Genomic DNA, 48,706 nt, shown 5'->3' on the forward strand with positions numbered 1-48,706 from the left:
GCCGAGTACGCGGTCGGCTACAAGACCGGTCATGGTCAGACGGTTGCCAACGACGGCAGCCTTGGCAACGACAACAGCGCCTTCTCGCTGGGTCTCGTGCACAAGTTCTAATCGATCCCGCGATCGATCATCCTGACAAGGCGCCTTCGGGCGCCTTTTTTCATTGCCGACTCCGGCTCACGGAGATGGCAACGGAAAACCGCGTGCTGTCAGACGACTCGGGCGGTTCTCAAAAAGAAGGGGCTTCTCAGGGAGATGCCGGTGGCGCTGACCGACTGGGCTTGTCGGCTACCGGCCGGTCCGGCCGCTTTTGGCCGGTGTGCGTGTTCAGTCGGACGGCGGGCAATCCGCCAGGGCCGCGGCGAGCCTCGGGTAGCGAGGCTGCCAGTCCAGTGCCCGCTGGATTGCTGAGGCATCAACACGGCGTGAATCGCTCAGGAACTCCCGTGCCATGGGGCTGGCCTGGGCCAGAACGGTCTCGAGTGACTGCTCCGGAGGCTGGGGCAGGCCGAAATGGGCGGCGACCTGTCGGTAGATCACGTTGACCGGGGTGGGGTGGTTGTCGGAGACGTTGAAGGTGCCGGTCACCGGATTGCCATGCTCGATGCGGTCGACCAGCCGGGCGAGGATGTCGGCCAGGTCCTCGGCATGAACCCGGTTCGACCAAGGCGCTTCCGGGCCCGCGGGCACCGGCGCGCCGCGGCGAATCTTCTCGACCGGTAGCCGATCGCAGGCATAGATTCCCGTCACCCGAAGGACGGTCAGCGGGATGCGGTTTGCCCGGGCATAGGCCTCGAAGCGCCGCTCGGCATCCAGTCGCCGCCGTCCGCGATCGTGGGAAGGCTGGGGTGGCACGGATTCGTCCACCCATCCGCCCTGCCGGTTGCCATACACCCCGGTGGTGCTGACATACACCACGGCGGCCGGGGTGGTGGGTGCCTCGGCAATCCAGCGGGCCACACGTTTGTCCTCGCGCCCTTCGCGTGCCGGTGGGGCGAGATACACCCAGATTGCGCCGATGGGTATCCCGAAGTCGCGTGGCGAATCGGTGTCGAGATCCAGTGCCACCGCGTGCCATGAGCCGTGATGCCCTGACGGACAGGCGGGGGTGTGCCGGGCGATGGCGGTCATGTCGTGTCGATCGAGTCGCGCGGCGAGCCGGCGGGCAATGTCGCCGTAGCCCACGATCACGATGGGCAGGGTGCTGCGGGGATTGGGGACGGTGGTCATTCCGGGCTCTCTGCTGACGGGGTTGCGCCTGGCGTTCGCGGTGGCCGGGCCAAGCGTAGGGAATCCAGCGCGGTTTTGCACGGCACGCCATGATGGTTCGCACGAAAAAGGCCCGCCGATGGCGGGCCTTGTCTTTCGTGGCGTCGGGCCGCGGGATCAGAGCCGGAAGCCGGCGATCCGGGACTGCAGCTCCTCGGCCAGGCGCGCCAGCTCCGCCGAGGCGGTCTTGGTCTGCGTGGCGCCCTGGGCCGACTCCTCGCTGATCTGCGAGATGGTCTGCACGTTGCGGTTGATCTCCTCGGCCACCGCGCTCTGCTGCTCGGCAGCGCTGGCGATCTGGAAGTTGAGATCGTTGATGCCGCTCACGCCGTGGGCGATCTCGCCCAGCGCCGCCTCGGTCTCCGACATCGCCTGGGTGCTGTGATCGACCTGGTCGTGGGCGCGCTGCATGGCGGCGACAGCCGCGGTGGAGCGCGACTGCAGGCGGTCGATCATGCCGTGGATCTCCTCGGTGGAGCCCTGGGTGCGCGAGGCCAGTGCGCGGACTTCCTCGGCCACCACCGCGAAGCCGCGGCCATGTTCGCCGGCGCGGGCGGCCTCGATGGCCGCATTGAGTGCCAGCAGGTTGGTCTGGTCGGCAATGGCACCGATCACGTCGAGAACCTTGCCGATCTCCTCGGATTCGGCCTTGAGCGAGTCGATGGTATCGGAGGACTGGCGGATCTCGTCGGAGAGAATGCCGACCGCGTTCACGGCGTTGCCGAGAATGGTCTGGCCGTGCTTGGCGGAATCGTTCGACGACTGCGCGCTCTGCGAGGCATCCGAGGCGTTGCGGGCGACCTCTTCGACCGTTGAGGTCATTTCGTTCATGGCCGCGGCGACCTGCTCGATCTCCTGCATCTGGCGGGCCACGCCGCGATCGGTCTGCTCGGACACCGCCGAGGTTTCCTCGGCGGCCGAGGCGAGCTGCTGCGAGGCGTCGCCGATGTGGCGCAGCGTGTTGCGCAGCGAGTCGCGCGCGGTGTTCATGTGGTCGATGATCTCGGCGATTTCGTCGCGGCTGTCCACCGTGACGGTGTCGCTCAGATTGCCCTCGGCCAGGTTGGTGGCGAAGCGGTCGGCGGCGCGCAGGCCACTGGTCACGCTGCGGATGATCCAGCCGGCGATGATCACGATGATCAGCACGTTGATGACGGTCACGATGGACGAGATCCAGACGTCCTTCTCGACCCGCTCGGCCGTTGCGGCGAGCTCGTTCTCCATGTTGGTGCGCAGGATGCCCTCGTAGTGTTCGGCGGCCTGCTGGAAATTGGGCAGCACCTCCGAGAGGGTCAGGATCAGCAGGGCCTGCGCGCCGACGTAGTTGCCCTGCTCGAGCTTTTCGAGCAGCGGATTGAACGCCACCTTGGTCAGCTCCTCCTGGGTGGCGAACAGGGCGGCCTGCGCCTGGTTGGACCTGTCGCGCCGATGGGTGATCTCGGCGATCTTGGCGTTCACTTCCTCCAGTTTGGCAAGGCCGTCCTGGATCACGTCGAGATGCACGTCGATCTCGTGGTTGTGCATCGCCGCGGTGCGACCGGAGGGGTCGTGCTGGAGCGCGAGCAGCGACTGGGTCGTGATCGCGTTGGTCAGCTTGACCGACTCCTCGACATTCATGATCGGTTTGATCCGCAGCTCGTAGTTCTTCTCGGCCAGGTCCTGGCCCTTGAGCTCGGCGTAGATGCCGAAGGCGCTGGTCCCGACCGTGGCGAGGCCCGCGAGGATCATGAGGAGGAAGAGTTTCGCCTTGATCGTCATGGTGGTCCTGATGCTCCTGCAATCGTTTATCCGGCCGTTGCGCCGTGGGTTGGCGGTGCTGCGGGCCGATTATTGTGGTTTCCATTCTATCGGTCGAGCGCCGGGAGACTTTAGCGCGGCGATGCCGACGGTGGGCAGGTGGCAGGCCGGGCGAAAAAAGACCCCGCGCCGGGCCAGCCGGGCGGGGTCTTGGGCCTCCGAGAAGGCGGGGCTTACTGACCGCTGCTTTGCTTGATGGCCTGGAGCATCACCTTCGCCGGACGGTAGCCTGCCACCGTCGCGCCATTGGGAAGGACGGTGTAGGGGGTGCCGCTCATGCCGAGTCGGTTCGATAGTGCGATGTTCTGCTTGATCACGTCGCTGGCACAGGCTTCCGCATCCACGGACTTGCCCTTCATGGCGCGCTCGAGGGCCTGCTTCGGTTCGTCGGCACACTGCACCTGCGAGGAGAGGTTGAAGCCGTTGGAGCCCGGTCCCTGACGCGGGGTGAGGATGTAGGTCACCTCGACGCCCGCCTCGCGCAGGGCCGGCAGCTCGTTGTGCAGCTTGTCGCAGAACGGGCAGGTCGGGTCGGTCAGGATGGTGATCGCGTGCTTCTTGTCGCCCTTGGCCGGGTAGACCAGCTTGCGCTCGGCCGGCACGCCCTCGAGCGTCGCCAGGCGCTGGTTGTCCATCTTCTGCTGGGTGAGGTTCTGCCGGTTGGCGACATCGATCAGGTCGCCGGCGAGCAGGTACTTGCCGTCGGCCGTGACGTAGGCGATCTGGCCGTTGGAGACCAGCTCGTAGAGGCCCTCGGCCGGCGTTTCCTGGATCGAGTCGATCGGGATGCCCGGCATGTGCTGCTTGAGGCTCTCGGCGATCGCCTCCTTGTCGGCGGCCAGGGCCGAGGTGGCCGGCAGGGCCAGGGCGAGTGCCGCGGCTGCCAGGGCGGGCAGGCGCAGCCGGGTTCGGGACAGGGAACGTGAGAGGTTTTGCATCGGATCGTGAACCTGAAATTGTGTGTGGTTGGTCTGGTACATGATTTGGATCGTCATCGGGGACTCGGTTCGAGTCGCACAGGATGGTCTGGGTTCCATTGTGTCATCAAGCGGTGCGGCGTTGGCAGGTTGGTGACATCGACTTACCCGCGGGGATGGTGCTCGGCGTGCAACGCCTTGAGACGGGCCGTCGCCACGTGCGTGTAGATCTGGGTGGTCGACAGATCGGCATGGCCGAGCAGCATTTGCAGGGCGCGCAGGTCCGCACCGTGATTGAGGAGATGGGTGGCGAACGCGTGCCGCAGCGTATGGGGCGATGGCAGGCGGGCGAGACCGGCCTGCTGGGCGTGGTGCTTGATGCGGTACCAGAAGGCCTGCCGGGTCAGGGGGCGCGCGCGGTCGGTGACGAACAGCGCCGAGGCCTGACGCTCGCCCAGCAGGCCCGGGCGGGCCTCCTGCAGGTAGCGCCTGAGCCAGTCGATTGCCTCGTCGCCGATCGGCACCAGCCGCTCGCGCCCCCCCTTGCCGACGATGCGGGCAAGTCCGTGGGCGAGGTGGACCTCGTTGAGCGTCAGGCCGACCAGCTCGGAGACCCGAAGCCCGGTGGCGTACAGGGTCTCGAACATGGTGCGGTCGCGCAGGCCCAGCGGGGTGCCGGTGTCCGGGGCCTGCAGCAGGGCCTCCACGTCCGCCTCGCTCATGTCCGAGGGCAGGGCGCGGGGCAGGCGCGGCGCCGGCAGATCGCGCGCCGGGTTGGGCTGGATCAGCGCCTCGCGGCTGGCCCAGGCGTAGAACCGGCGGATGGCGGAACGCATGCGGCCGACCGAACGGGGTGCGGCGCCCTCGGCGAGCCGTTCGCCCAGCAGCCGGTGCAGGGCATCGGCATCGGCACGTTCAAGGGCGGCACTCTCGTCGAGCGCCCGCTCGCCCGACAGGCGTCGGGCGGCACACTCCAGGTCGCGCCGGTAGGCCGCGCGACTGTTGCTTGCCAGGTTTTCCTCCAGCCACAAGGCCTCGACGAAGGCCGTGATCAGTTCGTCGTCCTGCATCTCGATCCCGTCGGGCGGTGTGCCGCGTTCAAAGAACGGCCATTATGTCTCGACCGCCTCGGCGCGTCACCTGCCGCCGAGGGCGTCGCGGAACCGACTGATCTGACGGTGGATAAGGGATGGTTCCCCATCTTTTCACAACGTTTTTCCACGGATCTATCCACAGGTTGCGGCGTCGCGGGCCGGAGCTATCACAGTAGCGCCCGGCTGGCCAAGCCTGTGGGTCGTTCCGAGGCGTGTCGATGGCGCAAATTATGCAAGGCGTTGTTTTTGGGCTGTTTGTCCCGCTTTGTCTCGCTCGAGTCATCGGCTGGTCAAAAAATCCGCAATCCGTGCAAACCCCTGATGCCGCTTCGTCGAGGGGGGTTGTCAGCGGTTTTTCCACGAAGTTTTCCACAGTTTCTGTGCATAACTCGGATCGGTCATCCGGCAAACCCTTGTCGACCAATCGCTTAGCGGGGATTTCTGTGGTTCGATTGCGAATTCTTCCGCTAAGTGTCGAGTTGGTCCGGGCACGCGCCTCCCAGCCTTGCGGCGAATTTTGCTAATCTTGCGCGGTGCGATTTGCCCCGGAACAGCCGGGGCAGCGCTCGCCTTGCGGGCGCGACAAAACCGATCACGAATACCGATGGAGTCTTTATGGATAACCTCGAGTCCATTCTGAGCGAGAATCGCGTCTTCTCGCCGTCGACGGAATTTTCCGACCGGGCGAGAATCGGGTCGCGGGCGGCCTATGACGCGCTGGTCGCCGAGGCCGAGCGCGATTTCGAGGGCTTCTGGGCACGCCTTGCGCGCGAGTTCGTTACCTGGGACACGCCGTTCACCCAGACGCTGGACGAGTCGAACGCGCCGTTCTTCAAGTGGTTCGCCGACGGTAAGCTCAACGTCTCGGTCAACTGCATCGACCGCCACCTGCCGGAGAAGGCGGAAAAGACCGCCATCATCGGCGAGGCGGACGACGGCACCGTCACCCACATTTCCTACCAGGACCTGCACGACCGGGTCGCCCGGTTCGCCAACGGCCTCAAGGCCCAGGGCATCGGCAAAGGGGACCGGGTAATCATCTACCTGCCGATGATTCCCGAGGCGACCGTGGCCATGCTGGCCTGCGCCCGGATCGGCGCGATCCACTCGGTGGTCTTTGGCGGCTTCTCCGCCGAGGCGCTGCGCGATCGCATCAACGACACCGATGCCAAGATGGTGATCACCGCCGACGGCAACATGCGCGGCGGCAAGCAGGTCACGCTCAAGGCGCAGGTCGAGAAAGCGCTGTCGCACGGCTGCCCGTCGGTCGAGAGCGTGATCATGCTCGAGCACATCGGCGGCGTGGGCACCGACGGCTCGACCGGCGTGAAGGAGCTGACCTGGGCCGAGGCCATCGACGGTCAGCCGGCCGAGTGCGAGCCGGTCATGGTCGAGGCCGAGCATCCGCTGTTCATCCTCTACACCTCCGGTTCGACCGGCAAGCCGAAGGGCATCGTCCATTCCTCCGGCGGTTACCTGGTCAACGCGGCGATGACCTGTTCGTGGGTCTTCGACCTGAACGACGATGACGTCTACTGGTGCACCGCCGACGTCGGCTGGATTACCGGCCACACCTACGTCACCTACGGCCCGCTGGCGCTGGGCGTGACCCAAGTGGTGTTCGAGGGCGTGCCGACCTACCCGGACGGCGGTCGCTTCTGGGACATGGTCGAGCGCCACAAGGTCAGCGTGTTCTACACCGCGCCGACCGCGATCCGTGCCCTGATGAAGCTGGGCGACGAGGTGCCGGGCAAGTACGACCTCTCCAGCCTGCGCCTGCTGGGCACGGTCGGCGAGCCGATCAACCCCGAGGCCTGGGTCTGGTACCACCAGGTCATCGGTGGCGGCCGTTGCCCGATCACCGACACCTGGTGGCAGACCGAGACCGGCGCGCACATGATCGCCCCGATCCCGGGCGCGATCGACCTGGTGCCGGGCTCCTGCACCCTGCCGCTGCCGGGCGTGATGGCCGACGTGGTCGACGATCATGGCGAGCCGGTGCCCACCGACCAAGGTGGCAACCTCGTGATCAAGAAGCCGTGGCCGTCGATGCTGCGCACCATCTGGGGTGACGACGAGCGCTTCCAGCGCACCTACTTCCCGGACAACCTGCCGGGCTACTACTTGGCGGGCGACTCCGCGCGTCGCGACAAGGACGGCTACATCTGGATCATGGGTCGCATCGACGACGTCATCAACGTCTCCGGTCACCGCATGGGCACCATGGAAGTCGAGTCGGCGCTGGTGGCGCATCCGGAAGTGGCCGAGGCCGCCGTGGTCGGTCGTCCGCACGACGTGAAAGGCGAGTCGATCGTCGCGTTCGTCGTGGTCAAGGGCGACCGTCCGACTGGCGAGGACGCCGAGGCCATGGTCAAGACCCTGCGCAACTGGGTCGCCGAGCAGATCGGGCCGATCGCCAAGCCGGACGACGTCCGCTTCGGCGACAACCTGCCCAAGACCCGCTCGGGCAAGATCATGCGCCGGCTGCTGCGCGGCATCGCCAAGGGCGAGCCGCCGGAAGGCGATACCTCCACCCTGGAGAACCCGGCGATCCTCGACCAGCTGATGGGCAACGACTGAATCGTCGCCCGACGCTGAACGAGCAAACCCCGCGCCTAACGGCCGCGGGGTTTTTTGTGTCCGGAACACCGAATGAGGTCGGGGGCGCGATTTCCCGAGACTCTGACTATCTTCAGACTGGTCTCTGAATTCTTCCAGCCTCAAGCCTATGGCTTCGGCTGTTTTTGCCGAGGGATCGCATGACAGGGAAAGACAAACCGGCAGTTCGTCGCGTGCGGGTGTGGGACCTGCCGATCCGCGTGTTCCACTGGGTGCTGGTGCTGCTGATCTTCGGCTCCTGGCTCACCGCTGCGGTGCTCGACAGTTACCTCGACTGGCACATGTACATCGGGGTGACTATCGGCGGGCTGGTGCTGTTCCGACTGATGTGGGGCATCTGGGGCAGTGATACGGCGCGTTTCGCGCAGTTTATTCGCGGCCCCGGCGCCATTCTCGACTACTTGCGTGGTCGTAGCGCCCGCGAAGGGTTTCGGCTGGGTCACAATCCGCTCGGGGCCCTGTCGGTGGTCGCCTTGCTGGGCCTGCTGTGCCTGCAGGTGGGCACCGGCCTGTTCGCGCATGACGACAGTTTCAACGAGGGGCCGTTCCACGAGTGGGTCAGTTCGGATACCGCCGACTGGCTGACGGCGATCCACAAGCAGAACTTCTATGTGCTGTTCGGCTTTATCGTATTGCACGTCGGCGCGGTGTTCTTCCATGTGCTGGTCAAGCACCAGGACCTGTTGCGGGCGATGATTACCGGCTGGATGCGTATCCCGCCCCACCTGCGGCTGCATCGCGATTCGCGGCGGCTGCGTTTTGGCGGCTGGTTCGCCTTCACTGTCGCCGCGGCGATTGCCGGGGCTGTAGCCTGGTGGGTGGCCGGGCAGATCGTCACACTCTGATCGGGCCGATCGCCGTATGCAGAAAAGCGCCCCACAGGGCGCTTTGTGTCTTGCGGTCGGGCCTTGCCGTCAGGCGCGCCGAAGGCCGGCGGCGAGCAGGGCGACGGCAGCGGCCAGTTCGGCCCATCCGAGCCAGGAGACTGCGGCGACACCGCCCCGTTCGATGGCGGCGCCCTGAGTGGCGAGGAACACCACCAGCAGCAGGGCGCCCACCAGCGTCAGACGCCCCTGCTGACGGTCCCGGCGCGACTCCTCCCGGATCGCCTGCAATGCCTGGCCCTGCCGGTCGAGCATCTCGGTATGCCGGTGCACTTCGGTCAGCGCCTGGATCGACAGCCGCGGCAGCTCGGAGAGGTGCTGGTTGAGATAGGGAAGCTCGTCCTTGAAGCGCTCGATGAAGGCCTTGGGGCCGATGCGCTCGCGCATCCAGCGCTCGATGAACGGCTTGGCCGTCTCCCACAGGTCCAGGTCCGGATAGAGCTCGCGGCCCAGTCCCTCGATGGCGAGCAGAGTCTTCTGCAGCAGCACCAGCTGTGGCTGGACCTCCATGTTGAACTGGCGGGCGACCTGGAACAGGCGCAGCAGGAAGTGACCGAAGGAGATCTCCCTGAGCGGCTTCTGGAAGATCGGCTCGCAGACGGTGCGGATGGCCGCCTCGAACTCCTCGACGCGTGTGGTGCGCGGTACCCAGCCGGATTCGACGTGCAGCTCGGCCACCCGGCGGTAGTCGCGGTTGAAGAAGGCGTGGAAGTTCTCGGCCAGGTAACGCTGGTCCTCGGGCATCAGCGAGCCGACGATGCCGAAGTCCACCGCCATATAGCGCGGCTGCTCGGGGTCGGTGGCATCGACGAAGATGTTGCCCGGGTGCATGTCGGCATGGAAGAAGTTGTGCTTGAACACCTGGGTGAAGAACACCTCCACGCCGCGTTCGGCCAGCCGCTTCATGTTCACGTTCGCCGCGTGCAGCAGGTCCGTGCGGGCGATCGGTATGCCGTGGATGCGCTCCTGCACCAGCACGTCGGTGCGGCACCAGTCCCAGTAGACCTCGGGCACGTAGAGCATCGGCGAGCCGGCGAACTGGCGCTTGAGCTCGGCGGCATTGGCCGCCTCGCGCTGCAGGTCGAGCTCGTTCATCAGTGTCTTGTCGAACTCGGAGACCACAGCCACCGGATGCAGGCGCGGCCCCTCCGACCAGTAGCGTTCCGCCAGGCGCGCCACCGCGTAGAGGATTTCCAGATCGCTGCGGATGCGCCGATGGATGCCCGGGCGGGTGATCTTGACGATCACCTCCTGGCCGTCGTCGAGCGTGGCGGCGTGCACCTGGGCGATGGAGGCCGAGGCCAGCGGTTCGGCTTCGAAGCGGGCGAAGTGCTCCGTGACCGAGGCGCCCAGTGCGGCCTCGATGCGCTGGCGGGCGATTTCGGCGGGGAACGGCCGCACCCGGTCCTGCAGCGCGGACAGGGCCTCGGCCAGATCCGGCGGCAGCAGGTCGCGACGGGTGGAGAGCATCTGGCCGAACTTGACGAAGATCGGTCCGAGATCCTCGAGAGCGGCGACCAGTCGCTGGCCGCGCGTGCGACGGCGATTGTCTGTCAGCCAGTACCAGGGCGAGGCGAACTTGAGAAAGCGGATCGGGCGGAAGATCTTGAGCGCCAGCACGATCTCGTCGAGGCCGTGGCGCAGCAACACGAACTGGATCACCACCAGCCGCCAGAGCAGTCTCGGTCGCATCATGCCTTCGTCGTCCCGGTGCGGAGAGTTCGGTTTTCGAGGGCGGTCAGGCGGCGTTCGAGCTGCTCGACCGAGGCGCGGGTCGCATCGACGGCATCAAGAAAGCCCGGCAGGTCGAACTCGTCGGCGACCAGGCGGGCTTCGTGCACCAGATAGTCGTGCTGCTCGATCCGGCGGGTCTCGCGCCATTCGTCCGCGGTGCGCCGCAGCTGCCGTGCCGCCTGCTCGACCAGGCCGGCGGCCGACACGCCGATGCGTTCGGCCAGCCAGTCGGCCCAGTCGATGTCCAGCCCGCGCAGGGTGCGCAGGAAACGGGTCGCTGCGGCCTCGTCGCCCTCGATCTCGAGGTCGCCGGCGAACAGCGCGTCCATGTCGTGGCCGCGTTGCAGGGCAACCAGCAGGGCCGGGCCGCTACTGTGGATGGTTGCGTCGGGGGTGAGGTCGTCGGCGGCCCGCCACATCAGCCCGTCGGTGGTCGGGGTGAAGGTCAGCAGGGCGGCGGGGTGCTCGATCTGCAGGGAGAACACCAGTCCGGCCTGACGCGCCAGGCGCTCGCGGGCGACGGGATCGAGCCGGATCAGGCGGTTGAGGGCGGACTCGGCGGAGAATCGCAGGGCAGAGAGAAGCATGAAGCGTGACGGTCGCGTGGGCCGGATGGGTTCTACAGCCAGTCGGTCAGGGCGATGCCCATCCCGATGCGGCTGACCGAGCGATTGTAGTCGATCAGGCTCTCACCATAACCATTGAAGTACTGAACGTAGCCCTTGACCCGTTTGGTGAGCGGGAAGCTGTAGTCGAGCTGGATCGCGCCGCGGTTGTCGGAAAAGTCGAGGTTGTTCCGCCAGGTCGCCGAGATCGTTTGGTTGTTCCACTTGTAGGCCAGCAGCAGGTCGCCGTGGCCCATGTAGTCGGTGATGTCCGGGTTGTTGTCGTACTCGTCGGTATCGGGCAGCCGGTACCAGGCCCGCACCTGTCCGGCAAAACGGCCGCGACCGAAGGCGATTCCGGTCGCCAGGCGGTTCCAGCTGCGAGAGCGTTCGCCGCCCTGGCCATTGGAGGTGTGGATCAGCGACAGGCGCGCGCGGCGGAAGGTCAGTCCGGCCAGGCGGAAGTTGGTGTCGACGGTCAGGCCGAGCTCCGGTTCGTAGTTCGTCTCGCGAAACGGCGACGAGGCGTCCTCGTCCGCACCTAGTGCGGTGGTGTTGTAGGTCTGCCAGAGCGAGAGCTGGGTGTAGCCGAAATAAAGCGCGGTGTTGTCGCCCAGCGGGTCCTCCCACCAGTCGAACTGGAACGACAGCTGGAACTTGGTCTCGGCGTGCTGCGGCTCGAAGTCGTACACCGGTCGCGACAGGTCGGTGGGCGTGTAGGTCGCCGGCAGGATGTAGTTGGGCTTGTAGCTGCGCATGACGAAGGGATTGCGCTCGCCCGACTTCTCCGAACGGATGCGCTGTTCGAGCGCCACCGCCTCTTCGGGTTGCGGTGTGGCGGGCGGGGGCGCGTCCTCGGCCATTTTTTCTTCGGTCGCGGTTTCCGCCGTTTCGGTCGGCGCGACCGGCTCGTCTACCCCCTGGGAGGCGACCCGGTCGAAGCAGGCCAGCCGCTGGGCGTCGTCATCGAGCAGCGTGCATTCGGACCAGTCCGGCGGTGCGGACTGTGCTGCCCCGGCGAGGATGGCGAACAGGATGCCGGTCGACGGGACAAGTTGGCGCGGGGCGATGGGCAAGCGGTGTCGCGGCATAAGAAGGCCAAGTCGTTGAAGGGTGGCAGTCGGTCGGCCATGATAGACGCAAGCGACACGATCACCGAGTCGTGCGTTTACAGGCTGTTCCGGAAGACCGGGTGAGATGGCCGGGAGTTCCGTCGTGCATCCTTCCATTCAAGGAGGGCCGTCATGGCCAAGGCAAAGAAGCATGCCCGCCGACTGGATGCCGGTTTCGCCGCTCAGCCCGCCGGTGAAGTCGCCGCCACCCTGATCCGTGCCCAGCAGAGCGTGTTTCGCGATGCCTGGTCCCATTACCGCAAGGCGGCGGAAGATGACCCCGAAGCGCTGCATGACCTGCGCGTGGAACTGCGGCGCCTGCGCGCCTGGGTGCGGTTGGCACGCGATGTGGTCAAGACGCGCAAGGCCACGCGACGGCGGCTCAAGGCATTGGGGCGATCCACCAGCCCGATGCGCGATCGCGAGGTGATGCTGGATCTGTTGCACCAGGTGGGCGACACCCCGGATTGTGCCGAGGTGGCCGAACGCATCACCCGGTTGACCGACGAGCACGAACCCGCCGCGCACCAGCGGCTGGTATTCGACCTCAAGCCGGGGCTCAAGCCGCGCGCCCGGTCGAAGACCCCGCCGTTCTTCGAGTGGTTCGGCGAACAGCTGACCCTGATGCTCGACCTCATCCGACGCGACTTCGCCCAGGGGCGGGACGGTTTTCACGCCGCGCGCATCCAGGTCAAGCACCTGCGCTATCTGGTCGAGCCCCTGCACGAACCGTTCACCGAGGTCGACGCGCTGCTCAAGGATCTCAAGGCAATCCAGGACCGGCTGGGCGATCTCCATGACCTGCTGGTCTTCCGTGAACGCCTGCCGATCTACGCCGGCTGGCTGATCGCCGACGAGTTGCCGGAGCCCTTGGCCCGGCCAGGCAAGCAGACCCGGGCGGTGACCCGCTCGTTTGCGGGCGTGCGCGATCAGACGATCCGGCTGGCCGGCTGGCAGCACGAGGCATTCGAGACCCGCTGGCAGGCCTGGGAGACCGAGCGCCCGGCGATAGAGAAGCGGGTGGTGACGGCCTGCGAGCGGCTCGCGGCATCGCTCGAATCCTCGGCTCGGGGCGGCAATTGACAAGATTGGGCAAAAGAACAAGAATGCCCGGTCCCGCGCCGGAGTAGCTCAGTTGGTAGAGCAGGGCATTCGTAATGCCAAGGTCGTAGGTTCGACTCCTATCTCCGGCACCACAACCCCTTTGATTTCAGGTGTTTTCGATAGCTGACGCTATTGCCAGACGACTCCTGGAATCAGCCGGTTTGCACACGCAATGCGCCCGTGTGCCGACCATTGCCGAGCCCTGAGGTCCCCTGCCTGCCGCAGAGGGAGCTTCGGGGCTTTTTTCTTTCTCTTTGCGCCTCTGTCGACTCGGTTATCCGATGGGCCACCTGAGCTGCTCTTCGGGGTGTTCTGAGTCGTCGTTGATCTTGAGCTTCTTGATGCGATAACGCAGTTGTCGCGGGGTCATTCCAAGCAGTCGAGCGGCCTGGGCTTGGTTGCCGCTCGCATGTCTCAGGGCAGCCCGTATCGCCTGCACGTCGGTGTGCTGTACCCGCCGGTAAGTGCGCGGACGTCTGGGGTGAAGGGTCGTGTACGTGATCCACGATTCCCTGGCTTCCTCGTTTTCCGCTTCCGCCTTGACGTGCATGCTCTGAAGGATCGGAGCGAGCATCGAACTGACGATACGCATCAGATCGACATCGTCGGCATAGGCGTGTTGGGGGTCGGCGAGACGTTGGGCGGACAGCACCCCGATCGTCTTGGCATCCATGCGGATCGGCACGCAGACAAAGCCGATATGTTGCTGACTGCCGCGCATGGGTACGGCGATGCGGTGCAGGAAGATCGGTTCGTTGAGGATGTCGCCGACCACCGCGGCCTGGCTGTTGCGCCAGACGTGGCCGGTCAGGCCTTCGTCCATCGGGACCGTGTACTTGTCCGAGGCGAGTTCCTGCTCGGGAAGACCGTGGTTGAAGGCGACCTTCAATACCTTTGCCCGGTAGTCGGGCAGCATGATCCTGCCATAGTGCAATCCCGCCCAATGGGACAGGAGGCTCAGGGCGCTGTTGATCTTCTGTTCCGGGGGCATCGCCCCGTTCATCAGGCGAGACATCTCCAGCAGGAAGGCTGCGTGTACTTCTCGGGGAGCCGTCGGATGAGGCATGGCGTGATGTTCTCTGTAAAAGCTGGACTCGTATCGGCTGCGGGTACTGCCGTTCCACCCGGGCCTTCCTCGCTGATCTGCAAAAAGTGCGCCCAACCTGATGCTGTCCTGCCCGGAAAACCGGCCCATTCCCCCTCGACGGGTATCCCGTTCGGTTAAGTGACTGAATATTAAAAGTGTCGTTCTTTGTCAGATCGGCCTTTTTCGTTTCTGTGCATTTCCTGCCATTTATGTAATTGTCGCGGAATGTAACGCGACGAACTAAAAGGGTGCCTATTTTTTTCCTCGGTGCACCGATGCGATGCGACGGATGTATTTTCCGGGTGTCGTTTTTTCATTTGTTTTTGGTCTGCAAGCATTTGTTTGTCAATGGGAAAAGGTCGGTTCTCCGTCTGGTGGCACAGGCTTTGCGTTGTCAGTGGTCGCTCACTCATGCCGCATTAACTTGCTGGTAATCGAAGCAACCGCAATACGAGGCGCAGACAGATGTCCGACAACAAAGAGTTTTTCAGCCGCCGTACCCTGCTCAAGTCCATGATGGCTGCCCCCATCATGGCCTCGGGGGTTATGGGGTCCCGACAAGTAATGGCCGCCAAGCCGGCGACCTCCGAGATCAATACCACCGGCCTGGCCGTGGACGACGACACCGTCAAGGTGGGGATCCTGCATTCCCTGACCGGCACCATGGCCATCAGTGAAACCGGCTCGGTCGAGGCGGAGACGCTCGCCATCGAGCAGATCAACGCCATGGGCGGCATCCTCGGCCGCAAGATCGAGATCATCAAGGAAGACGGTGCCAGTGACTGGCCGACCTTCGCCCAGCGCACCCGCAAGCTGCTGCGCGAAGACAACGTCGCGGCGATCATGGGCTGCTGGACTTCGGCATCGCGCAAGGCGGTCCTGCCGGTCCTCGAGAAGGAAAACGGCCTGCTCTACTACCCGACCTTCTACGAGGGTCTCGAGCAGTCGCCCAACGTCTTCTACACCGGCCAGGAGGCCACCCAGCAGATCCTGGCGAGCCTCGACTGGCTCTGGGAAGAGAAGGGCGCACGGACGTTCTACCTGGTCGGCTCCGACTACATCTGGCCGCGTACCACCATGAAGATCGCCCGTATCCACATCGAGAAGGTGCTGGGCGGCAAGGTCGTGGGCGAGGACTACGCCCCGCTGGGTCACACCTCCTTCGGCTCGATGATCAACCGCATCCGCCTGCGTCGTCCGGACGCCATCTACGGCGCCGTGGTCGGTGGTTCCAATGTGGCCTTCTTCCGTCAGCTCAACGCCGCCGGCCTGAACGGCAACCGTCAGCTGTTGCTGTCGCTGGCGACCACCGAGGACGAAGTGCTCGGCATCGGCGGCGAGAACGTCGAGGGCTGCTACTCGGCCATGAAGTACTTCCAGAGCATCGAGAACGACAACAACGAGGAATTCGTCAAGGCGTTCAAGGAGCGCTGGGGCGAGGACAGCGTGATCGGTGACGTGACCCAGGCCGCCTACCTCGGTCCGTGGCTGTGGAAGATGGCCGTCGAGAAGGCCGGCAGCTTCGATGTCGAGAAGGTCGCCGCCGCCTCGCCGGGCCTGGAGTTCAAGAAGGCGCCGGAAGGCTACGTCAAGGTTCACAAGAACCACCACCTGTGGAGCAAGACGCGCATCGGCAAGTGGCGCAAGGACGGCCAGGCCGACGTGGTCTACGAGTCGCCGGAGCTGATCGAGCCGAACCCGTTCCCGGAAGGCTACCAGTAAGCCGAGAGCGGGGAGGCGTCGTGCCCGTGTCGGGCCGGCGCCTTTTTTGGTGGCTGTGATAACCGAGCCGCTTGCCTAACCGGCTCTCTCACAAGGTGTAATTTCCATGGACTATTCAATGCAGGACCTCATGGCGATATTCGCCATGCAAGGGTTCGCCGGGCTGAGTTTCTTCTCGGTCCTGCTGCTCATGGCTCTGGGCCTGGCCATCATCTTCGGCCAGATGCGGGTCATCAACATGGCCCACGGCGAATTCATGGTCATCGGCGCCTACACGACCTACGTGGTATCGGAGGTCATGGGCGGCTGGGGATCATGGGGCGCGGAGTACTACATACTCTTTGCCATCCCGTTGGCCTTCCTGGTGGCCTTCCTGGTCGGCATGGTGGTCGAGGTCCTCATGATCCGTCACCTGTATCACCGACCGTTGGACACGCTGCTCGCGACCTGGGGCCTCGCCCTGATCATGCAGCAGGTGTTCCGGTCCGTCTTCGGTGCCCGGGAAGTCAGCCCGTCCACGCCGTCATGGCTGGATGGCGCCTGGACCCCGACGCCGATGATCTACATCCCCCTCAACGGCCTGTTCATCATGGGGCTGACGCTCGTGGTGACGCTGGGCGTGGTGTGGCTGATGTACCGCTCCCGCTGGGGGCTGCGCGTGCGCTCGACCATGGCCAGTCGCGAGATGAGTGCGGCGGTGGGCATCAATACCCGCTGGGTCGACCGTCTGACGTTCGCCCTCGGCTGCGGTGTCGCCGGTATCGCCGGGGCCGCGTTCACGATGATCTCGTCCACGGGGCCGACCAGCGGCACGCTCTACATCGTCGACACCTTCCTGGTGGTCGTGTTCGGTGGCGCGGGCAGCATTTCCGGGACCGTCGTGTCCGCATTCCTGATCGCTCAGGGCCAGTCCATCCTCGAGTTCTTCCTTGGCAGCTCAATGGCGAAGGTGCTCACCCTGCTGGTGATCATCGGGATCCTGATGTTGCGCCCCGAGGGCCTGTTCAAGAGCAAGGTGCGTCGCTGAGGCGGCGCTCCCAGGGAGTATTTGAGATATGAATAACTTTCTTTCACTCATCGCGGAAAAACGTGGCCTGCCGGGGGTGCTGATCCTCGCGCTCGTCCTGCTGGTGCTGTTTCCGCTGACGATGGACATCAACAACCTGAACCTCGCCGGGCGGTTCCTTGCCTTCGCCTTCGTCGCCGTCGGCATCGCGCTGTCCTGGGGTTACGGGGGGATGCTCAGCCTCGGCCAGGGCGTGTTCTTCGGCATCGGCGGCTACGCCATGGCGATGTTCCTCAAGCTCGAGGCCTCCGATCCGGAAAGCACGGCCGCCCAGACCACGCCGGGGATCCCGGACTTCATGGACTGGAACCAGATCACCTCGCTGCCGTGGTTCTGGGAGCCGTTCCACAGCTTCACCTTCACGGTGCTGGCGATCCTGATCGTTCCGACGATCGTGGCCGCATTGATCGGTTTCGCCCTGTTCACCCGACGGGTCACCGGTGTGTTCTTCGCGATCATCACCCAGGCCCTGGTCACCATCGCGACCATCCTGATCGTCGGTCAGCAGGGCTTCACCGGCGGGGCGAACGGCATCACCGACCTGCGCACGCTGATGGGCTGGGACATCCGCACCGACGATGCGCTGTTCACGCTCTACTACATCAGCGCCGTGCTGCTGATCGGCTGCGTGATCCTGGGGCTGTGGCTGCTGTCGACCAAGTACGGGAGCATCCTGACGGCCCTGCGTGACCGCGAGGATCGCATCCGCTTCTCCGGCTACAACGTGGCCTACTTCAAGGTGTTCATCTTCGCGGTCTCGGCAATGATGTCCGGTATCGGCGGGGCGATGTTCACCCTGCAGGTCGGCTTCATGTCGCCGAGTCTGATCGGGATCATCCCGTCGATCGAGTTCGTCATCTTCGCCGCTGTCGGTGGTCGCCTGTCGCTGGTCGGTGCCGTGTACGGCGCGCTGATCGTCGGCTACGCCAAGGTGATGTTCGCCGAGGCCTACCCCGAGCTCTGGCTGTTCCTGATCGGTTCGGTCTTCATCGCGGTGGTCATGTTCGCCCCCTACGGCCTTGCCGGCCTGTACGACAAGTACGCCCGGCCGCACATCCAGCGCTTCATGCGCGAGAAAGGCTGGCTGAAGGACGGTGCGTCCCCAACCCTTCCCTCGGCATCCACGGAGGCGAAATAGATGAGCACGAACACCAACTTTCTCCTCGCCATTGAAGACCTGACGGTGTCGTTCGACGGCTTCAAGGCGATCGAGGGGCTGAACTTCTATGTCGACTCGAACGAGCTTCGGGTGGTGATCGGTCCCAACGGGGCCGGCAAGACCACCCTGCTCGACCTGATCTGCGGGAAGACCAAGGCCACGGACGGCTCGATCAAGTTCAAGAACAAGGAGCTCACCAAGCTGCCCGAGCACCGGATCGTCTGGGAAGGGGTGGGGCGGAAGTTCCAGACCCCGTCGGTCTACGAGGCGCTAACCGTCTACGAGAACCTCGAGGTCTCCTACCCCAAGGGCAAGAGCGTCTTCGGCTCGCTGTTCTTCAAGAACACCGCCGAGGTCGACGGCAAGATCCGCGAGATCGCCGAATCGATCTTCCTCACGGATCTGCTCGACCGCCCGGCCGACGAGCTCAGTCACGGCCAGAAGCAGTGGCTCGAGATCGGCATGCTGCTGATCCAGGACCCCGAGCTCCTGATGCTCGACGAGCCGGTGGCCGGGATGAGCGTCTCGGAGCGGGAGAAGACCGCCGAGCTGCTCAATCGGATCAGCAAGGGCCGGTCGGTAATCGTGATCGAGCACGACATGGACTTCGTCAAGGAGATCGCGAGCAAGGTGACCGTCATGCACCAGGGCAACGTGCTGGCCGAGGGTGACATGGAGACCGTTCAGTCGGATCCCCGTGTGATCGAGGTCTATCTCGGGCACTGATTCCTGAATCCAAAGGGTGAATCGAATGTTTGAAGTGACTGGATTGCGATCCGGCTATGGCCAGAGTGAAGTCATCAAGTCGCTGGACCTGACGGTCGGCGACAACGAGACGCTCGCCATCATGGGTCGGAACGGGATGGGCAAGACCACCCTGTTCAAGACCCTGGTGGGACTGATCGAGGCGAGGGACGGCAAGATCGCCCTCAACGGCGAGGAGCTCACCAAGGAGCCGACACACAAGCGGGTGGCCAGCGGGCTCGCCTACGTGCCCCAGGGGCGCATGATCTTCCCGAGCCTCACGGTGCTCGAGAACATCAGCACGGGACTGGAGACCGTCAAGTCCAAGCGGATTCCGCACGACATCTTCGACCTGTTCCCGGTGCTGCACGACATGCGGCATCGCAAGGGCGGCAACCTCTCCGGCGGTCAACAGCAGCAGCTGGCGATCGCCCGGGCGCTGGTGTCGAACCCGGAGGTGCTGCTGCTGGACGAGCCGACCGAGGGCATCCAGCCGTCGATCATCAAGGACATCGCCAAGACGCTCAACGACATCAGCGAGATGCGCAAGATCACCATCGTGGTCTCGGAACAGATCCTGAGCTTCACGATGGAGATCGCCGACCGCCTGATGGTGATCGAATCCGGAAAGATCGTCTACGAGGCACCGCGCTCCGAGTGCGACGAGCAGACCATCAGCGACTTCCTTTCCGTCTAACGCGCTCCCGCCGATCGTGCGGGACCGCCTTTCCACTACATACCACCTAGGGGTGAACTGCCATGCGACATGGTGATATTTCGAGCAGTAACGATACCGTCGGCGTTGCCGTCGTGAACTACAAGATGCCGCGGCTGCATACCAAGGCCGAGGTACTGGAAAACGCGCAGAAGATTGCCGACATGATCGTCGGCATGAAGCAGGGGCTGCCGGGCATGGACCTGGTCATCTTCCCCGAGTACAGCACCATGGGGATCATGTACGACCCCGAAGAGATGATGGCCACCGCGGCCACCGTCCCCGGCGAGGAGACCGAGATCTTCGCCCAGGCCTGCCGCAAGGCCGATACCTGGGGCGTGTTCTCGCTCACCGGCGAGCGTCACGAGGACCATCCCAACAAGGCGCCGTACAACACGCTCATCCTGATGAACAACAAGGGCGAGATCGTCCAGAAGTACCGCAAGTGCATCCCCTGGTGCCCGATCGAGGGCTGGTACCCGGGCGACCGCACCTACGTCTCCGAGGGGCCCAAGGGGCTGAAGCTGAGCCTGATCATCTGCGACGACGGCAACTACCCGGAGATCTGGCGTGACTGCGCCATGCGTGGTGCCGAGCTGATCGTCCGCTGCCAGGGCTACATGTACCCGGCCAAGGAGCAGCAGATCCAGATGTCCAAGAGCATGGCCTGGGCGAACAACACCTACGTCGCGGTCGCCAACGCCACCGGTTTCGACGGCGTGTACAGCTACTTCGGCCATTCCTCGGTGATCGGCTTCGACGGTCGCACCCTGGGCGAATGCGGCACCGAGGAGAACGGCATCCAGTACGCCCAGTTGTCGGTCCCGGAGATCCGCGACGCTCGTGCCAACGACCAGTCGCAGAACCACCTGTTCAAGCTGCTGCACCGCGGTTACACCGGCATGCACGATTCCGGCGACGGCGATCGCGGCCTGGCCGAGTGTCCGTTCGAGTTCTACCGCACCTGGGTGAACGATGCCGAGAAGGCCCGCGAGGACGTCGAGGCGTTCACCCGCAAGAAGGTCGGCGTGGCCAGTGCGCCGGTCAAGGACCTGCCGTACGACACGGCCGAACGCGAGGCCGGCGAGTAACCCTCGCCGCCCGGGCTCACCGCACAGACGATGCCATTCATCAACGACAGGCTCGAGCAGACCGAGCGCGAGCGGATCGAGGCCGCCCGCCTGGCCGACGAGGACCGGGGGGCGTCAGCCGAGATCGTCGGCCCGACCGAGGTCGAGCCGGTCGGAATCGAGAGCCGTTACCACTTCGATGTCGACGCCATCATGGCCTCCGTCCGCCGGGAGATCCTCGGCCAGGAGGAGGCCCTGGAGGCGCTGGAGCGGATGCTGCGCATCGTGCGGGCCGACATCTCCGATCCGAGCCGACCGCTGCACACCGCGCTGTTCCTCGGCCCCACCGGGGTGGGCAAGACCGAGGTGGTGCGTTCGCTGGCCCGGGCCCTGCACGGCAGTGCCGAGGCGTTCTGTCGCGTCGACATGAACACGCTGTCGCAGGAGCACTATGCCGCCGCGATCACCGGCGCGCCGCCGGGATACGTCGGCAGCAAGGAAGGAATCACGGTGCTCGACCAGGAACTGATCGAGGGCTCCCTGCGCAAGCCGGGGATCGTGCTGTTCGACGAGCTGGAGAAGGCATCGGACGAGGTGGTCGAGGCGCTGCTCAACGTCTTCGACAACGGCATGCTGACCGTCGCCTCCGGGGGGCGGACCTACAGCTTTCGCAACACGCTGATCTTCATGACCAGCAACCTCGGCGCCCGTCGACTGCAGCGGGCCGCCGAGCGTCGCGAACGGCCGCCGGGCAAGTGGTTCCTGCCGCCGCGTTCGGCCGAACGGGAACACCGCATCGCCGAAGAGGAGCTGCTGGCCCGGTTCGCGCCCGAGTTCGTCAATCGGATCGACAGCATTTCGGTGTTCGGCTGGCTGGACGGCGACACGGTCGACCGGCTGGTGGATGCGGAACTGGTCCGCCTGAATCGTCGCCTGGCCAAGCACCGGGTCCGTCTGCATCTCGACGAGTCCGTGCGCAAGCGTGTAATCCAGTCCGGCTATGACCGCAAGTTCGGCGCGCGCTCCATGCGGCGCGCGTTTCGACACCTGATCGAGGCGCCGCTGGCGAACTTCCTGCTCACCGAGCCGCACCCGTCGGGCGAGTCGCGCTCGCTGCTGGCGGTGATGCTCGGCGGGGAGGTCGTTTTCCGACTCCGGGAATGATCGCCGCATTACTGATGCGTTCGTGACGCGCGGTTCGTCCGCCCGTCCTGCAAACCCTTCACTTATCGGCACTACCGGCCGGCGAGTGAAGGGTTTTCTTTTTTTAAAGTGGTGGTTTTCTTGGTCGGCCCGGTTTTTGGCATTTGCGCAGGTCACCAAAATGCAGCACGGGGAGGTAAATGCGCACCATTGCCCGGCAAAAGAGTCCCGGCGGGTTCGTTTTTCGCGTGACAAAACGTGCCAAAGATACGAAATGAACCGGAATGTAATCGTTTTGTGAAACCTTTTGTTTTGCTTTGCTACCGATTGTTTCGATTCGAGTAAAACCGATTCCCTTGGCACACAAGCTGCTTTTTAGAAAACCGTAATTTTCTGTCACGGCCGAGCGTTTTTCTTGCGCTGTGGGGTTTCCCGGGAGGGTCCCGAGCGAAAGACCGGCGGCCGGGGGCTGGTGCAACGGCACGCGAAGGGTCGCCGGTGACCGGGTGGTTGCGACAGGAACAACGACACACGCATGGGGAAACGAGATGAGCCAAGAACACGTCACGAATGCAGCGAAAGGCGAGGGCCACCAGGGTGGCCACCTGGCCGACGAGATCCACCACATCGAGGAAGAGCTGGATCAGGCCCTCGGCAAGGAGTACGAGCACACGGCGGTGCCGATGTCCGCGCGTCGCAGCATGTTCTCCGTGAGCATGGTGTGGATGGGGTTCCCGATGATCATCACCGGGGCCATGACGGGGTCGCTGCTGGTCCTCGGCATGGGCTTCACCGACGCCCTGTGGGCCATGCTGATCGGCAACCTGATCATGTTCGGCTATGTGGCCCTGCTGGGTCTGCTGGGCACCAAGAAGGGCTTCAACTTCGCGCTGCTCGCCAGCATCGTGTTCGGCCGCAAGGGGTATGCGCTCGCTTCCGGTCTGCTCTCGACCCTGCTGCTCGGCTGGTATGCGGTGCAGACGGGGATCGCGGGGGCCCTGTTGAGCAGCGCCTACGAGATCAACTACGTCCTGATGACGATCATTGCCGGTGCCTTGTTCATCGGGATCACCTTCGTCGGCGTGCGTGGCCTGCACTGGATCGGCATCGTGTCCGCGCCGTTGTTCGTCGTGCTGGCCCTGTGGGTTGCCATCGATGCGTCGAGCACGACCACCTTCGACGCGATCATGGCCTACCCGGGCAACAATCCGGAGCAGCTGCTGCCGTTCGGGGTCGGCCTGACCATGGTGATCGCGCTGTTCATCGATGCCGGCACGGTGACGCCCGACTTCAATCGCTGGGCCAAGGACAAGAAGAGCTCGCTGGTCGCGACCTTCAGCGCCTTCCCGTTCGCCAACATGATCGCCATGGTTCTGGGTGGGGTGATGACCGCCGCGCTGGCCGTGCCGGACGCCAACCCCTTTGGCCAGGACAACATGTTCGGTTACATGATGGCCTCAGGCTCCGGTTTCCTGATGGTGATCGCGTTCATCTTCCTGCTGGCGAACCTGGGCTCCGTCTGCTCCCACTGTCTGTACAACGCCTCCACCGGCTGGTCGCGCATCCTGCGTAGCGAAATGCGCCTGATGGCGGTCGTCCTCGGTGCCATCGGCATCGTGATCGCCGCCGCCAACGTCTGGGCGTTCTTCATCGAATGGCTGAGCCTGCTGGGCATCATCGTCCCGCCGATCGGCGCCATCATCATCGTCGACCAGTACCTCAAGCGTCCGGGCTCCGAGATCGACTCCGACTGGCGTCCGATGGCGTTCATCGCCTGGGTGATCGGCTCCGTGGTTGCCTTCATCGTCGAGAAGAGCATGCCGGGCCTGTCCACGGCCGTGTCCTCCGCGATCGTCGGTGGTGCGGCGTACTGGATCCTGATGAGCGTGGCCGACAAGAAGAAGGCCGCGGCCTGATGCGGCTCGTGTTGCTCGGGTTCTGGGTGAGGACGATGGCGATGAATGACGCGATGCGAATGACCGGGCTGACGGCACGGACTGCCATGACCGTCGATCGGGTCGCCCGGGGGCATGACCGCTCCCCGGCGGCCGGGGAGGCGGCATGAGCGGTCTCGGCGGTCTGAACAAGTCCCCGGATGGGGTGGTGCTGGGTCTGGTCCAGCTGCAGTTGCCGGTGGTGGAGACCCCGGCCGACCTGGCACAGCAGCTGGACAAGGTCTGCGCCATGGTGGCCAAGGCGAAGAACGGCATGCCGACCATGGATCTGGTGGTGTTTCCGGAATATGCGCTCCACGGCCTGTCGATGGACACCAACCCGGAAATCATGGTGCGCATGGACGGCCCGGAAGTGGCCGCGTTGCGCGAGGCCTGCACCCAGAACGACGTCTGGGGCTGCTTTTCCATCATGGAATACAACCCGGACGGCAATCCCTACAACACGGGGCTGATCATCGATGCGCAAGGCGAGATCCGCCTGACGTACCGAAAGCTGCACCCGTGGGTTCCGGTCGAGCCCTGGGAGCCGGGCGACATGGGCATCCCCGTCTGCGAGGGGCCGAACGGCAGCACGCTGGCGCTGATCATCTGCCATGACGGGATGTTCCCCGAGATGGCGCGGGAATGCGCCTACCGCGGTGCCGACATCATGTTGCGCACGGCCGGCTATACCGCGCCGATCCGCCATTCCTGGAAGATCACCAACCAGGCGAACGCCTTCTGCAACCTCATGTATACCGCCAGCGTGTGCATGGCCGGAACGGACGGGACGTTCAACTCGATGGGCGAAGGGATGGTGGTCAACTTCGACGGCACCCCGTTGGTCGAGGGCAGTGGCGTGCCGGACGAGGTTATCACCGCCGAGGTCAGGCCGGCCCTGGCGCGCGAGGCGCGGCGCCTGTGGGGGGTGGAGAACAACATCTACCAGCTCGGGCATCGCGGCTATGTCGCGGTCGACGGCGGGGCCCGGGATTGCCCCTACACCTTCATGCAGGATCTGGTGGCCGGCAGCTATCGGCTGCCCTGGGAAGACGAGGTCGAGGTCACGGACGGCACCTCCTGCGGCTTCCCCAAACCCGAAAGGAAACATTCGCCCTGAGCCGGAGCCCCGGTGGCTCCGGCCGCCGGGGAGGCTCACGACGAACTCGCACAATGGACCGGTCGTGCGATCGGTCCATTACTTTGAATCGATCAGGAGACACTTCCGTGGCAGAAAAAGACTACAAGATCTTCGAAATGGGCGATGTGGTGCTGCAGTCCGGCGCCACCATCCGCGACGCCAAGCTGGCGTACAAGACCTTCGGCACCCTCAATGCGGCCAAGGACAACGTCATCGTCTACCCGACCTGGTATTCCGGCCAGCACTACGACAACGAGTGGTTGATCGGCGCGGGCATGGCGCTGGACCCGGACAAGTACTTCATCATCATCCCGAACATGTTCGGCAACGGCCTGTCCTCATCGCCGAGCAATACCCCGGAGCCATACAACCAGGCGCGGTTCCCCGGTGTTACCTCGTTCGACAACGTCAACTTCCAGCATCGGCTGGTGACCGAGGTGTTCGGCATCGAGAAGATCGCGCTGGTGACCGGCTGGTCGATGGGGGCGCAGCAGACCTTCCAGTGGGGTGCATCCTTTCCGGACATGGTCGAGCGCATCATGCCGTTCTGCGGTTCGGCCAAGACCTCGGTACACAACGTCGTGTTCCTCGAAGGGGTCAAGGCGGCCCTCACCGCCGACGATGCCTGGAAAAACGGCTGGTACGAAAAGCCGCCGACCAAGGGGTTGCGCGCCATGGCGCGGGTCTATGCCGGCTGGGGTTTCTCGCAGGCGTTCTACCGCGAGAAGCTCTACCTCGAGTACGGCTTCTCCTCGCTGGAAGACTTCCTGGTCGCCTTCTGGGAAGGATTCTTCCTCGCCCGGGATGCCAACAACCTGTTGGCGATGCTGTGGACCTGGCAGCAGGGGGACATCAGCAACAACCTGATCTACGAGGGCGACTTCGAGAAGGCGCTGGGCGCCATCAAGGCAAAGGCCATCGTCATGCCGGGGCAGACCGATCTCTACTTCCCGCCGGAAGACAACGAGTACGAGGCCAGCTGCATGCCGAACGCCGAGTTCCGCCCGATTCCCTCGATCTGGGGCCACTTCGCCGGCGGGCCGGGCATGAACCCGGAGGACGTCGCCTTCATCGACCAGGCACTCAAGGAGTTGCTGGCCAGTTGATGCCGACACCAGGGCGCTGGCTCAGGACGGCCCGGCCGGTGCTCTTTCCCGCTTCGGTTTCCCGTGCTGGGGGACCGGCCTTGCGGGACTGACACGTCGGGGCCGGTCTGCGCTCAACCCTCCACTCGACAGACCGTCCGGTCATCGAGTGGAGGGTTTTTTCGTTCTGTGGATGCGATTTTCCCGCCGGCGTCTTCCGGCGCACAAGTTCGGCTCTTGCGGGCAATGCACCAGGATGATTTCGGGTCGCACCATTGGCCAGCAAAAGCGCATTTGTTACCCGTTTTTACGCATTACAAAACGTGACAAATATACGGAATGAGTCGAAATGTAGGCGTTTTGTGAACCATTTTGTTTTGGTTTGTCACGCATTGTTCCGTTTTATTTTCACTCGGTTTTGTTGGCACACAAGCTGCTTTAACAGGGTTGTAATCAATTAGGCCCTGACCGTTTTTGTTTCGTGAGACGGGGTCGAATACGCCGCCCTCCATTAGTGGGGGCGGTCAATTATCACGGGAGAGTGCTGAGATGGCGGAAAAGCTCATACAGATCGACTTTTCGAAGTCGCCGGAAGAACACGACTGCATTCACAACCGCTGGCATCCGGACATCCCGATGTATGCCTGGGTCAAGCCGGGCGACGACTTTGTCCTGGAGTGCATGGACTGGACCGGTGGCCAGATCGACAACAACGATTCGGCCGACGACGTCCGTGACGTCGATCTCACCAAGGTGCACTACCTGAGTGGCCCGATCGGTGTAGAGGGCGTCGAGCCGGGTGACCTGATGGTCGTGGACATTCTCGATATCGGCACCTTCGAAGAATCCCAGTGGGGCTTCAACGGCCTGTTCGCCAAGGAGAACGGCGGCGGCTTTCTCACCGAGCACTACCCGGAAGCGCGCAAGACCATCTGGGACTTCAACGGCATCTACACCTCCTCGCGTCACATTCCGGGCGTGAACTTCGCCGGGATCATGCACCCGGGCCTGATCGGCTGCCTGCCGTCGAAGGAACTGCTGGCCGAGTGGAACAAGCGCGAGGCCGAGCTGATCTCGACCGACCCGGACCGGGTGCCGCCGCTGGCCGCGCCGCCGTACGCCGATACCGCCCACATGGGCAAGATGAAGGGTTCTGAGGCCAAGGCGGCCGCCGCCGAAGGCGCCCGCACCGTGCCGCCGCGCGAGCATGGCGGCAACTGCGATATCAAGGACCTGACCAAGGGGTCGCGGGTCTACTTCCCGGTCTATGTCGACGGTGGCGGTCTGTCCATGGGCGACCTGCACTTCTCGCAGGGTGACGGCGAGATCACCTTCTGCGGTGCCATCGAGATGGCCGGCTGGATTCACATCCGCGTCAACGTCATCAAGCAGGGCGTCAGCAAGTACGGCGTGAAGAATCCGATCTTCAAGCCCAGCCCGCTGCAGCCGGATTACAAGGACCACCTGATCTTCGAGGGGATCTCGGTCGACGAGGACGGCAAGCAGCATTACCTCGACGCCCACGTCTCGTACCGCCAGGCCTGCCTGAACGCGATCGAGTACATGAAGAAGTTCGGCTACACCGGCGCCCAGGCGTACTCGATCCTCGGCACGGCGCCGGTGCAGGGCCACATCAGCGGCATCGTCGACATCCCCAATGTCTGCGCGACGTTGTTCCTGCCGACCGAGATCTTCGATTTCGACATCAATCCGACCGCCGAAGGGCCCACGCCCTCGGTGAAGGACAACAAGGACGTCCCGATCTCCTACTGGGAAGACAAGTAGGTGGTCGGCCTGCGCGCCACGCGCGGGCCAGGACATCGATCAAGAGGTAGGACGCGAAATGCCCGTTTACGAATACCACTGCACCGGATGCGACCACGTGTTCGAGGAGATGCGCAGCATTTCCGAATACCGCGAGCCGATGGCGTGCCCGATCTGCAGTGAGTCGGCCAACCGAGTCATCTACTCGGCCCCACGGCTGAGCATGATGCGCACCGAGGTGCGCAGGGCGCACGAACGCAACGAGCGCAGCGCTCACGAGCCTCGCATGCGTCGCGGCCACATCTGTGGCCCCGGCTGCGGGCACCACCACGCCTCCGGCAAGCAGTCCGCCGAAGGCGAGGGAGGCAGTCCGCCGATGAAGGCCCAGCCCGGCAAGCGTCCCTGGATGCTCGGGCACTAGGTGCCGGATTGAGGCGGTGTCCGTCGGGCGGGATGTCCCCGTCCTCGAGCACCGAGATATTCACTTGACCGCGGTTGATTCGTTCAACCAACTCACCCACAGGAAGAGAAACCTAAGATGAAGAAAACAATCATCAAGCCTTTGATCCTCGCCACGGCCGTGGCCTCGTCACCGATGATCGCGACCTCCGCTGCCCAGGCAGCCTCCGTGTCCGGCAACATCGGTGTGCACTCGCAGTACATCCTGCGTGGTATCACCAACGCTCCGGAAAACGACGATGCGGCCGTGCAGGGTGGCTTTGACGTCGGTTTCGACAACGGCCTCTACCTCGGCTACTGGGGTTCGTCGCTCGGTTACGGTGACGACCAGAACGGCTTCGAGAACGACTTCTACGGCGGTTATGCCGGCAGCATCGGCGATTTCAGCTACGACCTCGGTGTCGTGCAGTACTACTACGTCAACATCGACGACTCGGCGAACGGTACCGAGCTCTATGGTTCCGCCGGTTACGGCCCGTTCAGCGTCGGCTTCAAGACGCTGCTGGGTGACGTCGTGTGGGGCAACCAGGGCGATACCTACTGGACCGCCAGCTTCAGCCAGCCGCTGCCGAAGGGCTTTAACTTCGATGCGACCGCCGGCTTCTACACCTACGAGGACAGCGGCAAGTACGAGGCCGGCCTTGCCACTACCGAAGACAGCGGTTTCCGTCACCTCAACCTGAGCCTGTCCCATCCGATCGGCAATACCGGCGCCGACATGGGTGTCACCTACGTGATCGGCGGCGAGGATCGCCAGGGCAACGATCAGGACAACGCGGTGTTCTTCAGCCTGACTTACGGCTTCGACATCATGTAAGGGTCGACTTCGGGGTCGCGCGGTTAAGGGCACCGCGCGGCTAGTCTAGCTATGACGTTCGGGTTCAAAAGTCATAGTGTAAACCGCACTTCGGTGCGGTTTTTTTTCGCCTGCCGCTTTTGCCTGCACCTCGCTGGTGAGTGGTCCGTTTTCCCTTGCGCTCCGGTGGGGCGTTTCGTTCCGGGCGCGATGCCGCCGGCCTTCCAAGCTGTTGATAATGCCGGCCGCGTCGCGACGAGCGGTTGGTGGCACGTCTGCTGCATTGATCCTGACCTGAGTGGAAACCACGCGGTGGGCCGGCCGGATTGCCGGTAAGCGGCCCCCGTCAGACCAGTACGAGGGATACGTGGACGAGGCTGCAGTGGCACCAGACCAGGCCTGTGCGACGTTTGTCAGCCAGCCGGAGGCCGGTGGGTCCGGCTCGCTCGGCGAGTCGGCATCCGGTCGGGGGCACTCCTCCGGCCACCGCTTCGACGACCGGCGCCGCTGGGCGGCCTCGCTGCAGCTTGGCTTCGACGCCCGTCAGGACGGCGACCGCCGCGTGACGCGATTGTCCACCCTGCGTCACGAGGGTCCGCTGCGGGTGCAGCGTCCGTTCTATCCCGAGGGTGCGGATGGCTGCTGTCACGTTTACCTGCTGCACCCGCCCGGCGGGCTGGTCAGTGGTGACGCGCTCCGTATCCGGGCCGAGGTGGGCGAGGGCGCGCATGCACTGCTGACCACGCCGGCGGCGGCCAAGGTGTATACCGCCGACAGCCACGGCGTGAGCAGTTCGCAGTCGGTTCGCCTCCGGGTGCGACGAGGCGGATCGCTGGAATACCTGCCCCAGGAAACCATTGCCTTCGACGGGGCGCGCACCCTGCAGTCCACCTCGCTGGACCTCGACTCGGGGGCGGCCTGCCTTGGGTGGGAGGTGTTGGCGCTGGGGCGGCCGGCGAGCGACCTGCCGTTCGTCACGGGGCGCATGGAACAGCGGTTCGAACTGCGTCTGGACGGTCGCCCGGTGTGGCACGAACGCCAGATCCTCGATCCGGCCCACCCGCGATTCTCGGGCCGTTGGGCCCAGGGCGGCGCCAGCGTGCAGGCGACGCTGTGGGCGGTCGGCCTGACCGACGAGGCGGCCGCGACAGCGACGCTGCGGGAGGCCCTGCCGCCATCGCATCGCTGGGCGGTGACCAGCCGGCGGGGCGTGATGTTGTTCCGCTATCTGGGCGCGGATGCCAACGAGGCCTGGGACCTGTGCGAACGGGCCTGGGAACTGCTCCGCCCCCGGCTGCTCGCGGTGCCGCCCTGCACGCCCCGCATCTGGCGAACCTGATTCTTTCGAGTGCTCAACCGACGAGTGATGCCATGGAACTGACCCCCAGAGACAAAGACAAGCTGATGCTGTTCACCGCCGGCCTGCTGGCCGAGCGGCGCAAGGCCCGCGGCATCAAGCTCAACTACCCCGAGGCGGCCGCGCTGATCAGCATGGAGGTCCTCGAGGGCGCTCGGGAGGGCAGAAGCGTGGCCGAGCTGATGAGCGCCGGCCGCGAGGTGCTGACGCGGGACGACGTCATGGAAGGCATTCCCGAGATGCTCGACGAGGTCCAGGTGGAAGCGACGTTCCCCGACGGCACCAAGCTCGTCACCATCCACACCCCCATCGTCTGAGGAGGCGGCCATGATCCCGGGTGAATACCAGCTCATGGACGGCGAGGTCGAGCTTTGCGCTGGCCGCGAACGGATTTCACTGGAGGTCGCCAACACCGGCGACCGCCCGGTGCAGATCGGCTCTCACTACCACTTCGCCGAGGCGAACCCGGCCCTGCGATTCGATCGTGAGCAGGCGCTCGGCCACCGCCTGGATGTGGCGGCAGGCACCGCCATTCGCTTCGAGCCGGGGCAGACCCGCCGGGTCACGCTGATCCCCTTCGCCGGCGCGCGGCGCATCTACGGATTTCGCGGCGAGGTGATGGGAGCGGTCGACGCAGGGAGCGCATCATGAAAATCACGCGAGCGGCATACGCCGACATGTACGGCCCGACCACCGGCGACCGCGTTCGCCTCGGCGACACCGATCTGTGGATCGAGGTGGAGCAGGACGCGGCCCATTACGGCGACGAGGTGAAGTTCGGCGGCGGCAAGGTGATCCGCGACGGCATGGGCCAGAGCCAGCGTGCCGACGAGGCGGTCATGGACACGGTGATCACCAACGCCCTGATCCTCGACTGGTGGGGTGTGGTCAAGGCCGACGTCGGTATCCGCGGCGGGCGCATCGCCGGGATCGGCAAGGCCGGCAACCCCGACACCCAGCCGGATGTGGAGCTCGTGATCGGGCCGGGGACCGAAGTGATCGCCGGCGAGGGCAAGATCCTCACCGCCGGCGGGATCGACGCCCACATCCACTTCATCTGCCCGCAGCAGGTCGACGAGGCGCTGATGAGCGGCGTCACCACGATGCTCGGCGGTGGCACCGGGCCGGCGACCGGCACCAATGCGACCACCTGTACGCCCGGGCCCTGGCATATCGGCAAGATGCTGCAGGCGGTCGACGACCTGCCGATGAACATCGGCCTGCTGGGCAAGGGCAACGCCAGTCTGCCGGAGTCCGGCGAGGCGCAGATCCGCGCCGGGGTGATGGGGCTCAAGCTCCACGAGGACTGGGGCACGACGCCGGCCTCGATCGACTGTTGCCTCGGGCTGGCCGAGCGCTTCGACATCCAGGTCGCGATCCACACCGACACCCTCAACGAGTCGGGTTTCGTCGAGGACACGCTGGCGGCCTTCAAGGAACGCGGCATCCACACCTATCACACCGAGGGCGCCGGTGGCGGGCACGCGCCGGACATCATCCGTGCCTGCTCCAAGCCCTACGTGCTGCCCTCGTCGACCAACCCGACGCGTCCGTACACGGTCAACACCATCGACGAGCACCTCGACATGCTGATGGTGTGTCACCACCTCGATCCGAAGATCCCCGAGGACGTGGCCTTCGCCGACTCGCGCATCCGCCGCGAGACCATCGCCGCGGAGGACATCCTCCACGACATGGGCGTGATCTCGATGATCGCCTCGGATTCCCAGGCGATGGGCCGGGTGGGCGAGACCATCTGCCGCACCTGGCAGACGGCCCACAAGATGAAGCGCCAGCGCGGGCTGTTGCCCGAGGACGTCGAACGCGGTGCCGACAACGTCCGGGCGCGGCGCTACGTCGCCAAGTACACTATCAACCCGGCCATCACCCACGGCATCGCCCACGAGGTGGGCTCGGTCGAGGTCGGCAAGCTCGCCGACCTGGTGCTCTGGGATCCGGCCTTCTTCGGCGTCAAGCCGGCGACCATCCTCAAGGGCGGCATGATCGCCGCCGCCCCGATGGGCGACCCGAACGCCTCCATTCCCACTCCGCAGCCGGTCCACTACCGGCGCATGTTCGGCGCGCTGGGCCGGGCGGCCAGCGCCACGCGGCTGACCTTCGTCAGCCAGGCGGCCCTGGAGGCGGATGTCGGCAGCCCGCTGGGACTGAACAGCCCGCTGTCCGCCTGCCGCGACGTGCGCCAGGTGCGCAAGGAGCACATGAAGCTCAATGACGCCTGTCCCGAGATCACCGTCGACCCGCAGACCTACGAGGTGCGGGCCGACGGCGAACTGCTTACCTGCGAGCCGGCCGACGAGCTGCCGCTGACGCAGCGTTACCACCTGTTCTGAGGAAGCCCCAGATGTTGGAACTCGATCAGTTACTCGACCGAGACATCGCCCCGACGCCGACCGATTCGCTGACGCTCACCTATGACGAGCGCGTCCGTGGCCGGCTGCGGGCGACCACCGACCGAGGTCGGGACGTGGGGCTGTTCCTGGAGCGCGGCGGCGTACTGCGCGACGGCGACTGCCTGCAGGCGAGCAGCGGCGAGATCATCCGGGTGCGCGCCGCCGACGAGCCGGTGGTCACTGCCCGCGTGCCCACGGGGCTGGCACTGGCGCGCCTGTGCTACCACCTCGGCAATCGCCACGTGGCGCTCGCCATCGGTGCGGACGAGGCATCCGGTTGGGTGCGTTTTCCGCCCGATCACGTCCTCGAGGACCTGGCCGAGCGTCTCGGGGCGCGGCTGGAACGCCACGAGGCGCCGTTCGACCCCGAGCCCGGTGCCTACGGCCGCGCCGGGCACCACGGTCATCATCACCACCACGGCCATGCGCATGACCACGTCCATGCCCACTGACGAGCAGATGGCTGGCAGCGGCGACCTGGCGATGCTCGGTCTGCTGCAGCTGGTCAGCCCGGCGCTGCCGATCGGGGCATTTGCCTGGTCGCAGGGGCTGGAAAGCGCGCTCGAGCTCGGCTGGGTCAGCGACCGCGACGGGCTCCACGATTGGCTGGATGGTGTGCTCGAGGACGGGCTAGGCCGCGGTGATCTGCCGGTCCTGGCGCGACTGCACCGCGCCTGGGCGATCGAGGATGCGGCGGCCGTGCAGTACTGGAACGACTGGTTGCTGGCCAGCCGAGAGACGGCGGAACTCCACGAGGAGGATGTTCGTCTGGGGGCGGCGCTGTCGCGCCTGATGGGCAGTCTCGACCTGTTGCCGCCTGGCGAGTCGCTGCCCGAGGAGCCCAGCTACGTGACCATGTTCGCCATGGTGGCCCAGCGGCGCGGCGTGCCCGCGCACACGGCGATGCTCGGCTTTGCCTGGGCCTGGCTGGAGAACCAGCTGGCGGTTGCTTGCAAGGCGATGCCGTTGGGTCACACGGCCGCCCAGTCCCTGGTCGAGGCGCTGCGGCCGTCGCTCGTCGGCGTGGTGCGTCGCTCGATGCAGTACGACGACCAGGAGCTTGGGCCGGTGCTGCCGGGGCTCGCGCTCGGCAGTGCATTGCACGAGACCCAGTATTCGCGCCTGTTTAGAAGTTGAGGAGACCTGTGATGAAACACTGCCTGAGAGTGGGCGTTGGCGGGCCGGTCGGTTCCGGCAAGACGGCGCTGCTGCGACAGCTCTGTCTCGCGCTGCGGGAGTACTACAGCCTCGCCGTGGTGACCAACGACATCTACACCAAGGAAGACGCCGACTTCCTGCTGAAGCACGATGCGCTGCCGGCCGACCGGATCGTCGGCGTGGAGACCGGCGGCTGTCCGCACACGGCGATCCGCGAGGATGCCTCGATGAACCTCGCGGCGATCGACGACCTGCAGCAGCGGCACCCCGATCTCGAGCTGATCCTGGTCGAATCCGGCGGCGACAACCTCTCCGCCACCTTCAGCCCGGAACTTTCCGACCTGACCCTGTACGTGATCGACGTGGCCGCCGGCGACAAGATCCCGCGAAAGGGCGGCCCGGGGATCACCAAATCGGATCTCTTGATCATCAACAAGATCGACATCGCCGAGCAGGTGCACGCCTCGCTCGAGGTGATGGACCGCGACGCGTGGCTGATGCGCGGCGAGCGTCCCTTCGAGTTCACCAACCTGCACGACGGCGTGGGTGTCGATGCCATTGTCGGTTTCATCATCGAGCGCGGCATGCTCCCGAAGCGCGGGGCGACGGTGCCCCGCATGGCGCCTCAGGACCATGTCGCCACCACCACGGAGTCCACCCCATGATTGCCAAGTCACTGACGACCCTCGCGTTGCTTGCCTGTTCCGGGCTCGCCCTGGCCCACAGCGGCCACGGCCTCCACCACGGCGGCCTGGCCAGTGGCCTGCTGCACCCGTTGCTCGGCCTCGACCACTTGCTCGCTCTGCTGGCGATCGGCTTCTGGAGCGCCTGGCAGGCCTCGTCATTGAAGCGGGGGATCGCGCCGCTCGCGATGCTCGGCCTGGTCGCCGGCACGTTGATCGGTCTCGCCGGCCTGTCGCTCACCGGCATCGAGGTCGGCATCGCGCTGTCGGTCGTGCTCGCCGGGGTGCTGATCGCCGCTCTGGCCCGGCTGCCGGCCTGGAGTGGTGGCCTGCTGGCCGGGCTGTTCATGCTCGTCCACGGGCTGGCGCACGGCACCGAGATGCATGCTGGCGTCGATGCTGCCGGTTACGTCACCGGCCTGGTGATCGCGTCGCTGGCGATGCTCCTGCTTGGTCGGGTGGCCGGCAATGCGTTCGCCCGTCGTGATCATCCGGCTGCCCGCCTGGTTGGGCTGGCCGTGGCACTGGTCGGCAGCGTGCTGGCGGTCGCCTGACGACCGAAAGCTTGCTGAGGCGGCCCGCCGCTGTGGTAGTCTCCACCGGTCGGTACCGACACCCTGGCGCTCGTCGAGCAACGGAACCTTCGCCCCAAGCGACGGTCTACACAGGGTGTCGGCAAGTGAAGGCCTCGAACCAGCCGCCGAGAGATGGCGCGAGAGGCACTTGAAAACGGGGCATTCGTCCCGACACTGACAGTCAACCGGGGGTGATACGGCTTCGACGTGGGTCGCGAAACTCAAGGTGCATGCCGAGGTGTAGTTCCCTCGTAAAACCACTGCAAGACCAATAGTTGCCAACGACGACAACTACGCACTCGCAGCTTAAAACCCTGTAGGGTGCCGTCTGGCCGGAGCCGTGCTTGTGCGTCCGGAACCCAGGCGTCGACTCTCACAAGCTCGCGGTGAAGCGCGTCCGGCGTGGATCCGTTAAAACTCAAACCGGACTCGCCGAGTATCTTCCCTGCCTGTCGGGTAGTACTCGGTTAAAGCAATAGACAGGACAAGCATGTAGGACCGAGAGCGTAGGGCTTGCGGACGCGGGTTCGACTCCCGCCACCTCCACCAAATCCTCATCCGAAACCAGCCTCCGGGCTGGTTTTTTTTGTGCCCGTTCGCCTCTGCACGCATCTCTCCTCGTCCGTCGGGTAGCGCTGTTTCCGCATTGCCGGATCGCGTGCCAATATGCTTTTAGGAACATTGCGAGCTTTCGGAGGTGGCGTTGCGTGGAGTGGACTGAGCGGATCGTGTCTGGCTTGGCTTGCGCCGGTCGGCGTTGGCGCCGCCCGGCAGGGCCGGTCGCGCTCTTCGGTCTGGTCTGTGTGTTGTGGCTGGCAAGCACACCGGCGCATGCCCGCGAGGTGACCGTTGGCCTCTACGACAACGATCCGAAGGTCTTTCGTGACGAGTCGGGCGAGCCCGCCGGTCTGTTCGTCGATATGATCCGTGAGATCGCCGAGCGAGAGGGCTGGGAGCTCGCGTTCGAGGACTGCCAGTGGGCTGCCTGTCTCGATCGTACCGCGACCGGCGAGATCGATCTGATGCCGGATGTGGCAATCAGCGAGCAACGGCGGGACCGTTTTGCGTTTCACCAGGTTCCCGTGCTGCACAGCTGGTCGCGTGTCTATCGCAGCCCGGGGCTCGAAATCGATTCGATGCTCGACCTGGATGGCCGGCGGATTGCCGTGCTGGAAGGCTCGATCCAGCAGGAGCGACTCAAGGGCCTGCTGGATGAATTCGGTATCACCTACGAGTTCGTTCCAGTAGCCGACTTCCGCTCGGCATTCGCCGCCGTGTCCGAGGGCAAGGCCGGTGTGGCGGTGGTCAATCACCTGTTCGGTGGCCGCTATGCGGGAAGCTTCGGGCTCGAGCGCAGCTCGGTGGTGATGGAGCCTTCGCGGCTGTTCTTCGCCACCGCCAAGGGGCGCAATCCGCAACTGCTCGCCGCCATCGATGCGCATCTTTCCCGCTGGCAGGCCGACAGCCAGTCGGTCTATTTTGACATCCTAGTTCGCTGGACCGGCGAGCCGGTGAGGCAGGTGGTGCCGGGCTGGGTCTGGTGGGTCGGTAAGCTGATTCTCGTCCTGCTGGTGCTCAGCCTCGGCGTGGCCTTCTGGCTGCGTCGAGCGGTCGCCCAGCGCACTCGGCACCTCTTGCAGGCCCGAGGTGAGCTCGAAACCGCCTACCAGGTGATCGAGGCCAGCCCCTCGGTACTGTTTCGCTGGCGCCTTTCGCCGGGTTGGCCGGTCGAATACGTCTCGGGCAACGTGCGTCGCTGGGGTTACGAGCCGGAATTCTTTACCAGCGGCGAGCACTGCTTTGCCGATATCGTTCACTCCGACGATCTCGAACGTGTCGGTGCCGAGGTCGAGGCCCACCTGAAAGCGGGCGAGACCGCCTACCGTCAGGAATACCGCATCCTGCACGCCGACGGCGGTGTGGGCTGGGTGGGTGACCTGACCCATGTGTTCCGGGACCAGCAGGGGCGTGTCGAGCGCATCGAGGGCGTGGTTACCGACATCACCGAGCAGCGCGAGAGCGAACGACGCCAGCGCGAGGCGGCCGCCATCCTCGACAATACCCTGGAAGGGGTGATCGTCACCGACGACAACGGCCGGATCCTGATGGTGAACCGCGCGTTCCAGTCCCTGACCGGCTACACCGAGCACGAGGTGCTGGGGCGGCCCGTGTCCTTCCTCGATGCCGAGGACAGGGGCACGCCCTGGACGGAGATTCGCGAGCAGCTGGCGACCAGCGGCCACTGGCAGGGCGAGATCACGAGCCGGCGCAAGAACGGCGAGGTCTTCCCGGAGCTGCGGGCAATCAGCCTGGTGGCCGGCCCGGTCGGCGAGGACGATCGAATCGTGCACCTGTTCACCGACATGTCCCGGCTGCGGGCCACCGAAGAGCGACTCGACTTCCTCGCCGGCCACGATGCACTGACCGGATTGCCCAACCGGGCCCTGTTGTTGTCTCGCCTGAGTGAGCGGGTTGGCGTGCCGTCGGGCCCCACCATCGGCGTGCTGATGATCGATATCGATCGTTTCCGTGACGTCAACGACAGTTACGGCCACCATGTCGGCGATACCCTGCTGCGCCAGGCGGCACAGCGGCTGGAAGAGTTGCTGTCGGGGCAGTGTCTGGCCCGTCTCGGCGGCGACGAGTTCGCGGTGCTGATCGAGGAGCCGGCCGGGCGCGAGTCGCTCGGCCGGTGCGCCGAGGAGGTCGTCGAACTGTTGAGTCGGCCCTGGCAGCTCGATAACGGCACCGAGGTGCGACTCGGTGCCAGCGTCGGGATCACCATCTACCCGGATTTCGGTCGCAGCCCGGATGTGCTGCTGCAGCAGGCCGATGCCGCACTCTACCGCGCCAAGGCCGAGGGTCGAGGTGTCCATCGCTTCTTCGACGAGAGCCTTACTGCCGGTGCCCGCCAGCGGGTCGAGATGGAAACGCGGTTGCGCCATGCGATCGATGGCGGCGATCTCGAACTGCACTACCAGCCCCAGGTCGATATCGGTAGCGGGCGTATCGTTGGTGCCGAGTCGTTGGTGCGATGGCGTGACGGCGACCGAGGCCTGGTGCCGCCGGATGCCTTCATTCCCATCGCCGAGCAGACCGGCATGATCGGCGCGCTCGGCGAATGGGTGCTGCGCGAGGCTTGCCGGCAGGGGCGCGCCTGGCTGGATGCGGGGCTGCGCCTGCCACGCCTGTCGGTCAATCTGTGCCCGCGCCAGTTGCATGCCGAAGGCCTGGTCGAGCGTATCGCAGCCATCCTCGCGGAGACCGGCTACCCCGCCGAACGCCTCGAGCTCGAACTGACCGAGACGGCGCTGATGCACCAGCAGGATCGGTCCATATCGGTGCTGCGGTCGCTGCGGCGTCTCGGGGTGCACCTGGCGATCGACGACTTCGGTACCGGTTATTCGTCGCTGGCGTACCTGCGGCAGTTCCCCATCGACGTGCTCAAGATCGACAAGCGGTTCGTCGACGACCTGGCAACGAACAACGACGACCGCGAGATCGCGACCGCCATCCTCGCCCTGGGGCAGGCCCTGCGCTTGTCGGTGATCGCCGAAGGCGTGGAGACCGCCGAGCAGCTCGCCTTCCTCGAATCCAACGGCTGTGACAGCTATCAGGGCTACTACTTCAGCCCGCCGGTACCTGCCCCGGCCTTTGCGCGCCTGTTCGGCGAGCAATAGATCGCTCGCTTACCGGCGGAGGGACGGGGGCCGCGCTGCTACGCTCTGCCTCAGGGCCGGGTCCAGCGGCGCGATTCACGCAAGGTAAGGAGCGAGCATGACGAGCAACGGCGGACTGTTGAAGGATGCACTGACGAATCTCAAGCCCCTGATGGACGACGAGCGTATCTCCGAGGATGCGCGTCGGCGGCTGTCGCAGCCGAATCGCGTCGTCGAGGTCGAAATCCCGTTGCGCATGGATGACGGTTCGCTGCGGGTATTCACCGGCTGGCGGTCGCTCTACGACAACACCCGCGGCCCGGGCAAGGGCGGTATCCGCTTTCACCCCAGCGTTACCGGTGACGAGGTGGCTGCCCTGAGCTTCTGGATGGCGGTGAAGTGTGCCGTGGTCGACCTGCCTTTCGGCGGGGCGAAGGGCGGGATCTGCGTGGATCCCAAGCAGTTGACGCGCCTCGAGCTCGAACGGCTGTCGCGCGGATATATCCGGGCACTGATCGACGTGCTGGGTCCGGATCGGGACATCCCGGCACCCGATGTGAATACCAACGAGACCATCATGGGCTGGATGGCCGACGAGTACCGTCAGGCTGCCGGCCGCCACCAGCGCGGCATGATTACCGGCAAGCCACCGGGGCACGGCGGGTCGCTCGGCCGGACGGCCGCCACCGGCCGCGGGGCGCTGCAGGTCCTGAATATCTGGGAGCGTCGTCACGGTCGCGGTGACCAGCGCCCGCGCGTCGCGGTCCAGGGCTTCGGCAATGCTGGCTTTCACTTCGCCCGCCTGGCTCATGATGCCGGGTACCACGTGGTGGCCATCGCTGATTCGCGCGGCGCCATCTACCGCGAGGCCGGGCTCGACCCGCTTGCCATCTGGGAGCGCAAGCGCGAGTCGATGGAGCTTTCCGGCGGGGTGTACTGCGAGGATTCGGTCTGCGCCGAGGTGGAGGTCGACAAGCTGACCAACGAGGAACTGCTGGCGCTGGATGTCGACGTGCTGGTGCTGGCGGCACTGGAAAATGCGATCACCGAAAAGAACGTCGATGCCATCCGGGCGCCGACCATCCTCGAGATCGCCAACGGGCCGATCAACCACGCCGCCGACCGCAAGCTCTCGGCCAAGGGCATCGACATCATTCCCGACGTGCTCGCGAACAGCGGCGGGGTCATCGTCAGTCACCTCGAATGGGTGCAGAACCGCATGGGCGACTACTGGCGTGAGGACGAGATCGAGCGCCGGCTGGCCGAGCGGCTGGGCGAGCAGGCCGATTACGTCTTCGAGCGGGCGGTGGCGGAAACCGAGTCGTTGCGCTCGGCCGCCTATCGCCAGGGCATTGAGCGCATCGCCATGGCCATGGACGGGCTGGGCACCGAGCGCTACTTCTGTGGCGACACCGGCCCCTGATCCGGGTTCAGAAGTAGCGGCGCCAGCGGACCGTCAGGCTGGCGGGGATATGGCCGAACTCGGAACGGATCGCGGCGTCGGCGTCCAGCCCGTCGCCCGAGGCGACCAGCAGCGAAACCAGCAGGTCGGATTCGTTGCTGAGCGACCAGGCGAGATTCAGCTGGTGCAGTAACGAGGGCTGTCGGGCACCGTCATCGTCCGGTAGCGGGCTGGCCAGCAACGTATAGCTGCCTCGCAGTAGCGGCGTGAGGTCCCTTTCCGCGCCCAATCCGAGCACCCGCCGACCGAGCTGGGGTATCAGGCCGCTGGCGAAGCGTCTTGATGTGCTCGTCGCCGCCAGACTGTCGGTGCGCCCCGCCCCGGCGCCGTTGTCGTACCACTCGGCGATCAGGAGGGTGCCGCCATCGAGCTGGTAGTCGACACCGGCGATCCAGAACCGGTAGTCGTCGCCCCCCTCGTTCGGGCCGTGGTGCGCCGCTTCCAGGCGCCAGCCCATTCCCTCGATTTCCCCTTCTAGACTGGCGCCGAACACCGTTTCTTCCCGGACCCGCCCGGCCAGCAGGGCGAGCGCCATGCTGGTGCCCACCTGTCGTCGGTAGTGCATTGCAACGCTGTCGTCGGCCGAGTTATCTCGCGGCGAGAGTACGTAGGCGAGGGTGAACGAGGAAAGCGGGCCGGGATACCAGTCGAGCACGGCGGCATCGATGCCGGGCTTGAAGTCGGTATCGAGATCCGTGGGAGCGAAGGCGCCGAAAACATTCAGCGGCTGCCAGAATCGCCCGGCACCCCAGTCGATCGGCTGGCGACCCACCGACAGTGCCAAGTCGTCGTATCGCCAGCGGTAGACGGCGCGATCGAGTGCGTAGCCGACCCGGGTGGCATTCGTGGCGCCACCCCGGTCGATCCAGTCCTGCTCGATCGGCTGATAGCGGAACCGATCCGCCGGCCCGGTTGCCTCGACCGGCAGTCCGTCGGTATGCAGGCGCCGGGCCTTGGCGTGCAGCGACCAGTCGCCGAGCTCGGTGACGTCATCGAGCATCAGTCGCAGGCTCTGCTGGTCGGCACTGGGCCAACTCTCGTCGCCAGCCAGGTCGTTGCTGTCCGGGTGGGCGAGCGTGCCAAACAGGGCGGTGCGCGCCGTGAGATCAGCCGCTCCCGCCGGCGACAAGGCCAGCGCGAGGGCAAGCCCCGCGGCAGCGTTAGGCCAGGTCGGCCGGATGCTCGGTCTCGATGCGCTCATCACTGACGATGCGTCCGTCTCGCAGCTTGATGATCCGTTCGGCGCGCTCCATTACCCGCACGTCGTGGGTGGAGAACAGGAAGGTGGTGCCCTCCTCGTGGGAGAGGCGGTGCATGATGTCGAGCAGGGCGGTGGCGTTTTCCGAGTCGAGGTTTGCCGTCGGCTCGTCGGCGAGCACCAGCCGCGGGCCGGCGGCCAGTGCGCGTGCCACGGCGACCCGCTGCTGCTGTCCGCCGCTCAGGGCCGAGGGGCGACGGTGCATGATCTCCTTGAGTCCCACCAGTTCCAGGTAGTGCTGGGCCCGCTCACGGCGTTCGCCGGCCGGGCGACCCTGCAGCACCATCACCAGCTCCACGTTCTCCAGCGCGCTCAATACCGGCACCAGGTTGTAGGCCTGGAAGACGAAGCCGAGCTCGAACAGGCGGAAGTCGGACAGTCGCGCCTCGGGCAGGGCGGTCATCTCGGTGCCCCGCAGCCACACCCGGCCCTCGCTGGGCGCATCCAGGCCGCCGATCACGTTGAGCAGGGTGGTCTTGCCCGACCCCGACGGCCCGACCAGCGCGGCGAACTCGCCCGCTTCGACGGCGAGATCGATGTCGGCCAGTGCGTGCACCGTGGTCTCGCCCTGTCGGTAGCGCTTGGCAATGCCCTCGAGTTTGAGCAGCGACATGACTCGATTCTCCATTTGCTAATAGGTGCCCATCATGTGCGCAACGCCTCGACCGGCGTCACCCTTGAGGCCTTGATCGCCGGGTAGAGCCCGCTGACCAGCGTGGCGCCGAAGACGATGCCCGTCAGCTGGACGACCCGCCCGGCCGACAGTTCGGTATGGATCACCGGGTCCATGAAGGTGCCCATCAGCGAGGTGCCCTCGTCCATCAGGCCGGCGAGATCGAGACCGTGCTGCGAGAACCACAGATGGACGCCGCCACCGACCGCCCAGCCGGCCGCGACGGCGAGCATCGCCAGCAGCAGCGATTCGCAGCAGACCAGCAGCAACAGTTGGGTCCGGCCGATACCCAGGGCGCGCAACAGGCCGAACTCGCGGCTGCGTTCGAGCACGCTCATCAGCACGGTATTGAGGATGCCGAAGACGACCATGATCAGGATCAGCACCAGAAAGACGTAGTTGCCGGCATCGTCGATCAGGATGAACTGCACCAGCTGCGGCATCATCTCGCGCCAGTCGAGCACCGCGACCGTCGTGCTGCCCACGGCCTGGTCGAGCCGCGCCTTCCACTCCGCCATCGCGCCCTCGTTGTCGAGGAAGATCGCGAATCGGGTAACGGGTTGGGCTCCGGCATCGGCCCCCTCGCCGACCAGGAACTGGCGTGCCAGCGAGATGTCGCCGAGCACCAGGTAGTCGTCGAGTTCGTCGACCCCGGAATCGAAGGTGCCGCGTACCCGCCCGAGCTGGGCCTGGGTGTCGCCCTGGCGGTCGCCCGCCATCAGGACCACCTTCCCACCGATCTCGACCTTGAGCCGGTCGGCCATGCCGTCGCCGATGACGATACCGCGGCCGTCCCCGGCCGCGAGCCACTCGCCTTCGACCAGGCGCGGCGCGAGGATGTCGCTGCGCCGGTCGTGGGCGGGATCGATGCCCTCGAAGGCCGCGCCCGCCGAGTTGCGTGCGCTGCTGGCCAGTACCTGCAGCGAGATGCGCGGGTCGATCTCGCCGGGAATGCCCTGTCGCTCGAGGGTGGTCGTGATCGCGCGCCCATCGGCCAGGTACTTGTGGTTGGCCGGGGCGGCGAGGTAGCCCGTCGGCTGGATGGTGAGGTGCCCCTCGCCGAGCTTGATGGCGTTGCGGACCATCGAGTTGTGACTGCCGTCGCCCAGGCCGATGAACAGTACCGCCAGCCCGAAGCCGGCGGCGATCGAGGCGAGCGTGATCAGCGTGCGCCGCCGGTGACGCCAGAGATTGCGCCAGGCCAGGCGCAGCAGCATGCGCGCCGGCAGCCGGCCGTGGCGGAGCGTGTCTGGACTCGTAGCCATCAAGGCACCTCGAAGAACCGTCGCGAGCCGCTCGAGTGCAAGGAGCCGCGGAGCGAGTGACGAGACATATCATCAGGATAGGTGAGGAACGAGCGAGCACGTGACGCCGCAATCGGGTGGCGCAGCAGGTTATCCGAGGTGCCGTTCACATCACCTCCGCGGGCTTGAGGCGCGTGATCCGCCAGGACGGGATCAGGGCGGCGAGCAGGGTGATCGCGATCAGCAGCAGCGAGGCATCGGCCACGTGGCCGGCCACCAGGTGCAGGGGGATGACCGGATCGAACACCATGCCGGCCCAGTCATAGCCGTCGGGCAGGGCCGCCGAGAAGTCGATGCCGTCCTCGCCCAGCCAGGCAACCATGCCGATGCCGCCGGTCACGCCCACCGCCACGGCGACCAGCGAGAGGAAGAACGATTCGCACAGCACCATGGCCAGGAGCCAGCGGCGCTTCATGCCGATCGCCAGCAGGATGCCGAACTCGTGGGTCCGCTCGTGGATCGCCATCAGCATGGTGTTGAGCACGCCCATGGCCGCCAGCCCGATCACGATCAGGCCGATGATCAGCAGCATGGTCTCGCTCAGGGCGAGCATGTCCGCGATCGCCGGGTTGATCTCGCGCCAGTTGCGTACCACGGCCGGGCCGCCGAGTTCGTCCAGCGGGCGGTCAGCAACCAGCCCGTCGACCGCTTGCCGGATGCGGTCCTGGGTGACCGTCAGTTCGTCGGGCTGATCGAGGCGAACGGCCAGTTCGTGCACGCCCTCGTCCAGGTACATCAGGTCGCGGTAGGCGGTGATCGACATCAGCACGCCCATGCGATCGAAGTCGGGCGACAGGGGCTTCAAGATTCCGGCGACCCGGTAGAGGTCGTTGCCGATGCTGCCGTCGGCCGCCTGGGTGACCAGCACCAGTTCGCTGCCGGGCGCAAGCTGCATGTTCTTGGCCAGCTGGGCGCCGACCAGTACCTGGTGGCGTGGTCGGGCATCCCCGCTCGGCCGGTCGATGGCCGCCGTGCCGGCGCGCAGGTGATCGAGCACGCTGGTGACCTGTCGCTCGCGGGCCGGGTCGACCGCCTCGATCATCACCCCGTAGGAGGTCTGCTTCGAGCTGGCCAGCCCCGCGGCATACAGGCGCGGGGCGACGTGGATGCGGTCGACCTGCGCCTCGAGCGTTGCGGCCCAGTCGTCCGGCAGTGTCGCGTAGAGGTCGCGATCATCGATGAAGGCGCGGCGCTGGACCTGGATGTGGCCGGTGGTGCGCTCGGTGGCCGAGGCGATCATCTGGTCGACCATCCCTTCGAGCAGGGCCGAGTAGAGGATCACCATCACCAGTCCGCCGGCGAGCGCGGAGATGGTCAGGCCGCTGCGCACCGGGTTGCGCCACAGGTTGCGCCAGGCCACGAACGCCAGCAGCGGCAGGCGGGCAAGCATGGTGCCGTGGACCAGTCGTTCGGTCATGGGCTCAGCGCCGCCGTTCGAGGTTCTGCAGCGAGAAGAACGAGCGTTCGATCGGTACGCCGAAGGTGATGTCCTGATAGGTGATCACCGTCGATTCGGTCGGCTTGTCCTCCGGCTGCAGGGTCAGGCGCATCGGTACATGGCGCTCGTCGATCTGCTCGACCTGGTCAAAGCGCATGGTGCGCACCAGTTCGCCGGCCTCGTCGAAGTAGCGACTGGTGATGGGGGCGAGCGTGTCCTGGTCGATCTCCAGCACGACCCGTCCCCAGACCACCGGTGCCTCGGGGCGAGGGATGGCGGTCAGCTCGTAGATCGCGCGCCCGTCGCGCTCGCCCTCGAAGCTGATGTGGCTTGCGTAGTCGTCCTCGAAGTAGCTCTCGCGGACCAGGTCGTCGTTGGTGAAGTGACTGCCCATCCAGGAGCCGGACATCATGCTCGAGGGGATCTTGGTGACCCGGTCGATCTTGGGCAGGTAGTTCCAGATGTTCTCCTCGACCTTGAGCGTGGCGATGCCGCGATCCTTGATCGGCCGCTCGATCACCACCAGCGAGTAGTCCTTGCCCAGCGACCAGGCCTCGAGCTGCATCTCGCGCTGATAGCGCTGGGTCTCGACCGTCATGGTCATGATCGCGTGCGACGTTTCGCCATGCCAGAGGCGGTCGATATGGTGGACCAGCTTGTCGACCGTGATGGCTTGTGCCGGGGTCGTCGCGACGAGCAGCAGGGCGGCCAGCAGCAGACCGGCGGTGCGTGCCGCCGAACGGCGGGTCGAGATGGGCGTGAAGGTCGGCATGTCGGGTTCCCTGCGAGCCGTTTTCTCAAGGCTAGCACCAACCGGTCGGCCCCGGCAGGGGCATCGGTGGCGGGCCGGATTCGGTACAATGCGGGCATGTCCAACGATCCCATTCTCGACCCGCTCAACGCCGCCCAGCGCGAGGCGGTCACCAGCCCGTCGCTGGCCACCCTGGTGCTCGCCGGGGCCGGCTCGGGCAAGACCCGCGTGCTCACCCACCGCATGGCCTGGCTGGTGGCCGAGCAGGGCATCTCGCCCTACTCGCTCTTGGCCGTGACCTTCACCAACAAGGCCGCCGGCGAGATGCGTGGCCGGCTGGGCTCCTTGCTCGACGGCCAGGAGCTCGGCCCGCGCGGCGTCGACGGCATGTGGGTCGGCACCTTCCACGGCCTGTCGCACCGCCTGCTGCGCCAGCACGCCCGCGAGGCGGGGCTGCCCGAGGGTTTCCAGATCATCGACGCCGACGACCAGTTGCGGTTGGTCAAGCGTCTGATCCGCGAGGCGGAGCTCGACGAGAACCGCTTCCCCCCTAGGCTGGTCGCCTCGATGATCAACGGCTTCAAGGAAGACGGCCTGCGGGCCCGCCACGTGGTGCCGGGCGACGACCCGATCCGCGACCAGGTGATCGTGATCTACAAGGCCTACGAGCGCGTCTGCGAGCGCAGCGGGTTGGTCGACTTCACCGAGCTGCTGCTGCGGGCCACCGAACTGCTGCGCGGCAACGACGCCCTGCGCGCGCACTACCAGCGTCGCTTCCGCCAGATTCTGATCGACGAGTTCCAGGACACCAACGCCCTGCAGTACGCCTGGGCGCGGCTCTTGGTGGGCGAGGGCAACGGCATCTTCGCCGTCGGCGACGACGACCAGTCGATCTACGGCTGGCGCGGGGCGAAGGTCGAGCACATCCAGCATTTCTCGCGCGACTTCCCCAATACCCACCTGGTGCGCCTGGAGCAGAACTACCGCTCGACGCGCACCATCCTCGAGGCAGCCAACAGCGTCATCGCGAGGAACCAGGGGCGGCTGGGCAAGAACCTCTGGACCGAGGGTGAGCACGGTGCGCCGATCCGGTTCTACCGCGCCTTCAACGACCAGGACGAGGCCAACTTCGTGGTCGAGCAGATCGCCACGGCGGTGCGCGACGGCCACGACCGTTCCGACTGCGCGGTGCTGTATCGCTCCAATGCCCAGTCGCGCTTGCTGGAGGAGGCGCTGATCCGCGAGGGCATGCCGTATCGCATCTACGGGGGGTTGCGCTTCTTCGAGCGTGCCGAGATCCGCGATGCGCTTGCCTACCTGAAGCTCGTCGCCAATCGCCACGACGACACCTCCTTCGACCGTATCGTCAACCGACCGGCCCGCGGCATCGGAGACAAGACGTTGAACGAGGTACGCCAGGCCGCCCGCGAGCAGGGCGCCTCGCTGTGGGATGCCGCCCTGATCCTGCTGGCGGAGAATCGCCTTTCCGCCCGCGCCGGCGGGGCGCTGCGTCAGTTCATGACCCTGATCGAGGCGATCGACCAGCAGACCATCAACGACGAGCTCGGCGAGCGCATCGAGAAGACCATCGAGAAGAGCGGCCTGCGCGCGCTGTTCGAGAAGGACCGCGACCGCGAGCGCGGCGAGGCCAAGATCGAGAACCTCGACGAGCTGGTCTCCGCCGGGCGCGGCTTCGTCATGGAGCGCAACACCGACGAGGAGATGAGCGAGATCGAGGCCTTCCTCGCCCACGCAAGCCTCGAGGCCGGCGAGGCGCAGGGCGCGGCCTGGGAGGACTGCGTGCAGATGATGACCCTGCACGCGGCCAAGGGGCTGGAATTCCCGCAGGTGTTCCTGGTCGGGGTCGAGGAAGGACTGTTCCCGCACCAGATGTCGATCGACGAGCCGGGCCGCCTCGAGGAGGAGCGTCGGCTTTGCTATGTGGGCATCACGCGTGCCGAGCAGCAGCTGACCATCACCTGTGCCGAGTCGCGCCGCCTGCACGGCAAGCAGATCTTCCCCATGCCGTCGCGCTTTCTCGGCGAGCTGCCGCCGGAGCTGGTCGAGGAGGTCCGGCCGCGGGCGACGCGCGCGGCCGATGCCTTCGGCCCGCGCCGGCGCGAAGGCGAGCCGGCGCCGCGTACCCACAAGCAGAACGAGACCGGCTTCGAGATCGGCCAGAACGTCCGCCACGCCAAGTTCGGCGAGGGCACCATCCTCGACTGCGAGGGTGCCGGGGCGACCGCGCGTGTGCAGGTGAACTTCGGCCAGCACGGCACCAAGTGGCTGATCCTCTCCTACGCCAATCTGCAGCCGGCCTAAGGGCGGGCTGAGAGGGCAGAGTGGGGTCTGATATTGTCCCTCTGAAAACCGATTTCCGAATTCTTGTGAAAGGAGTCCTGCCATGAAACGGCGCGAGTTTCTGACCTGGGCCGGTGCCGCCGGCATCGCCGCCACCGCCCTGACCGGCTGCAACAACGAGCAGAGCGAATCGGCGGCGGCCGGTGAGGCCAGCGGCCCGACCGCGGCCGACCCGATCAAGTGGAAGATGGTCACCACCTGGCCGAAGAACTTCCCCGGCCTGGGCGCCGGCGCGAACAACATCGCCAAGTACATCAACCAGATGTCCGGCGGCCGGCTGGTGGTCGACGTCTACGGCGCCGGCGAGATCGTCCCGGCCCTCGAGGTGTTCGACGCGGTCAAGGCGGGCACCGCCGAGATGGGGCACGGCGCGGCCTACTACTGGCAGGGCAAGATGCCGGCGGCGGCCTTCTTCGCCGCCTTCCCCTTCGGCCTGACCGCCGATGAGATGAACGGCTGGCTCTACCACGGCGACGGCATCAAGCTGTGGGAGGAGCTCTACGCCCCGCACGGCATCATCCCGCGCCCGGCCGGCAACACCGGCCCGCAGATGGGCGGCTGGTTCCGCAAGCCGATCGACTCGCTCGACGACTTCA

Annotated in this window: 42 protein-coding genes, 1 tRNA gene, 1 other RNA gene and 1 pseudogene (1 of these 45 cut by a window edge); 31 read left to right on the forward strand and 14 right to left on the reverse strand. The window is 65.6% G+C overall.

Annotation, left to right across the window (positions count from 1 at the left end; all coding sequences use genetic code 11):
* Nucleotides 1-111: the 3' end of a porin gene (locus tag AWR35_RS06945; RefSeq protein ID WP_058575199.1), read on the forward strand. The gene continues 993 nt to the left of window position 1, outside the view; only the last 111 of its 1,104 coding nucleotides appear in the window; its start codon lies off the left edge, out of view; the stop codon is at nucleotides 109-111.
* Between the two features lie 216 nt (nucleotides 112-327).
* Here the strand turns inward: AWR35_RS06945 and AWR35_RS06950 are convergent, their stop codons facing one another.
* From AWR35_RS06950 to xerD, 4 genes are all read right to left on the reverse strand, one after another.
* Nucleotides 328-1,230, reverse strand: coding sequence for an NAD-dependent epimerase/dehydratase family protein (locus tag AWR35_RS06950; protein WP_058575200.1), 903 nt, complete (start codon nucleotides 1,228-1,230; stop codon nucleotides 328-330).
* 156 nt (nucleotides 1,231-1,386) lie between these two features.
* On the reverse strand, nucleotides 1,387-3,027 hold the full coding sequence (locus AWR35_RS06955; RefSeq protein WP_058575201.1) for a methyl-accepting chemotaxis protein: 1,641 nt from the start codon (nucleotides 3,025-3,027) through the stop codon (nucleotides 1,387-1,389).
* Nucleotides 3,028-3,239: 212 nt separating this feature from the next.
* On the reverse strand, nucleotides 3,240-4,004 hold the full coding sequence (locus tag AWR35_RS06960) for a DsbC family protein (protein ID WP_197408154.1): 765 nt from the start codon (nucleotides 4,002-4,004) through the stop codon (nucleotides 3,240-3,242).
* Nucleotides 4,005-4,147: 143 nt separating this feature from the next.
* A complete protein-coding gene (xerD, locus tag AWR35_RS06965; protein WP_058575203.1) occupies nucleotides 4,148-5,053 on the reverse strand; it encodes a site-specific tyrosine recombinase XerD in 906 nt (301 codons plus the stop codon).
* Between the two features lie 639 nt (nucleotides 5,054-5,692).
* Here xerD and acs point away from each other — a divergent pair.
* Both acs and AWR35_RS06975 read left to right on the forward strand, forming a co-directional pair.
* The gene (gene acs, locus AWR35_RS06970) at nucleotides 5,693-7,657 is read left to right on the forward strand and encodes an acetate--CoA ligase (RefSeq protein ID WP_058575204.1); all 1,965 of its coding nucleotides are present in this window, start codon (nucleotides 5,693-5,695) and stop codon (nucleotides 7,655-7,657) included.
* A 179-nt stretch (nucleotides 7,658-7,836) separates the two neighbouring features.
* Nucleotides 7,837-8,541 (forward strand): cytochrome b/b6 domain-containing protein, encoded by a 705-nt coding sequence (locus tag AWR35_RS06975; protein WP_066185089.1) that lies wholly within the window; start codon nucleotides 7,837-7,839, stop codon nucleotides 8,539-8,541.
* A 69-nt stretch (nucleotides 8,542-8,610) separates the two neighbouring features.
* Here the strand turns inward: AWR35_RS06975 and ubiB are convergent, their stop codons facing one another.
* From ubiB to AWR35_RS06990, 3 genes are read right to left on the reverse strand one after another with little or no spacing between them, the layout of a single operon-like run.
* Nucleotides 8,611-10,272, reverse strand: coding sequence for a ubiquinone biosynthesis regulatory protein kinase UbiB (gene ubiB, locus AWR35_RS06980; protein WP_058575206.1), 1,662 nt, complete (start codon nucleotides 10,270-10,272; stop codon nucleotides 8,611-8,613).
* Nucleotides 10,272-10,901: an SCP2 sterol-binding domain-containing protein gene (locus AWR35_RS06985; RefSeq protein ID WP_058575207.1), complete on the reverse strand. Its 630-nt coding sequence runs from the start codon at nucleotides 10,899-10,901 to the stop codon at nucleotides 10,272-10,274. Before AWR35_RS06985 ends, ubiB begins: the two co-directional genes overlap by 1 nt.
* Nucleotides 10,902-10,933: 32 nt before the next feature.
* Nucleotides 10,934-12,010 (reverse strand): phospholipase A, encoded by a 1,077-nt coding sequence (locus tag AWR35_RS06990; RefSeq protein ID WP_058575208.1) that lies wholly within the window; start codon nucleotides 12,008-12,010, stop codon nucleotides 10,934-10,936.
* 153 nt (nucleotides 12,011-12,163) lie between these two features.
* Here AWR35_RS06990 and AWR35_RS06995 point away from each other — a divergent pair, with 153 nt between their 5' ends.
* Nucleotides 12,164-13,114, forward strand: a complete 951-nt coding sequence (locus AWR35_RS06995; RefSeq protein ID WP_058575209.1) for a CHAD domain-containing protein — start codon at nucleotides 12,164-12,166, stop codon at nucleotides 13,112-13,114.
* Between the two features lie 37 nt (nucleotides 13,115-13,151).
* Nucleotides 13,152-13,227, forward strand: a tRNA-Thr gene (locus AWR35_RS07000).
* A 182-nt stretch (nucleotides 13,228-13,409) separates the two neighbouring features.
* Here the strand turns inward: AWR35_RS07000 and AWR35_RS07005 are convergent.
* Nucleotides 13,410-14,201: a helix-turn-helix domain-containing protein gene (locus tag AWR35_RS07005; protein WP_197408155.1), complete on the reverse strand. Its 792-nt coding sequence runs from the start codon at nucleotides 14,199-14,201 to the stop codon at nucleotides 13,410-13,412.
* 486 nt (nucleotides 14,202-14,687) lie between these two features.
* Here AWR35_RS07005 and urtA point away from each other — a divergent pair, with 486 nt between their 5' ends.
* From urtA to AWR35_RS07040, 7 genes are all read left to right on the forward strand, one after another.
* Nucleotides 14,688-15,944, forward strand: coding sequence for an urea ABC transporter substrate-binding protein (gene urtA / locus AWR35_RS07010; RefSeq protein ID WP_058575211.1), 1,257 nt, complete (start codon nucleotides 14,688-14,690; stop codon nucleotides 15,942-15,944).
* 106 nt (nucleotides 15,945-16,050) lie between these two features.
* The gene (gene urtB / locus AWR35_RS07015; RefSeq protein ID WP_058575212.1) at nucleotides 16,051-16,971 is read left to right on the forward strand and encodes an urea ABC transporter permease subunit UrtB; all 921 of its coding nucleotides are present in this window, start codon (nucleotides 16,051-16,053) and stop codon (nucleotides 16,969-16,971) included.
* 28 nt (nucleotides 16,972-16,999) lie between these two features.
* Nucleotides 17,000-18,148: an urea ABC transporter permease subunit UrtC gene (gene urtC, locus AWR35_RS07020; protein ID WP_058575213.1), complete on the forward strand. Its 1,149-nt coding sequence runs from the start codon at nucleotides 17,000-17,002 to the stop codon at nucleotides 18,146-18,148.
* Nucleotides 18,149-18,895 (forward strand): urea ABC transporter ATP-binding protein UrtD, encoded by a 747-nt coding sequence (gene urtD / locus AWR35_RS07025; RefSeq protein WP_058575214.1) that lies wholly within the window; start codon nucleotides 18,149-18,151, stop codon nucleotides 18,893-18,895.
* Nucleotides 18,896-18,920: 25 nt separating this feature from the next.
* Nucleotides 18,921-19,610 (forward strand): urea ABC transporter ATP-binding subunit UrtE, encoded by a 690-nt coding sequence (gene urtE / locus AWR35_RS07030; protein ID WP_058575215.1) that lies wholly within the window; start codon nucleotides 18,921-18,923, stop codon nucleotides 19,608-19,610.
* A 62-nt stretch (nucleotides 19,611-19,672) separates the two neighbouring features.
* Nucleotides 19,673-20,719 carry an aliphatic amidase gene (locus AWR35_RS07035; protein WP_058575216.1) on the forward strand — a complete coding sequence of 349 codons (1,047 nt, stop codon included), beginning with the start codon at nucleotides 19,673-19,675 and terminating at the stop codon, nucleotides 20,717-20,719.
* Between the two features lie 30 nt (nucleotides 20,720-20,749).
* Nucleotides 20,750-21,862: an AAA family ATPase gene (locus AWR35_RS07040; protein ID WP_058575217.1), complete on the forward strand. Its 1,113-nt coding sequence runs from the start codon at nucleotides 20,750-20,752 to the stop codon at nucleotides 21,860-21,862.
* Nucleotides 21,863-21,965: 103 nt separating this feature from the next.
* On the opposite strand, the gene AWR35_RS10780 is transcribed toward AWR35_RS07040, so the two are convergent.
* Nucleotides 21,966-22,241: a hypothetical protein gene (locus AWR35_RS10780; protein ID WP_156413950.1), complete on the reverse strand. Its 276-nt coding sequence runs from the start codon at nucleotides 22,239-22,241 to the stop codon at nucleotides 21,966-21,968.
* A 148-nt stretch (nucleotides 22,242-22,389) separates the two neighbouring features.
* Here AWR35_RS10780 and AWR35_RS07045 point away from each other — a divergent pair, with 148 nt between their 5' ends.
* The 17 genes from AWR35_RS07045 to AWR35_RS07125 all read left to right on the forward strand — a co-directional run bounded on the left by AWR35_RS07045 (nucleotide 22,390) and on the right by AWR35_RS07125 (nucleotide 40,286).
* The gene (locus AWR35_RS07045; protein WP_058575218.1) at nucleotides 22,390-23,757 is read left to right on the forward strand and encodes a cytosine permease; all 1,368 of its coding nucleotides are present in this window, start codon (nucleotides 22,390-22,392) and stop codon (nucleotides 23,755-23,757) included.
* Between the two features lie 145 nt (nucleotides 23,758-23,902).
* Complete coding sequence (locus tag AWR35_RS07050; RefSeq protein WP_058575219.1) at nucleotides 23,903-24,895, forward strand: formamidase; 993 nt, start codon at nucleotides 23,903-23,905, stop codon at nucleotides 24,893-24,895.
* Nucleotides 24,896-25,002: 107 nt separating this feature from the next.
* On the forward strand, nucleotides 25,003-26,022 hold the full coding sequence (locus tag AWR35_RS07055; RefSeq protein WP_231723568.1) for an alpha/beta fold hydrolase: 1,020 nt from the start codon (nucleotides 25,003-25,005) through the stop codon (nucleotides 26,020-26,022).
* A 528-nt stretch (nucleotides 26,023-26,550) separates the two neighbouring features.
* Entirely contained in the window at nucleotides 26,551-27,786 is a 1,236-nt protein-coding gene (fmdA, locus tag AWR35_RS07060) for a formamidase (RefSeq protein ID WP_058575220.1), read from the forward strand.
* A gap of 58 nt (nucleotides 27,787-27,844) precedes the next feature.
* Entirely contained in the window at nucleotides 27,845-28,186 is a 342-nt protein-coding gene (locus AWR35_RS07065; protein WP_058575221.1) for a zinc ribbon domain-containing protein, read from the forward strand.
* A 117-nt stretch (nucleotides 28,187-28,303) separates the two neighbouring features.
* Nucleotides 28,304-29,041 carry a TorF family putative porin gene (locus AWR35_RS07070; RefSeq protein WP_058575222.1) on the forward strand — a complete coding sequence of 246 codons (738 nt, stop codon included), beginning with the start codon at nucleotides 28,304-28,306 and terminating at the stop codon, nucleotides 29,039-29,041.
* Between the two features lie 361 nt (nucleotides 29,042-29,402).
* The gene (locus AWR35_RS07075) at nucleotides 29,403-30,359 is read left to right on the forward strand and encodes an urease accessory protein UreD (RefSeq protein ID WP_082663971.1); all 957 of its coding nucleotides are present in this window, start codon (nucleotides 29,403-29,405) and stop codon (nucleotides 30,357-30,359) included.
* A 32-nt stretch (nucleotides 30,360-30,391) separates the two neighbouring features.
* The gene (gene ureA, locus AWR35_RS07080) at nucleotides 30,392-30,694 is read left to right on the forward strand and encodes an urease subunit gamma (RefSeq protein WP_058575223.1); all 303 of its coding nucleotides are present in this window, start codon (nucleotides 30,392-30,394) and stop codon (nucleotides 30,692-30,694) included.
* Between the two features lie 10 nt (nucleotides 30,695-30,704).
* A complete protein-coding gene (locus tag AWR35_RS07085; protein WP_058575224.1) occupies nucleotides 30,705-31,028 on the forward strand; it encodes an urease subunit beta in 324 nt (107 codons plus the stop codon).
* Complete coding sequence (ureC, locus tag AWR35_RS07090; protein WP_058575225.1) at nucleotides 31,025-32,728, forward strand: urease subunit alpha; 1,704 nt, start codon at nucleotides 31,025-31,027, stop codon at nucleotides 32,726-32,728. Before AWR35_RS07085 ends, ureC begins: the two co-directional genes overlap by 4 nt.
* A gap of 11 nt (nucleotides 32,729-32,739) precedes the next feature.
* Nucleotides 32,740-33,240, forward strand: a complete 501-nt coding sequence (gene ureE / locus AWR35_RS07095; protein ID WP_058575226.1) for an urease accessory protein UreE — start codon at nucleotides 32,740-32,742, stop codon at nucleotides 33,238-33,240.
* Entirely contained in the window at nucleotides 33,164-33,925 is a 762-nt protein-coding gene (locus tag AWR35_RS07100; RefSeq protein ID WP_197408156.1) for an urease accessory UreF family protein, read from the forward strand. Before ureE ends, AWR35_RS07100 begins: the two co-directional genes overlap by 77 nt.
* Before the next feature lie 11 nt (nucleotides 33,926-33,936).
* Nucleotides 33,937-34,611: an urease accessory protein UreG gene (gene ureG / locus AWR35_RS07105; protein WP_058575228.1), complete on the forward strand. Its 675-nt coding sequence runs from the start codon at nucleotides 33,937-33,939 to the stop codon at nucleotides 34,609-34,611.
* Nucleotides 34,608-35,183, forward strand: coding sequence for a HupE/UreJ family protein (locus tag AWR35_RS07110; RefSeq protein WP_058575229.1), 576 nt, complete (start codon nucleotides 34,608-34,610; stop codon nucleotides 35,181-35,183). Before ureG ends, AWR35_RS07110 begins: the two co-directional genes overlap by 4 nt.
* 208 nt (nucleotides 35,184-35,391) lie before the next feature.
* Nucleotides 35,392-35,753, forward strand: a transfer-messenger RNA (tmRNA) gene (ssrA, locus tag AWR35_RS07115).
* A gap of 158 nt (nucleotides 35,754-35,911) precedes the next feature.
* Nucleotides 35,912-38,884, forward strand: a complete 2,973-nt coding sequence (locus tag AWR35_RS10785; protein WP_156413951.1) for an EAL domain-containing protein — start codon at nucleotides 35,912-35,914, stop codon at nucleotides 38,882-38,884.
* Nucleotides 38,885-38,981: 97 nt separating this feature from the next.
* The gene (locus AWR35_RS07125) at nucleotides 38,982-40,286 is read left to right on the forward strand and encodes a Glu/Leu/Phe/Val dehydrogenase (protein ID WP_058575231.1); all 1,305 of its coding nucleotides are present in this window, start codon (nucleotides 38,982-38,984) and stop codon (nucleotides 40,284-40,286) included.
* Between the two features lie 7 nt (nucleotides 40,287-40,293).
* On the opposite strand, the gene AWR35_RS07130 is transcribed toward AWR35_RS07125, so the two are convergent.
* The 5 genes from AWR35_RS07130 to AWR35_RS07150 form a co-directional block, all read right to left on the reverse strand.
* Nucleotides 40,294-41,526, reverse strand: a complete 1,233-nt coding sequence (locus tag AWR35_RS07130) for a hypothetical protein (protein ID WP_156413952.1) — start codon at nucleotides 41,524-41,526, stop codon at nucleotides 40,294-40,296.
* Nucleotides 41,486-42,196 carry an ABC transporter ATP-binding protein gene (locus AWR35_RS07135; protein ID WP_156413953.1) on the reverse strand — a complete coding sequence of 237 codons (711 nt, stop codon included), beginning with the start codon at nucleotides 42,194-42,196 and terminating at the stop codon, nucleotides 41,486-41,488. Before AWR35_RS07135 ends, AWR35_RS07130 begins: the two co-directional genes overlap by 41 nt.
* A gap of 32 nt (nucleotides 42,197-42,228) precedes the next feature.
* On the reverse strand, nucleotides 42,229-43,521 hold the full coding sequence (locus AWR35_RS07140; protein WP_082663972.1) for an FtsX-like permease family protein: 1,293 nt from the start codon (nucleotides 43,519-43,521) through the stop codon (nucleotides 42,229-42,231).
* 145 nt (nucleotides 43,522-43,666) lie between these two features.
* Nucleotides 43,667-44,977, reverse strand: a complete 1,311-nt coding sequence (locus AWR35_RS07145; RefSeq protein ID WP_058575235.1) for an FtsX-like permease family protein — start codon at nucleotides 44,975-44,977, stop codon at nucleotides 43,667-43,669.
* 4 nt (nucleotides 44,978-44,981) lie between these two features.
* The gene (locus tag AWR35_RS07150; RefSeq protein ID WP_058575236.1) at nucleotides 44,982-45,770 is read right to left on the reverse strand and encodes an outer membrane lipoprotein-sorting protein; all 789 of its coding nucleotides are present in this window, start codon (nucleotides 45,768-45,770) and stop codon (nucleotides 44,982-44,984) included.
* 96 nt (nucleotides 45,771-45,866) lie between these two features.
* Between AWR35_RS07150 and uvrD the strand changes: the two genes are divergently transcribed.
* Complete coding sequence (gene uvrD / locus AWR35_RS07155; protein ID WP_058575237.1) at nucleotides 45,867-48,071, forward strand: DNA helicase II; 2,205 nt, start codon at nucleotides 45,867-45,869, stop codon at nucleotides 48,069-48,071.
* Between the two features lie 82 nt (nucleotides 48,072-48,153).
* Nucleotides 48,154-48,706: pseudogene (locus AWR35_RS07160) on the forward strand (twin-arginine translocation signal domain-containing protein); the annotation flags it as partial.

Source organism: Guyparkeria sp. WRN-7, assembly GCF_001641825.1.
GTDB lineage: Bacteria > Pseudomonadota > Gammaproteobacteria > Halothiobacillales > Halothiobacillaceae > Guyparkeria.

Bases quoted from the DNA above. Each gene is read 5' to 3' on its own strand.
- AWR35_RS06950 (WP_058575200.1), bottom strand. From the start codon at position 1,230: ATGACCACCGTCCCCAATCCCCGCAGCACCCTGCCCATCGTGATCGTG.
- AWR35_RS06955 (WP_058575201.1), bottom strand. From the start codon at position 3,027: ATGACGATCAAGGCGAAACTCTTCCTCCTCATGATCCTCGCGGGCCTC.
- AWR35_RS06960 (WP_197408154.1), bottom strand. From the start codon at position 4,004: ATGCAAAACCTCTCACGTTCCCTGTCCCGAACCCGGCTGCGCCTGCCC.
- xerD (WP_058575203.1), bottom strand. From the start codon at position 5,053: ATGCAGGACGACGAACTGATCACGGCCTTCGTCGAGGCCTTGTGGCTG.
- acs (WP_058575204.1), top strand. From the start codon at position 5,693: ATGGATAACCTCGAGTCCATTCTGAGCGAGAATCGCGTCTTCTCGCCG.
- AWR35_RS06975 (WP_066185089.1), top strand. From the start codon at position 7,837: ATGACAGGGAAAGACAAACCGGCAGTTCGTCGCGTGCGGGTGTGGGAC.
- ubiB (WP_058575206.1), bottom strand. From the start codon at position 10,272: ATGCGACCGAGACTGCTCTGGCGGCTGGTGGTGATCCAGTTCGTGTTG.
- AWR35_RS06985 (WP_058575207.1), bottom strand. From the start codon at position 10,901: ATGCTTCTCTCTGCCCTGCGATTCTCCGCCGAGTCCGCCCTCAACCGC.
- AWR35_RS06990 (WP_058575208.1), bottom strand. From the start codon at position 12,010: ATGCCGCGACACCGCTTGCCCATCGCCCCGCGCCAACTTGTCCCGTCG.
- AWR35_RS06995 (WP_058575209.1), top strand. From the start codon at position 12,164: ATGGCCAAGGCAAAGAAGCATGCCCGCCGACTGGATGCCGGTTTCGCC.
- AWR35_RS07005 (WP_197408155.1), bottom strand. From the start codon at position 14,201: ATGCCTCATCCGACGGCTCCCCGAGAAGTACACGCAGCCTTCCTGCTG.
- urtA (WP_058575211.1), top strand. From the start codon at position 14,688: ATGTCCGACAACAAAGAGTTTTTCAGCCGCCGTACCCTGCTCAAGTCC.
- urtB (WP_058575212.1), top strand. From the start codon at position 16,051: ATGGACTATTCAATGCAGGACCTCATGGCGATATTCGCCATGCAAGGG.
- urtC (WP_058575213.1), top strand. From the start codon at position 17,000: ATGAATAACTTTCTTTCACTCATCGCGGAAAAACGTGGCCTGCCGGGG.
- urtD (WP_058575214.1), top strand. From the start codon at position 18,149: ATGAGCACGAACACCAACTTTCTCCTCGCCATTGAAGACCTGACGGTG.
- urtE (WP_058575215.1), top strand. From the start codon at position 18,921: ATGTTTGAAGTGACTGGATTGCGATCCGGCTATGGCCAGAGTGAAGTC.
- AWR35_RS07035 (WP_058575216.1), top strand. From the start codon at position 19,673: ATGCGACATGGTGATATTTCGAGCAGTAACGATACCGTCGGCGTTGCC.
- AWR35_RS07040 (WP_058575217.1), top strand. From the start codon at position 20,750: ATGCCATTCATCAACGACAGGCTCGAGCAGACCGAGCGCGAGCGGATC.
- AWR35_RS07045 (WP_058575218.1), top strand. From the start codon at position 22,390: ATGAGCCAAGAACACGTCACGAATGCAGCGAAAGGCGAGGGCCACCAG.
- AWR35_RS07050 (WP_058575219.1), top strand. From the start codon at position 23,903: ATGAGCGGTCTCGGCGGTCTGAACAAGTCCCCGGATGGGGTGGTGCTG.
- fmdA (WP_058575220.1), top strand. From the start codon at position 26,551: ATGGCGGAAAAGCTCATACAGATCGACTTTTCGAAGTCGCCGGAAGAA.
- AWR35_RS07065 (WP_058575221.1), top strand. From the start codon at position 27,845: ATGCCCGTTTACGAATACCACTGCACCGGATGCGACCACGTGTTCGAG.
- AWR35_RS07070 (WP_058575222.1), top strand. From the start codon at position 28,304: ATGAAGAAAACAATCATCAAGCCTTTGATCCTCGCCACGGCCGTGGCC.
- ureA (WP_058575223.1), top strand. From the start codon at position 30,392: ATGGAACTGACCCCCAGAGACAAAGACAAGCTGATGCTGTTCACCGCC.
- AWR35_RS07085 (WP_058575224.1), top strand. From the start codon at position 30,705: ATGATCCCGGGTGAATACCAGCTCATGGACGGCGAGGTCGAGCTTTGC.
- ureC (WP_058575225.1), top strand. From the start codon at position 31,025: ATGAAAATCACGCGAGCGGCATACGCCGACATGTACGGCCCGACCACC.
- ureE (WP_058575226.1), top strand. From the start codon at position 32,740: ATGTTGGAACTCGATCAGTTACTCGACCGAGACATCGCCCCGACGCCG.
- ureG (WP_058575228.1), top strand. From the start codon at position 33,937: ATGAAACACTGCCTGAGAGTGGGCGTTGGCGGGCCGGTCGGTTCCGGC.
- AWR35_RS07110 (WP_058575229.1), top strand. From the start codon at position 34,608: ATGATTGCCAAGTCACTGACGACCCTCGCGTTGCTTGCCTGTTCCGGG.
- AWR35_RS07125 (WP_058575231.1), top strand. From the start codon at position 38,982: ATGACGAGCAACGGCGGACTGTTGAAGGATGCACTGACGAATCTCAAG.
- AWR35_RS07130 (WP_156413952.1), bottom strand. From the start codon at position 41,526: ATGAGCGCATCGAGACCGAGCATCCGGCCGACCTGGCCTAACGCTGCC.
- AWR35_RS07135 (WP_156413953.1), bottom strand. From the start codon at position 42,196: ATGTCGCTGCTCAAACTCGAGGGCATTGCCAAGCGCTACCGACAGGGC.
- AWR35_RS07140 (WP_082663972.1), bottom strand. From the start codon at position 43,521: ATGGCTACGAGTCCAGACACGCTCCGCCACGGCCGGCTGCCGGCGCGC.
- AWR35_RS07145 (WP_058575235.1), bottom strand. From the start codon at position 44,977: ATGACCGAACGACTGGTCCACGGCACCATGCTTGCCCGCCTGCCGCTG.
- AWR35_RS07150 (WP_058575236.1), bottom strand. From the start codon at position 45,770: ATGCCGACCTTCACGCCCATCTCGACCCGCCGTTCGGCGGCACGCACC.
- uvrD (WP_058575237.1), top strand. From the start codon at position 45,867: ATGTCCAACGATCCCATTCTCGACCCGCTCAACGCCGCCCAGCGCGAG.